The organism is Stenotrophomonas sp. VV52 (assembly GCF_002893095.1).
Lineage (GTDB): Bacteria > Pseudomonadota > Gammaproteobacteria > Xanthomonadales > Xanthomonadaceae > Stenotrophomonas > Stenotrophomonas aracearum.
In genome coordinates this window covers 114606-169678 of the sequence record NZ_PKQQ01000006.1, presented here as the reverse complement: position 1 = coordinate 169678, position 55073 = coordinate 114606, and the positions used below count along the sequence as shown (strand labels likewise).

The 55073-nt window shown below is 67.7% G+C and carries 56 protein-coding genes (2 of these 56 cut by a window edge); 32 read left to right on the top strand and 24 right to left on the bottom strand.

Going from position 1 to position 55073, the window contains the following annotated elements:
- Window positions 1-1090, top strand: the 3' end of a protein-coding gene (locus C2U58_RS11875) for a hypothetical protein (RefSeq protein WP_216362398.1). Its footprint begins 2528 nt before the window's first position; only the last 1090 of its 3618 coding nucleotides appear in the window; the start codon falls outside the window, past its left edge; the stop codon is at window positions 1088-1090.
- 265 nt (window positions 1091-1355) lie between these two features.
- Window positions 1356-2231, top strand: coding sequence for an RNA polymerase sigma factor RpoH (gene rpoH / locus C2U58_RS11870; protein ID WP_102946043.1), 876 nt, complete (start codon window positions 1356-1358; stop codon window positions 2229-2231).
- 69 nt (window positions 2232-2300) lie between these two features.
- On the opposite strand, the gene purD is transcribed toward rpoH, so the two are convergent.
- From purD to prmA, 5 genes are all read right to left on the bottom strand, one after another.
- Window positions 2301-3587: a phosphoribosylamine--glycine ligase gene (gene purD / locus C2U58_RS11865; RefSeq protein WP_102946042.1), complete on the bottom strand. Its 1287-nt coding sequence runs from the start codon at window positions 3585-3587 to the stop codon at window positions 2301-2303.
- A 28-nt stretch (window positions 3588-3615) separates the two neighbouring features.
- Window positions 3616-5199 (bottom strand): bifunctional phosphoribosylaminoimidazolecarboxamide formyltransferase/IMP cyclohydrolase, encoded by a 1584-nt coding sequence (gene purH / locus C2U58_RS11860; RefSeq protein ID WP_102946041.1) that lies wholly within the window; start codon window positions 5197-5199, stop codon window positions 3616-3618.
- 62 nt (window positions 5200-5261) lie between these two features.
- A complete protein-coding gene (gene fis / locus C2U58_RS11855; RefSeq protein WP_068854228.1) occupies window positions 5262-5537 on the bottom strand; it encodes a DNA-binding transcriptional regulator Fis in 276 nt (91 codons plus the stop codon).
- A gap of 112 nt (window positions 5538-5649) precedes the next feature.
- On the bottom strand, window positions 5650-6486 hold the full coding sequence (locus tag C2U58_RS11850; RefSeq protein WP_102946040.1) for a DUF3426 domain-containing protein: 837 nt from the start codon (window positions 6484-6486) through the stop codon (window positions 5650-5652).
- Between the two features lie 29 nt (window positions 6487-6515).
- Window positions 6516-7436 carry a 50S ribosomal protein L11 methyltransferase gene (gene prmA / locus C2U58_RS11845; RefSeq protein WP_102946039.1) on the bottom strand — a complete coding sequence of 307 codons (921 nt, stop codon included), beginning with the start codon at window positions 7434-7436 and terminating at the stop codon, window positions 6516-6518.
- 171 nt (window positions 7437-7607) lie between these two features.
- Here prmA and C2U58_RS11840 point away from each other — a divergent pair, with 171 nt between their 5' ends.
- The 3 genes from C2U58_RS11840 (at window position 7608) to C2U58_RS11830 (ending at window position 11251) form a co-directional block, all read left to right on the top strand.
- On the top strand, window positions 7608-8567 hold the full coding sequence (locus C2U58_RS11840; RefSeq protein ID WP_102946038.1) for a hypothetical protein: 960 nt from the start codon (window positions 7608-7610) through the stop codon (window positions 8565-8567).
- Complete coding sequence (locus C2U58_RS11835; protein ID WP_102946037.1) at window positions 8564-8950, top strand: hypothetical protein; 387 nt, start codon at window positions 8564-8566, stop codon at window positions 8948-8950. The genes C2U58_RS11840 and C2U58_RS11835 overlap by 4 nt, the downstream gene beginning before the upstream one ends.
- Window positions 8951-9118: 168 nt before the next feature.
- Complete coding sequence (locus C2U58_RS11830) at window positions 9119-11251, top strand: hypothetical protein (protein ID WP_146033452.1); 2133 nt, start codon at window positions 9119-9121, stop codon at window positions 11249-11251.
- A 60-nt stretch (window positions 11252-11311) separates the two neighbouring features.
- Here the strand turns inward: C2U58_RS11830 and accC are convergent, their stop codons facing one another.
- The 6 genes from accC to C2U58_RS11800 form a co-directional block, all read right to left on the bottom strand.
- A complete protein-coding gene (gene accC, locus C2U58_RS11825; RefSeq protein ID WP_070207357.1) occupies window positions 11312-12679 on the bottom strand; it encodes an acetyl-CoA carboxylase biotin carboxylase subunit in 1368 nt (455 codons plus the stop codon).
- Between the two features lie 10 nt (window positions 12680-12689).
- Window positions 12690-13178 (bottom strand): acetyl-CoA carboxylase biotin carboxyl carrier protein, encoded by a 489-nt coding sequence (accB, locus tag C2U58_RS11820; RefSeq protein WP_102946035.1) that lies wholly within the window; start codon window positions 13176-13178, stop codon window positions 12690-12692.
- 68 nt (window positions 13179-13246) lie between these two features.
- Window positions 13247-13690: a type II 3-dehydroquinate dehydratase gene (gene aroQ / locus C2U58_RS11815; protein WP_102946034.1), complete on the bottom strand. Its 444-nt coding sequence runs from the start codon at window positions 13688-13690 to the stop codon at window positions 13247-13249.
- Window positions 13691-14028: 338 nt separating this feature from the next.
- Window positions 14029-14658 (bottom strand): response regulator, encoded by a 630-nt coding sequence (locus tag C2U58_RS11810; protein ID WP_102946033.1) that lies wholly within the window; start codon window positions 14656-14658, stop codon window positions 14029-14031.
- Between the two features lie 32 nt (window positions 14659-14690).
- Window positions 14691-15062 (bottom strand): response regulator, encoded by a 372-nt coding sequence (locus C2U58_RS11805; RefSeq protein WP_102946032.1) that lies wholly within the window; start codon window positions 15060-15062, stop codon window positions 14691-14693.
- Window positions 15059-16591 (bottom strand): PAS domain-containing sensor histidine kinase, encoded by a 1533-nt coding sequence (locus C2U58_RS11800; RefSeq protein ID WP_102946031.1) that lies wholly within the window; start codon window positions 16589-16591, stop codon window positions 15059-15061. Before C2U58_RS11800 ends, C2U58_RS11805 begins: the two co-directional genes overlap by 4 nt.
- Window positions 16592-16776: 185 nt before the next feature.
- Between C2U58_RS11800 and C2U58_RS11795 the strand changes: the two genes are divergently transcribed.
- From C2U58_RS11795 to arsC, 7 genes are all read left to right on the top strand, one after another.
- Window positions 16777-18102 carry an epoxide hydrolase family protein gene (locus C2U58_RS11795; RefSeq protein ID WP_102946030.1) on the top strand — a complete coding sequence of 442 codons (1326 nt, stop codon included), beginning with the start codon at window positions 16777-16779 and terminating at the stop codon, window positions 18100-18102.
- A 46-nt stretch (window positions 18103-18148) separates the two neighbouring features.
- Window positions 18149-19189: an alpha/beta hydrolase gene (locus C2U58_RS11790; RefSeq protein ID WP_102946142.1), complete on the top strand. Its 1041-nt coding sequence runs from the start codon at window positions 18149-18151 to the stop codon at window positions 19187-19189.
- A 15-nt stretch (window positions 19190-19204) separates the two neighbouring features.
- Entirely contained in the window at window positions 19205-19714 is a 510-nt protein-coding gene (locus C2U58_RS11785; RefSeq protein WP_102946029.1) for a cytochrome P460 family protein, read from the top strand.
- A gap of 37 nt (window positions 19715-19751) precedes the next feature.
- Window positions 19752-20567, top strand: a complete 816-nt coding sequence (locus C2U58_RS11780; protein WP_102946028.1) for an alpha/beta hydrolase — start codon at window positions 19752-19754, stop codon at window positions 20565-20567.
- Entirely contained in the window at window positions 20564-21400 is an 837-nt protein-coding gene (locus C2U58_RS11775) for an oxidoreductase (protein WP_102946027.1), read from the top strand. The genes C2U58_RS11780 and C2U58_RS11775 overlap by 4 nt, the downstream gene beginning before the upstream one ends.
- 18 nt (window positions 21401-21418) lie before the next feature.
- Complete coding sequence (locus C2U58_RS20065; RefSeq protein ID WP_172448132.1) at window positions 21419-21565, top strand: hypothetical protein; 147 nt, start codon at window positions 21419-21421, stop codon at window positions 21563-21565.
- A 64-nt stretch (window positions 21566-21629) separates the two neighbouring features.
- The gene (gene arsC / locus C2U58_RS11770) at window positions 21630-22052 is read left to right on the top strand and encodes an arsenate reductase (glutaredoxin) (RefSeq protein WP_102946026.1); all 423 of its coding nucleotides are present in this window, start codon (window positions 21630-21632) and stop codon (window positions 22050-22052) included.
- Here arsC and C2U58_RS11765 read toward each other — a convergent pair.
- Window positions 22018-22413 carry a response regulator gene (locus tag C2U58_RS11765; RefSeq protein WP_102946025.1) on the bottom strand — a complete coding sequence of 132 codons (396 nt, stop codon included), beginning with the start codon at window positions 22411-22413 and terminating at the stop codon, window positions 22018-22020. The two genes, arsC and C2U58_RS11765, sit on opposite strands and share 35 nt — an antisense overlap.
- Before the next feature lie 101 nt (window positions 22414-22514).
- Entirely contained in the window at window positions 22515-23204 is a 690-nt protein-coding gene (locus C2U58_RS11760) for a type 1 glutamine amidotransferase domain-containing protein (protein WP_102946024.1), read from the bottom strand.
- Window positions 23205-23337: 133 nt separating this feature from the next.
- On the opposite strand from C2U58_RS11760, the gene C2U58_RS11755 reads away from it, so the two are divergent.
- Both C2U58_RS11755 and C2U58_RS11750 read left to right on the top strand, forming a co-directional pair.
- Window positions 23338-24477 (top strand): DUF1254 domain-containing protein, encoded by a 1140-nt coding sequence (locus tag C2U58_RS11755; protein WP_253256722.1) that lies wholly within the window; start codon window positions 23338-23340, stop codon window positions 24475-24477.
- 36 nt (window positions 24478-24513) lie between these two features.
- On the top strand, window positions 24514-25149 hold the full coding sequence (locus C2U58_RS11750) for a M23 family metallopeptidase (RefSeq protein WP_102946023.1): 636 nt from the start codon (window positions 24514-24516) through the stop codon (window positions 25147-25149).
- On the opposite strand, the gene C2U58_RS11745 is transcribed toward C2U58_RS11750, so the two are convergent.
- From C2U58_RS11745 to C2U58_RS11730, 4 genes are all read right to left on the bottom strand, one after another.
- The gene (locus tag C2U58_RS11745) at window positions 25135-25761 is read right to left on the bottom strand and encodes a DNA-3-methyladenine glycosylase (protein ID WP_102946140.1); all 627 of its coding nucleotides are present in this window, start codon (window positions 25759-25761) and stop codon (window positions 25135-25137) included. The genes C2U58_RS11750 and C2U58_RS11745 overlap by 15 nt on opposite strands.
- 61 nt (window positions 25762-25822) lie before the next feature.
- Window positions 25823-26710 carry an RNA polymerase sigma-70 factor gene (locus C2U58_RS11740; RefSeq protein ID WP_102946022.1) on the bottom strand — a complete coding sequence of 296 codons (888 nt, stop codon included), beginning with the start codon at window positions 26708-26710 and terminating at the stop codon, window positions 25823-25825.
- A 79-nt stretch (window positions 26711-26789) separates the two neighbouring features.
- Window positions 26790-27197, bottom strand: coding sequence for a cupin domain-containing protein (locus C2U58_RS11735; protein WP_102946021.1), 408 nt, complete (start codon window positions 27195-27197; stop codon window positions 26790-26792).
- A gap of 11 nt (window positions 27198-27208) precedes the next feature.
- Window positions 27209-27688, bottom strand: a complete 480-nt coding sequence (locus tag C2U58_RS11730; protein WP_102946020.1) for a carboxymuconolactone decarboxylase family protein — start codon at window positions 27686-27688, stop codon at window positions 27209-27211.
- A 164-nt stretch (window positions 27689-27852) separates the two neighbouring features.
- On the opposite strand from C2U58_RS11730, the gene C2U58_RS11725 reads away from it, so the two are divergent.
- From C2U58_RS11725 to C2U58_RS11690, 8 genes are all read left to right on the top strand, one after another.
- Window positions 27853-28116, top strand: coding sequence for a transcriptional regulator (locus tag C2U58_RS11725; RefSeq protein ID WP_102946139.1), 264 nt, complete (start codon window positions 27853-27855; stop codon window positions 28114-28116).
- Window positions 28107-29141, top strand: coding sequence for a LysR family transcriptional regulator (locus C2U58_RS11720; RefSeq protein WP_102946019.1), 1035 nt, complete (start codon window positions 28107-28109; stop codon window positions 29139-29141). The genes C2U58_RS11725 and C2U58_RS11720 overlap by 10 nt, the downstream gene beginning before the upstream one ends.
- 130 nt (window positions 29142-29271) lie before the next feature.
- Entirely contained in the window at window positions 29272-30021 is a 750-nt protein-coding gene (locus C2U58_RS11715; protein ID WP_102946018.1) for an SDR family oxidoreductase, read from the top strand.
- Between the two features lie 6 nt (window positions 30022-30027).
- Window positions 30028-30534, top strand: coding sequence for an Ohr family peroxiredoxin (locus tag C2U58_RS11710; protein ID WP_102946017.1), 507 nt, complete (start codon window positions 30028-30030; stop codon window positions 30532-30534).
- A gap of 30 nt (window positions 30535-30564) precedes the next feature.
- Complete coding sequence (locus tag C2U58_RS11705) at window positions 30565-31572, top strand: bestrophin family ion channel (RefSeq protein WP_102946016.1); 1008 nt, start codon at window positions 30565-30567, stop codon at window positions 31570-31572.
- A 20-nt stretch (window positions 31573-31592) separates the two neighbouring features.
- Complete coding sequence (locus C2U58_RS11700) at window positions 31593-32375, top strand: NAD(P)H-binding protein (RefSeq protein ID WP_102946015.1); 783 nt, start codon at window positions 31593-31595, stop codon at window positions 32373-32375.
- A gap of 177 nt (window positions 32376-32552) precedes the next feature.
- Window positions 32553-35135 (top strand): methyl-accepting chemotaxis protein, encoded by a 2583-nt coding sequence (locus C2U58_RS20390; RefSeq protein ID WP_102946014.1) that lies wholly within the window; start codon window positions 32553-32555, stop codon window positions 35133-35135.
- Complete coding sequence (locus tag C2U58_RS11690) at window positions 35132-37768, top strand: excinuclease ABC subunit UvrA (protein ID WP_102946013.1); 2637 nt, start codon at window positions 35132-35134, stop codon at window positions 37766-37768. The genes C2U58_RS20390 and C2U58_RS11690 overlap by 4 nt, the downstream gene beginning before the upstream one ends.
- Here the strand turns inward: C2U58_RS11690 and C2U58_RS11685 are convergent.
- The 4 genes from C2U58_RS11685 to C2U58_RS11670 form a co-directional block, all read right to left on the bottom strand.
- Window positions 37761-38324, bottom strand: coding sequence for a TlpA disulfide reductase family protein (locus tag C2U58_RS11685; RefSeq protein ID WP_102946012.1), 564 nt, complete (start codon window positions 38322-38324; stop codon window positions 37761-37763). The two genes, C2U58_RS11690 and C2U58_RS11685, sit on opposite strands and share 8 nt — an antisense overlap.
- A complete protein-coding gene (locus C2U58_RS11680) occupies window positions 38321-40684 on the bottom strand; it encodes a protein-disulfide reductase DsbD domain-containing protein (protein WP_172448131.1) in 2364 nt (787 codons plus the stop codon). Before C2U58_RS11680 ends, C2U58_RS11685 begins: the two co-directional genes overlap by 4 nt.
- Entirely contained in the window at window positions 40684-41022 is a 339-nt protein-coding gene (cutA, locus tag C2U58_RS11675) for a divalent-cation tolerance protein CutA (RefSeq protein WP_102946010.1), read from the bottom strand. The genes C2U58_RS11680 and cutA overlap by 1 nt, the downstream gene beginning before the upstream one ends.
- A gap of 126 nt (window positions 41023-41148) precedes the next feature.
- Window positions 41149-42933, bottom strand: a complete 1785-nt coding sequence (locus tag C2U58_RS11670) for an endonuclease (RefSeq protein WP_102946009.1) — start codon at window positions 42931-42933, stop codon at window positions 41149-41151.
- Window positions 42934-43250: 317 nt separating this feature from the next.
- On the opposite strand from C2U58_RS11670, the gene C2U58_RS11665 reads away from it, so the two are divergent.
- From C2U58_RS11665 to C2U58_RS11645, 5 genes are all read left to right on the top strand, one after another.
- On the top strand, window positions 43251-43538 hold the full coding sequence (locus tag C2U58_RS11665; RefSeq protein WP_102946008.1) for a co-chaperone GroES: 288 nt from the start codon (window positions 43251-43253) through the stop codon (window positions 43536-43538).
- 61 nt (window positions 43539-43599) lie between these two features.
- Window positions 43600-45246, top strand: a complete 1647-nt coding sequence (groL, locus tag C2U58_RS11660) for a chaperonin GroEL (RefSeq protein ID WP_102946007.1) — start codon at window positions 43600-43602, stop codon at window positions 45244-45246.
- Window positions 45247-45564: 318 nt separating this feature from the next.
- Window positions 45565-46638 (top strand): 3-deoxy-7-phosphoheptulonate synthase, encoded by a 1074-nt coding sequence (locus C2U58_RS11655; RefSeq protein ID WP_102946006.1) that lies wholly within the window; start codon window positions 45565-45567, stop codon window positions 46636-46638.
- Between the two features lie 185 nt (window positions 46639-46823).
- Entirely contained in the window at window positions 46824-47093 is a 270-nt protein-coding gene (locus C2U58_RS11650; RefSeq protein ID WP_102946005.1) for a DUF1778 domain-containing protein, read from the top strand.
- 4 nt (window positions 47094-47097) lie between these two features.
- Complete coding sequence (locus C2U58_RS11645) at window positions 47098-47589, top strand: GNAT family N-acetyltransferase (RefSeq protein WP_102946004.1); 492 nt, start codon at window positions 47098-47100, stop codon at window positions 47587-47589.
- Here the strand turns inward: C2U58_RS11645 and C2U58_RS11640 are convergent.
- Window positions 47568-48185 (bottom strand): trimeric intracellular cation channel family protein, encoded by a 618-nt coding sequence (locus C2U58_RS11640; RefSeq protein WP_102946003.1) that lies wholly within the window; start codon window positions 48183-48185, stop codon window positions 47568-47570. The genes C2U58_RS11645 and C2U58_RS11640 overlap by 22 nt on opposite strands.
- Before the next feature lie 83 nt (window positions 48186-48268).
- Between C2U58_RS11640 and C2U58_RS11635 the strand changes: the two genes are divergently transcribed.
- Window positions 48269-48544, top strand: a complete 276-nt coding sequence (locus tag C2U58_RS11635) for a GIY-YIG nuclease family protein (RefSeq protein WP_102946002.1) — start codon at window positions 48269-48271, stop codon at window positions 48542-48544.
- Between the two features lie 9 nt (window positions 48545-48553).
- On the opposite strand, the gene C2U58_RS11630 is transcribed toward C2U58_RS11635, so the two are convergent.
- Window positions 48554-49834, bottom strand: a complete 1281-nt coding sequence (locus C2U58_RS11630; protein WP_102946001.1) for an NAD(P)/FAD-dependent oxidoreductase — start codon at window positions 49832-49834, stop codon at window positions 48554-48556.
- Window positions 49835-49987: 153 nt separating this feature from the next.
- Here C2U58_RS11630 and C2U58_RS11625 point away from each other — a divergent pair, with 153 nt between their 5' ends.
- Window positions 49988-50608 (top strand): glutathione S-transferase, encoded by a 621-nt coding sequence (locus C2U58_RS11625; protein ID WP_102946138.1) that lies wholly within the window; start codon window positions 49988-49990, stop codon window positions 50606-50608.
- Here C2U58_RS11625 and C2U58_RS11620 read toward each other — a convergent pair.
- The gene (locus C2U58_RS11620) at window positions 50605-52791 is read right to left on the bottom strand and encodes a primosomal protein N' (RefSeq protein WP_102946000.1); all 2187 of its coding nucleotides are present in this window, start codon (window positions 52789-52791) and stop codon (window positions 50605-50607) included. The genes C2U58_RS11625 and C2U58_RS11620 overlap by 4 nt on opposite strands.
- A 436-nt stretch (window positions 52792-53227) precedes the next feature.
- On the opposite strand from C2U58_RS11620, the gene C2U58_RS11615 reads away from it, so the two are divergent.
- The 3 genes from C2U58_RS11615 to C2U58_RS11605 form a co-directional block, all read left to right on the top strand.
- Complete coding sequence (locus C2U58_RS11615) at window positions 53228-54241, top strand: hypothetical protein (RefSeq protein ID WP_102945999.1); 1014 nt, start codon at window positions 53228-53230, stop codon at window positions 54239-54241.
- Complete coding sequence (locus tag C2U58_RS11610; protein ID WP_102945998.1) at window positions 54234-54800, top strand: DUF3106 domain-containing protein; 567 nt, start codon at window positions 54234-54236, stop codon at window positions 54798-54800. Before C2U58_RS11615 ends, C2U58_RS11610 begins: the two co-directional genes overlap by 8 nt.
- 72 nt (window positions 54801-54872) lie before the next feature.
- A protein-coding gene (locus C2U58_RS11605) for an MATE family efflux transporter (RefSeq protein ID WP_102945997.1) crosses the window boundary here: on the top strand, window positions 54873-55073 show its 5' portion. Its footprint extends 1161 nt past the window's final position; the window shows 201 of its 1362 coding nt (coding positions 1-201); its start codon is at window positions 54873-54875; its stop codon lies beyond the right edge, outside the window.

The window sequence follows — 55073 nt, the reverse complement described above, 5'->3', positions numbered from 1 at the left end:
GTTCGGAAACCGCTCCAGCCTGGGTGCGGAAGTCAGCAGCGGCAGCCGCGGCGAAGGCGCCAAGCTCGAAGGCGAATACTGGATGACGCCCGAGCACAGCTTCTACGGCAACTACACCTACAGCACCGACCGGACCACTACCGACCCGCTGTACAACGACACCGGGCTGCAGTCGGGGTGGACGCTGGGCCAGCGCTGGCGGCTGAGCAACCAGGTCAACGTGTTCAACGAAAGCCAGTACCTCAAGGACCGCCGTGACGAGAGTGCGGGGCTGGTCAACACCTTCGGCATGGATTTCTATCCGTCGCAGGGCTGGACGCTGGGCTTCAGCGTGATGGATGGCAACCTGGACGCCACCACCGGCCGGGTCGACCGCCGCGCGTACAGCGTCAACGGCGGGCGTACCGACGCCAACACGCAGTGGACCAGCAAGCTGGAGTATCGCCGCGATGAAGGCGCCGAAGAGCGCCGCCAGTGGGTGACCACCAACCGGCTGCTGTACAAGGTCAACGAAGACTGGCGCATCGCCCTGCGCGCCAACTATGCCGACACCGACGATGCGCGCAACCCGCTGGCCGACGCGAAACTGGTCGAGTCCAACCTGGGCTTTGCGTGGCGCCCGCACGACAACACGCGCTGGGCGGCGTTCGGCAAGTACACCTATCTGTATGACGTGGCGTCGCTGGGCCAGGAAGGCGGCAACGTGTACGACCAGAAGTCGCGGATCGTGTCGTTTGAAGGGGTGATGCAGCTGACCGACCGCTGGGAGCTGGCGGCCAAGCTGGCCGGTCGCTGGGGCGACTATCGTACCGGGCGTGGCGAGGGCGCGTGGCTGGACAGTCGGGTCAACTTCTCGGCCCTGCAGCTGCGCTACCGGTTGTTCGCGCAGTGGGAGGCGATGGGCGAGTACCGCTGGCTGGACGTGCGCGAGGGGGGCGACAGGAAGGGCTGGCTGGTGGGGGTGGACCGGCAGGTGGGGCAGAACTTCAAGGTTGGAGCCGGGTACAACTTCACGGAGTTCAGTGATGACCTGACCGAGCTGCGGTATGAGAGCAAGGGCTTCTTCCTGAACCTTTCGGGGTATTACTGAGGGTCCAGGGCTGAACCGGTGGCAACGTTTTCAAGCTGAACGGGCAGCGGGACGTGGGATTGTGCGGCCCAAACCACGCCGTGATGACGTATTTGGCCCTATATCATTGAATACAAAGGAAATGTTGGCGACACCTGACCACTCGCCAGTGTCACCATTTCCCTGTAGGTTAGAGGGGTGATCCGATCCATCGTTTCATCAGTGAGACGCTGGAACTTTTCCACCCCTTAGCAGTCCAATTCCGTGACTGCTAAAATGCCAACCTATGAGCCAGAACATGTCTACTGCCCTTGTGGCAAACAATCTTCCGATTCCCAGTGCGCTCGGTTCGCTGGACGCCTACATCGGCGCCGTGCACCAGATCCCGGTGTTGACGGTCGATGACGAGCAGGACCTGGCCCGCCGCTTCCGCGACGAACAGGACCTGGACGCCGCGCGCGAGCTGGTCCATTCCCACCTGCGCTTCGTGGTGCACGTGGCCCGTGGCTACAACGGCTACGGCCTTGCACTGGGCGACCTGATCCAGGAAGGCAACATCGGCCTGATGAAGGCGGTGAAGCGCTTCGACCCGGACATGGGCGTTCGCCTGGTGTCGTTCGCCGTGCACTGGATCCGTGCCGAAATGCACGAGTTCATCCTGAAGAACTGGCGCATCGTCAAGGTCGCCACGACCAAGGCGCAGCGCAAGCTGTTCTTCAACCTGCGCAAGTCCAAGACCCGCCTGGGCTGGATGAACGCGGCTGAAGTCACCGCCGTGGCCAAGGACCTCAACGTGTCCGAGCGCGAAGTGCTCGAAATGGAATCGCGCCTGTCCGGCCGCGATATCGGTTTCGACGCGCCGACCGACGAAGACAACGACCACGCGCCGCCGTCGCCGGCCGCGTTCCTGGTCGCCAACGACGAAGACCCGTCGATGGCCTATGAGCGTGCCGACAGCGAAGACAACCAGCTGCAGCTGCTGCGCGAAGGCATGGCCGAGCTCGACGCCCGCTCGCGCGACATCATCCGTCGCCGCTGGCTGGACGCCGACAGCAAGGTCACCCTGCAGGAACTGGCCGACGAGTACGGCGTTTCCGCCGAACGCATCCGCCAGGTGGAAGCGAACGCGCTGAAAAAGATGAAGGCGCTGTTTACTGCCTGATGCAGGTTCAACGCACGAAACAGAAAACCCGGCAATGCCGGGTTTTTTGTTGTCTGTTCGATCGCAGGGTCAGGCCTGCTCGCGCGCAATTGCACGCCAGCCGATGTCATCGCGATGGAACTCGTGGTCCCACGTGATCTTCGCCACGCCTGCATACGCATTGGCCTGTGCATCGCCCACGCTGTCGCCCAGCGCCGCCACGCACAGCACGCGGCCGCCGGCGCTGAGCACCTGGCCCTGCGCATCCAGCGTGGTGCCGGCATGGAACACCTTGGCGGTGGACGGGACCTGGTCCAACCCGTGGATGACATCGCCGGTGATCGGCGCTTCGGGGTAGGGCGAGGCCGCCATCACCACGCCCAGCGACGGGCGCGCGTCCCACTGCGCTTCCACCTCATGCAGGCGCACGTCGATGGCCGCTTCGACCAGTTCCACCAGGTCCGACTGCAGGCGCAGCATCACCGGCTGGGTTTCCGGGTCGCCGAAGCGCACGTTGAACTCGATGACCTTCGGCGCGCCGCTGGCGTCGATCATCAGGCCCGCATAGAGGAACCCGGTAAACGGAATGCCATCGGCGATCATGCCCTGCACGGTGGGATTGACCACCTCGCGCATCACGCGCGCATGCACCTCGTCGGTCACCACCGGTGCCGGCGAGTACGCGCCCATGCCGCCGGTGTTGGGGCCGGTGTCGCCATTGCCGACGCGCTTGTGATCCTGCGAGGTCGCCATCGGCAGCGCGGTGGTGCCATCGACCATCGAGATGAAGCTGGCTTCCTCGCCCTCGAGGAATTCCTCGATCACCACGCGTGCGCCGGCGTCGCCGAAAGCGTTGCCCGACAGCATGTCGCGCACCGCGTCTTCGGCTTCCTGCTGGGTCATCGCCACGATCACGCCCTTGCCGGCGGCTAGGCCATCGGCCTTGACCACGATCGGCGCGCCCTTTTCGCGGAGGTAGGCCAGCGCCGCGTCCACCTCGGTGTGCACCGCATAGAACGCGGTGGGGATGTTGTGCCGGGCCAGGAAGTCCTTGGCGTAGGCCTTGCTGCCCTCCAGCTGCGCGGCGGCGGCGGTCGGCCCGAAGATGCGGTGCCCGGCAGCGCGGAAGCGATCCACCACGCCCGCCACCAGCGGTACTTCCGGACCTACCACGGTCAGTTCAATGCCTTCTGCTTTCACCAGCTCGAGCAGGCCATCCAGATCGGTGACCTTGATCGCGATGTTGCGGCACTTGGGTTCGTTCGCGGTGCCCGCATTGCCAGGCGCCACCAGCACTTCACTGACACGGGGAGACTGGGCCAGCTTCCAGGCCAATGCATGTTCACGGCCGCCGGAGCCGATGACGAGGATTTTCAAGGCAGTTCTCGCAGCAGAAGGGGGAGAATCAATGACGGAAGTGGCGCACGCCGGTGAACACCATCGCCAGCCCGTGTTCGTCGGCTGCCGCGATGACTTCGGCGTCGCGCATCGAACCGCCCGGCTGGATCACCGCCTTGATGCCGGCTGCGGCAGCAGCGTCGATGCCGTCGCGGAACGGGAAGAAGGCATCCGACGCCATCACCGAACCTTCCACCACCAGGTTCGCATCGGCCGCCTTGATGCCGGCGATGCGCGCCGAGTACACGCGGCTCATCTGGCCGGCACCAACGCCGATGGTGCGGTTGTCCTTTGCGTACACGATGGCATTGGACTTCACGAACTTGGCCACGTTCCAGGCGAACAGCAGGTCAGCGAACTGCTTGTCGGTCGGCGCCACCTTGCTGACCACGGTGAGCTCGTCGCGGCTCATGCCGCGGTTGTCGGCGCTCTGCACCAGCAGGCCCGAACCGATGCGCTTGGTGTCGTAGTTGTTGCGGCCGTCGCCGTGCGGAATGCGCAGCACGCGCACGTTGGCCTTCTTCTGCGCGTATTCCAGTGCGGCCGGCTCGTAGTCCGGCGCGATCAGCACTTCAACGAACTGGCGGTCCAGGATCACCTTGGCCGTGGCTGCATCCAGCGGCTTGTTGAAGGCGATGATGCCGCCGAACGCGCTGGTCGGGTCGGTCGCATAGGCCAGTTCATAGGCATCGCCGTTGCCGGCGCCCACGGCCACGCCGCACGGGTTGGCGTGCTTGACGATGACGCAGGCCGGCGCGTCGAACTGCCGCACGCATTCCCACGCCGCGTCGGCGTCGGCCAGGTTGTTGTAGCTCAGTTCCTTGCCCTGCAGCTGCTGGAACGTGGCCAGCGTGCCCGGCACCGGGTACAGGTCCCGGTAGAACGCGCCGGTCTGATGCGGGTTTTCGCCGTAGCGCAGGTCCATGACCTTCACGAAGCTGGAGTTCATCTGCGCCGGGAACTCGGTGCGCAGCGGCACGGCCGCGTCGGTCGCGGTGACGGCCGACAGGTAATTGCTGATCGCCGCGTCGTACTGGGCCACGCGGTTGAACGCGGCTACCGAGAACGCGAAGCGCTTGGCGGCCGAGAGCTTGCCATCATTCGCATCGAGCTCGGCCAGCAGTTCCGCATACTGCGACGGGTCGGTGGCTACCGCGACGCGCGCGAAGTTCTTGGCGGCCGAACGCAGCATGGCCGGGCCGCCGATGTCGATGTTCTCCACCGCATCGGCCAGCGAGCAGTCCGCGTTGGCGGTGACGCTCTCGAACGGATACAGGTTCAGCACCAGCAGGTCGATCGGCGCGATGCCGTGTTCGGCCATCACCGCTTCGTCCTGGCCGGCGCGGCCGAGCAGGCCACCGTGTACCAGCGGGTGCAGGGTCTTGACCCGGCCGTCCATCATTTCCGGGAAGCCGGTGACGTCGGCCACGTCCTTGACCGGCAAGCCCGCGTCGCGGATCGCCTTGGCGGTGCCGCCGGTGGAAAGCAGTTCGACGTTGCGCGCAACCAGCGCACGGGCCAGGTCAAGCAGGCCGGTCTTGTCGGAAACGGAAAGCAGGGCCCGGCGCACGGGCAGCAGATCGGAACTCATGGGGGCAGGAGATCGAAGCGGAGCGGGCCCATATTGTAGGCCGTCCCGACCACCCCCGGGCATTACGTGGCGATGCCGTATTCCTTCAGCTTCTTGCGCAGGGTGGCGCGGTGGATGCCCAGCATCGACGCCGCACGGCTCTGGTTGCCTTCGCAGTGGTTGAGCACCTCCACGAACAACGGGATTTCCATCTCGCGCAGCACGATTTCGTACACGTCATCCGCGTCGCAGCCATCCAGGTCGCGCAGGTAGCGACGCACCGACTGGGCCACGTGCTCGCGCAGCGGCGGCTTCGGCGCGCCACGACTATTGTCAGGACGAGAAAGGACTGCGTTCAAGAAGGATCCCGGTGCGAAGCCAGGGCGGACCACAACCCTGGCGGAAAATTTGGAGGGGGTCAGTCTAGCGCGTGCGCCGCCGCCCCGCCACGCTCGCCGACAGGATGCCGGGTTACAGGAATTCGAAGGTGAATGCGACGGTGGAGGCGGCCGGCTCGCGCACCCGAAACGCGATCTGCGCGCTCTGGCCCGGTTCCAGCACCGCTGCGGCGTCCGTTGCGGGGTCCAGGTAGTCGTGCGGGGCGAACACGCGGGTGCCGATCACGCGGCCGTCGGCGTCGGACAGCGACAGCCGCAGCGACGGCCAGCCCTGTGCCCAGCGCGCATCGTTGCGGAAGCTGGCCTGCACCTGCAGGGCCCCGGGCTGGCCTGGCACCGGGCGCACGTCGCGGCCGATCATGCTGAAGGCGGTGGGTTCTTGCCACGCCGGCAGGCTGCAGCGCAGCACGCTGCACAGCCCGGCGATCCACGGGCGGCTGCCGGCGTCGGCGGCCAGCCGCGCGCGGTCGGCCACGGCAATCTGCAGCGCCAGCACCACCACCAGGCCCGCCACCAGCCCCCACTGCCAGCGCGGGGTGGGCAGCGGCGCTTCGGGTGCGCGCATGAAGCTGGGCGCGGCGGGTGCCGCCTCCGCTTCGGGCTGCTCCGCCAGGCGCCTGAACGCCTCATCACCTGCAGGGTCGTGCGCGACCCTGTCGTCCGCGCTGTCGACGGAGACCGGTTCGGCGACCTCCGGTTCGCTAGCTGCATCCTGCGCAGCGATGTCCTCGTGGTCGCTTGCGCTGACCGGGTTGTCCGACGCGCTGTCCATTTCCGTGTCCCGTTCCTTGTCCACTGTCGTCCCATCGACATCCGTCGGCGGCACCGGGGCGTCATCCGCAGGTGCACCGGATGATGCACGCAGGAACGTGGCCAGCGGGCGGCGCGGGGGCGGGGTGGACTCGGTCATCGGGTCAGCGCCGGGCGAAGGTGCCTCATTCAAGCACGACGGACGCCGGTGATGCGCATCCAGTCGCCGTCCTGGGCCACTTCAAGCTGCTCGAACCACGGCGCATAACGCACCAGCAGTTCGTCTTCCTGTCCGTGCAGGATGCCCGACAGCGCGATCCGGCCAGCCGGTGCCACGCGCGCGGCCAGCACGTCGGCCAGCGCGTCCAGTGCCGAGGCCAGGATGTTCGCCACCACCACCGGGTAGGTCGCCTGGGGTTCGTCGGAGGGCAGGAAGACCTGCACCTGGTCCTGCAGGCCGTTGCGTTCGGCATTGTCGCCGGTCGCGATCACCGCCTGCGGGTCATTGTCCACGCCCACCGCGCGGGCGGCGCCGAGCTTGAGTGCGGCCAGCGCCAGGATTCCCGAGCCGCAGCCGAAGTCCAGCACGGTCTGCCCGGCCAGCGCGCCCTCGGCGGCCAGACCGTCCAGCCAGCGCAGGCACAGCGCGGTGGTGGGGTGCGTGCCCGAACCGAACGCCAGGCCCGGGTCCAGGCGCACCACGGCCGCGTCGGCAGCCTGCGCGGCGTCCGGCAGTTCATGGTTCCACGGCACGATCCAGGTGCGCTCGCCGAACGCCATCGGCTGGAACTGGTCGAGCCAGGCACGTTCCCAGTCCTCGTCCTGCACCGCGCGGAAACTGGCGGTATTCCATTCCAGGCCCGGGTCGAACGCTTCCAGTGCGGCCAGCAGCGCCAGCGCATTGGTGTCGGACGGAAACAGGGCGCTCAGCACCAGGTCGTTCCACAGCGGCGTTTCGCCCACGCCGGGCTCCAGGATGGCGCGCTCGTTGCTGGTATCGGCATCGGCGTCGAGCAGGGTCACCGCCAGCGCGCCGACGTCGTCCAGCGCGTTCTCGTAGCGGGGCTGGGTGGCTTCGGTGCAATGGAGGGTGAGTTCCAGGAACGGCATGTCGGTAACAACCTGCGGAAAACGGTGAATGCTAGACCATTGCGCCGGGCGACGGCAGCTTCGGTCTCCCGCCGGCTTGAGAATCAATGGGATGCCGTGTTCAGACAGCGGGAAGCGTCATTGCTAAACTCCGCAGCCTGCGGCGTGTGTTCCGCGAACCGGTTCCCCTGAATGGCCCTCGTGCCCACCCTCAAAACCTGGCTGCTGGTGGTACCGGCCCTGGCCTTGCTGGGCGTGGTGGGGTATCGCGCGGGCGGCCGTGCGCTGCATCTGGACGCGCCGGCCACGGCGGCGGATGAAGTGCCGGCCGCCAGTGGCGCGACGATGCCGCTGCAGGCCCGGCAGCTGGCGCGCCAGTTGCTGGCCAGCGAACGCAGCGCTGCGGTGCCGTCGGGATTGCCGCTGGACATCCGCGCCGATATCGAAGGCGACACCGACCTGTTCGCCTATGCGCAGCGCCTGCGCCTGCAGGCGGGCAACGGCAATGCCGAGGCCGGCTGGATGGTCAGCCGCGTGTACGACTACTGCGCCATCTATGCGATGGATCCGGGCGGCTACCAGCTCGACAATACCCTGCTGACCGGCATGGGCATGAGCGCGTCGGCACCGATGGTGCAGGCACGCGAACGCGTCGCACGGCGCTGTGCCGGGTTCGTGTCCAGCGACGGGCTGGGGCGCAGCCTGATCCTGACCCAGCGCACGCTGGCCGCACGCGCCGGCAACCTGGCCGCCGAAGCGGCGCTGTTCGCCGACGGCCAGCCGTTGAAGGACGGTCCCGAATACCGCCGCAACCTGGTCGAGCGGGTGATGGAATCGCGCGATCCGGAAGCGTACATGGCCATTTCCACGGCCATGGGCCAGCGCGCCAGTGGCGACGCCGCGCTGCAGGGCCTGGTGGCGGGCGATCAGTTCAGCGAACTGGCGTGGCGTCTTGCCGCGTGCGAATTGGGCATGGCCTGCGGGCCGGACAGTGTGCTGATGAACAATTTCTGTGCGAATGGAGGGATCTGTTCGCAGGACGGTGGGCAGGACTTTTCCACATTCGTGTATGACGCCGCGGTATCGCGGCAAGGTGCGGGAAAAATGAAGACGTTGGTTGAACAGTTGATCAAGCGGAGTGGCCGCGCATGAATTACCGTCGATTCCTGCATGGTGCAAAATTCTGGTTCTGGGTGGCGCTGTTCGTGGCCTACTCGGCCGGTGCGGTCGGGCTGGTGATGATCGATACCTACGATGACCGCTACCGGAAGTTGTCCAAGGTAACGCTCACCTCGGTGAAGGCGCAGGAAGACGTGCGCCGGGCCGGTGCCAGCCAGGTCGCGGCGGTGTACCGCGCGCAGAGCGGCATGCCGTTCGCCTCGCTGCCGGCCGGCAGCACCTTCCAGGTGGTCTGGCCGGACGGCTCCACCGAAACCATGGTGATCGTCGACCCGACCTCGTCGCTCGGCGTGGCACCGGTCAAGGACACCCAGGTCACCGCGGCCGAGGTCACTGCGGCCGACGCCGCCCGCTGACGATACGGATCCGGCACAGCCAGCCGGGTCCGATCATGCGCTGATCGTGCCGATTGCGTCACGATGATTCACGGCATCTATCGATTCTGCGATTGAGGTAGGCAGCGTCGCTTGGACAGAAGCGCGCGGCTTCGATTTCATCGGGCACGCCCTTCCATCGAGCTGCCCATGCCCACTTCCGCTGCCGAGCACCGGCACGCGACCGGTCGCCACCATGCCGGTCGCCCTGTTTTCGCCCCGACGCCCCATCCGCTGGACACCCGCGCCATTCGTCGGGTTGAAACCCCGGTGCAGGCATTGGCAGCGGTGCTGTCGATCACCAATGCCACCGGCATGCCGACCACAACCGGTCGCCCACCTGCGGTGTCGGCCCATCCGTTGCAGTCGGCGAACTGCATTCCCGTACCGCCCGCCTCCGGCATGCCGGGCGCACTGCACACCGTGGCGGGCCTCCTGCGCAGCCCGGTCAGCGAACTGTTCACCGACGCCCGCAACGCCTGGGAGCGCCACGAAGGCGTGCGCTGCGCGCCGCCCGTGGGTCCTGGCATGCGTGCGCTGCTGCAGGCAGGCGATGCGGCCGCCACCATCATCGAAGCGGCCGGCATAGGCGCGCGCGGGGTGTTCGCCCTGCAGACGGCGGGAGAAGCGCTCGACCTGACCGCCGACGCGCTCGAGCACAAGCCATTGGACCGCGCCGAACTGACCGACGCCGCACTTGCCCTCGGTGGGGCAAGAGGCCTGGTAGAGCCGGGCCCTGCCCGGCTGGATCCGGACCCGGTCGAGGACCCTCGCCCCGCGCGCGCGCCCCAGGTGGGCATCCGCCAGACCAGCGCCGAACTGCACGACGGTCGCATCCTGGTGCCGTTCGAAGGCCGCGAGCGTGCGCTGGGCATCAGCGAGGGACGCCTGCAGGTACTGGACGACACCGGCTACGTCGATGTGGCGTTCGACAGCAGCGACTGGACCTGGAGGCGGGTCACGACGCCGCAGGGCACAACCTCCCGCGTTGCCCGCATCGACAGCTCCATTCCCCTGTTCGACACGGTGGCAGCGCAGCTGAAAGCGCAGCGACCACTGGACCACGCCACGCTGCGGCTGGACCTGCTTGGCCCGGAGGGCATCCTGTACTACAACGACGCCGTCAGCGGGCGCGCCGGCAACGCGGTCTGCGTGGACGGCCGCTACTACGCCGCCACGCTCGGCGAGGCACTGTCGCTGCGCATCGGCACCCTTGAGCTGGTCAAGCGCGACGGCGTTTACCACCTGCGTGAAAAGGCGCCCACGCCGGTGCGCACGCTGCGCTGCCGCCGCGCGCCGGGAGAGGCCTGCGCCGCGCTGCTGCCGGAGTTCTCCACGGAGCTGTCCGGCACGCTGGAGGCGCATTACGGGCGCGCACTCGACGCGCAGCAGGCGCGCGCACGCGGCCTCCAGCCGGACATCGGCCGCCCCGGCTGGTACATCAGCCTCAAGGGCGGTCGCCTGCGCCACTTCGTGCGCTACCGGGAGCGCTACTTCCGGGTGCGGATCCGCGAGGTGGACGAGCACACCCGGCGTATTTCGGTCTACCTGCCGCGCGGCATCGGCGCTGCGCGCCTGCATCGTCGTGGCCAGCCCGCGCACCACATCGTCGACATGCGCCAGGCCATCCCAAAGGAAGAAAACCGGTTCATGACCCAGGCCGAGTTCAACGTGGAGTACCGCGGCATGCCCAGCCTGGAGGCCGCGCAGGTGTACGAAAGCGCGGTGGCCCAGAACGATCGGCTGCGCCTGAGCCAGCTGCAGCGCGCCGCGATCCGCAGTTACCTCACCTGGCGCCGGCGGTCCATGGATGACTTCCTGCAGTACGGCAGCGTGCAGCCGGTCTTCCGCGACTCCGAACAGGTAGTGGCGCGGATCAACCGCGGCCTGGCGCGCATTCCGCCGCACGCGGGGCGCGTGTACGTGGCGCTGGCGGTGGACGCGGCGCAACTGGCTGGCCTGCAGGAAGGGCAGGTCGTCTACAGCCGGACGTTCCTGGTGGCCAGTGGCGACCGGGGACGCGCGGTGAGCGCGGCGGCAGGCGCCGGCGATGGCCCGCAGGGCGCCTCAACGGTGGTGACCCTGCAGGTACAGAAGCATGCGCACCCCACCGGGCTGCTCTCGCTGCAGGACGAAGCGCAGGTGATGATCGGCAACAACGTGCTGTTCAAGGTCACCGGCAAGGCGCCGGGCGAACTGCAGCTGGAGGAGCTGGGCGCCGCACGCCAGGCGCTGGGCACGCTCGGCGCGCAACCCCTGCTGGCAACCCCACTACGGGACTAGCCCCAAAACGCGTGGAGCCGGGCTCTGCCCGGCTCCACGCAATCCAACTACCCAGCGCGATCAGGTCAACGCAATCGACTTGTTCTTGCGCTCGGCCAGACGCTTTTCCAGGTAGTGGATGTTCTGTCCACCCGCCTGGAAGCCCTTGTCGCGCATGATGCGCTGCTGCAGGGCCACGTTGGTCTTGATCCCGTCCACCACCATCTCGCTCAGCGCAACGCGCATGCGCGCAATCGCGGTCTCACGGTCCGGACCGTGCACGATCAGCTTGCCGATCATCGAGTCGTAGTTCGACGGCACGCGGTACCCGGCGTAGATGTGCGTATCCACGCGCACACCCGGGCCACCCGGCGGATGGAAGGCGGTGATCTGCCCCGGGCTCGGCACGAAGGTTTCGGCGTCTTCAGCGTTGATGCGGCACTCGATCGCGTGACCGGTGAGCACGATGTCGCTCTGCTTGATGCTGAGCTTGTGGCCGGCGGCAATGCGCAGCTGCTCCACCACCAGGTCGATACCGGTCACCATTTCGGTCACCGGATGCTCCACCTGGATGCGGGTGTTCATTTCGATGAAGTAGAAGCGGCCGTCTTCGTACAGGAACTCGAAGGTGCCCGCACCGCGATAACCGATGCGCACGCACGCCTCGGTGCACACCTTGCCGATCTCTTCGCGCTGCTCGGCGCTGATGCCCGGCGCTGGCGCTTCTTCCACCACCTTCTGGTGGCGGCGCTGCATCGAGCAGTCGCGCTCACCCAGGTGGATGGCGTTGCCCTGGCCGTCGGCCAGCACCTGGATTTCCACGTGGCGCGGATTTTCCAGGAACTTCTCCATGTACACCTCGCCATTGCCGAACGCGGCCTTGGCCTCGCTCTTGGTGGTTTCGATGGAGGTCTTCAGCGACGCCTCGGCGTGCACCACGCGCATGCCGCGGCCACCGCCGCCGCCGGCGGCCTTGATGATGACCGGGTAGCCGATCTCACGGGCAATCTTGGTGTTGGCCACGATGTCGTCGCCAAGCGGGCCGCCCGAGCCGGGCACGCACGGCACGCCGGCGGCCTTCATCGCGCGGATCGCTTCGACCTTGTCGCCCATCATGCGGATGGTGTCGGCCTTGGGGCCGATGAAGATGAAGCCGGACTCCTCCACGCGCTCGGCGAAGTCGGCGTTCTCGGACAGGAAGCCGTAGCCCGGGTGGATGGCCTGGGCGTCGGTGACTTCCGCCGCGGCGATCAGCGCCGGAATGTTGAGGTAGCTTTCCGGCGACGGGCCCGGACCGATGCAGACCGACTCGTCGGCCATGGCCACGTGCTTGAGGTTGCGGTCGACCGTGGAATGCACGGCCACCGTGCGGATGCCCAGGGTATGGCACGCGCGCAGGATGCGCAGCGCGATCTCACCCCGGTTGGCAATAACGACTTTGTCGAGCATGGACGGATCCTTAGCCGATCACGAACAGCGGCTGGTCGAATTCGACCGGCTGGCCGTTTTCACCCAGGATGGCCACGATGGTGCCGGAAGCATCGGCTTCGATCGGGTTGAACATCTTCATCGCTTCGATGATCGCCAGCGTTTCGCCGGCCTTGACCTGCTGGCCGACCGACACGAAGGCCGGCTTGTCCGGCGCGGACGAGGTGTAGAAGGTGCCGACCATCGGCGAGCGCAGCACGTGGCCTTCCGGCAGGGCCGGACCCGGCTTGGCGGTGCCGCCGGTGGACGCTTCGGTCGGCGACTGCATCGGCATCGCCGGTGCGGCGGCCTGGGCAGCCGGCGGCGCCATCACCATCTGCGGCGCGGCCTGCACCACGCCGTAGCCCGAGACCGGGGCGCGCGACAGGCGGACGGATTCTTCGCCTTCCTTGATTTCGATTTCGGCAAGGTTCGACTCTTCCAGCAGGTCGATCAGCTTCTTGATTTTGCGGAGATCCATAGGGGCCTCTTGTTTTTGATGTCTAGTGTGGTGGGAAGCGCGTTGCGCTCGGGTCAATTCAATGGGGTTCAGGCTGCTGCCAGCCGGGCCAGCGCCGCGTCCATGGCATAACGGTAGCTGTCGGCACCGAAGCCGCAGATGACGCCGACCGCCTTGTCGCTGAAATAGCTGTGCTGGCGGAACGGTTCGCGGGCATGCGGGTTGGACAGGTGGATTTCGATGAACGGCACGTCCACCGCGGCCAGCGCGTCGCGCAGGGCCACCGAGGTGTGGGTGAACGCGGCCGGATTGATCAGGATGAAGGTGGTACCGTCGGTACGGGCAGCCTGCACCCGGTCCACCAGCACGTGCTCGGCGTTGGACTGCAGGCTCTCTACCGCGTGCCCGGCGGCCTGCGCCTGCGCCAGCAGGGCCTGGTCGATCTGCGCCAGCGTGGTGTGCCCATAGACCCCCGGCTCGCGCGTACCGAGCAGGTTGAGGTTGGGGCCGTGCAGGACCAGCAGTTTCGCCATGGGTGCCACGTAACAGGAAAGGGCGGAGTCTGGCGGAACCGGTGGATCGTGTCCAGTTCGGCGAAGTTACGCGCGTTTCAATCGTTTGTTTGAAATGTGGGTGTCGGCTTTGCCACACCCCCGGGTGCGGTCGCCGCAACCCCTGTGGGGCGGACATCTCCGCAACGATCCGCTTGCGCCGGGCGCGCGCAGGTCTGGGCGGCGGCTGGCCCAACGCCTCCCGGCGCCCATGACGCGCTGGGGAGGTAGGGTCGCATCCCAATCGACCGCCTTCAGCACTTCAACGATCGACGGAGGCATGAACCATGGCGGAGACAATGCCGAGACCGCCAGTGCGGTCAATTCGCCCGATTCCCGCCACGATCAAGTACCGCCGCCTGCTTCACCAGCTCCGGCAGTGAACGAGCGCCCATCTTGCGCATCGCCTTGCCGCGATGTGCCTTGACGGTGATCTCGCTGATGCCCAGCTCCGCCGCGATCTGCTTGTTCAGTCGACCGCGCACCACCAGGCCGAGCACGTCCTGCTCGCGCGGGGTCAGCGAGGTGTAGGCGTCCTGCAGCGACCGTATGGACGCCATTCCCTGGAGCGCGGCTTCGCTCGAGGCCAGCGCTTCCGAGATGGCGCACAGCAACGCCTCGCCATCGAACGGCTTGGTCAGGAACTCGACGGCGCCGGCGCGCATGGCGCGCACAGTCAACGGGATGTCGCCGTACCCGGTGATGAAGATGATCGGCAGGTCCGGCCGTTGCGATGCCATCGACGTCTGCAGGTCCAGTCCATTGAGATCTGGTAGGTGGACGTCCAGTACGAGGCACGCCGGTACCTGCGGCCGCGGCTCTTCGAGGAACGCCGTGGCCGAGCTGAACACCATCGGTTGCCAGCCGGCATGCTCGATCATCAGCTCAAGTGACTCGCGCACCGAGATATCGTCGTCGACCACGTACACCAGGGCGGAAGCATGCTGCATGGGGCGTTCTCCGGGGATCGGCGGGCAGTCGCTCAGGGCTGCGGCAGCGCGGCGTTGAGCGCACGCAGCAGCTCGGCCTCGCTGAAGGGTTTGGCCAGGCACTCCACTGCACCTTGCCGGACCAGGCGCGGACGTTCGCTGGCCGAGCCATGCGCGGTGATGAAGATGAGCGGTATCGCGTACTGCCGGCGGCGCAGTTCCAGCATCAGCTCAGGGCCACTCATGCCGGGCATGGCGACGTCCAGGATGAGGCAGCGGGTGCTCTCGATCTCGGCCGAGGCGAGGAACTCGGCGGCCGAAGAAAACGCGGCCACCGTATAGCCGAATTCGCGCAGCAGGTCGGGCAGCGACTCGCGCACCGATTCGTCGTCGTCCACCACCGACACCAGCAGGGCAGGGCTCATGCGCGTGCCTCCGCGCGGGGCAGGGTAAAGGCGAACTGGGCGCCGCCCATGTCCGCCGATTCCACCCAGAGCGCGCCACCGTGGCTGTCGATGATCGAGCGGCTCACCGACAGGCCGATGCCCATGCCGCTGCGCTTGGTGGTGTGGAAGGCCTGGAAGATGCGCTCCGCGTCGTGTGGGTCGACACCGTCGCCGGAGTCACTCACCGACAGACGTACGCGGTCGGTGCCTTCGGTAGCGGTGGTCACGCACAGCCGTCGGGTGCGGTGTTCGAGGGCAGACATGGCTTCGCTGGCATTGAGCAGCAGGTTGAGGATGACCTGCTGTACCTGCACGCGGTCGGCCCAGGCCGGTGGCAACGGGTCCGCGAACCTCAGTTGCAGCGAGATGCCGGCACGGTCCAGTTCGGCCGAGACCAGGGCCAGTACTTCACGGGTCGCTTCGTTCAGATCCAGCGGCTCTGCCGTGGCATCGGCCTTGGCGAACAGCGCCCGCAGGCGCTTGACCACGTCCGACGCGCGGTTACCGTCGCGCAGGGTGCGCCGCACCGTCTCGCGTGCGCCCACGAGATTGGGAGGATCTGCGTTCAACATGCGCATGCAGGTATTGGCGTTGGTGATGATGCCGGCCAGCGGCTGGTTGACCTCATGGGCGATGGAGGCAGTCAACGCGCCCAGGCTCGCGACGCGCGCCACGTGGGCCAGCTCCGAGCGGACCCGGGCCAGCGACAGTTCGGCCTGCTTGCGGTCCTCGATATCGGTGTTCTGCCCGTACCAGCGCAGCACCTTTCCGCTGTCGTCCAGCAACGGCACGGCGCGGATCAGGAACCACCGGTAGCGCTCATCGGCTCCGCGCAGCCTGGCCTCGAAGCTGCCCTGCTCGCCCGACGCCAGCAGGGCATGCCAGTATGCGCCCAGGGGCGCTGCGTCGGCGGGATGGATGCGCGAGGTCCAGCCGCTGCCCAGCGCGTCCTCCGGCTGCATGCCGGTGTAGTCGAACCAGCGCTGGTTGAGGAATTCCACGCTGCCGTCCGGTGCGGCCTGCCAGACGAACCCCGGTACGGTGTCGATCAGGGCGCGCAGCCGCTGTTTCGAGGCGGCCAGTTCGGCCAGTGTCTGCGCCAGCAGCGCTTCACCTCGTTTACGGTCATCGACGTCCACGTCGAGGAAGCACCAGCGCTGGATGCTGCCGGCTGCGTCCCTCACCGGCTGGCCGCGCACGTGGAACCAGCGGTACGCGCCGTCGGCGCGACGTACGCGGTACTCCATCTCGAACCGGTCCCCCGTGGCCACGCAGTGCGCCCACTGTTCGATGGCCTGCGGAAGCTCGTCTGGATGGATCAGCTGCGCAGTCTTCCATGCGCGCTGTTCCTCGAGGCTGGCACCGCGGAATGCGACCGCCTGCTCATTGGCGTACTCCACCTGGCCGTCGGGCGTCATCAGCAGTACCGATGCCGGCATGGCGTCGGCCAGCGCGCGGAACGTGGCGATCGTGGGGTCTTCCGACCCACTGGGTTCTGTCTTCGCCATGGGCTCTGCTCGACGATCGTCAACGGGAAAGGGTGCGCGTCGCTGCGCTGCGTTCCAACCATACCTTGGTGTCGATCCGGCGGGCTCATACAAAGGTATCGACCGATACCTTGGTTCAAGTGTGCGCCGGCGCGGGGCCTGCTGATATGCACCCACTGCGACGCTTCCGTCGTGCGGAGCCCCCCATGTCCTCCACCGTCCTTTGTCCTCGCCGAACTACAGCCTGTCTTCGCCTGGTCGCCGTGCTGGGTTTCGCCGTCGCCTGCCCGCTGGCCCCGGCGCTTGCCGCGCCGGTCGCCCCCGCGCCGAGCTCGCCCGATACCAGCATTCGCCCCTATCACGTGCATGTTCCCGAGTCGGAGCTCGTCGAGCTGCGCAGGCGCATTGCGCAGACCCGCTGGCCCGACCGGGAAACCGTCGCCGACACCTCCCAGGGCGTGCAGTTGGCCGCCCTGCAGGAACTGCTGGGGTACTGGGGCAGCGGCTATGACTGGCGCCGGGTGGAGAAGCGGCTCAACAGCCTGCCGCAGTACATCACCACCATCGACGGGGTGGACATCCAGTTCATCCACGTCCGCTCGCGCGAGCCGCATGCGATGCCACTGGTGCTCACCCATGGCTGGCCGGGTTCGCCGCTGGAGTTCATCAACGCGATCGGGCCGCTGACCGATCCGGTAGCCCATGGCGGTCGCGCCGAAGACGCCTTCGACGTGGTGATTCCGGCCATTCCCGGCTACGGTTTTTCGGGCCGGCCAACGGCGCCGGGATGGAACCCGGATCGGGTGGCGCGGGCCTGGGACGTGCTGATGAAACGTCTGGGCTATACCCATTACGTGTCGCAGGGGGGCGACCACGGGTCGGTCATCTCCGATGCGCTGGCACGCCAGGCGCCGCAGGGTCTGCTGGGCATTCATCTGAACATGCCGGCCACGATTCCGGCCGAACTGGTGGAGGGCATCAATGCCGGGCATGCAGCGCCGCCCGGGCTGGGTGCAAGCGAGCGCGAGGCATACGACCAGCTGAGTACGTTCTTTGGCCGCAATGCCGCCTACGGCGCGATGATGGTGACCCGCCCGCAGACGGTGGGGTATGCGCTGACCGACTCACCGGCCGGCATGGCGGCGTGGCTTTACGAGAAGATTGCGGCCTGGACCGACAGCAACGGCCACCCCGAAGCCGTGCTCGGCCGCGACGCCATCCTCGACGACCTGACCCTGTACTGGGTCACCCGGACCGGCGCGTCTTCATCGCGCTTCTACTGGGAAAACAACAACAACAACTTCAGTGCCGCCGCACAGAAGACGGCCAGCATCCGCGTGCCGGTCGCGGTGACGGTCTTCCCCGGCGAGATTTACCGGGCCCCGGAAAGCTGGACGCGCCAGGCCTACCCCTCGCTTTACTACTTCCACCAAGCCGGTAAGGGCGGCCATTTCGCCGCATGGGAACAACCCCAGCTGTTTGCCGAAGAACTGCGCACCGCGTTCGCGCCGTTGCGCCATTCCGCGCCTTGATTCCGCACCACGGGCTTTCCTTCTGGAGACGATGATGAATACCTTGATGACTCGCGCAACCTTCGTGCCCCCCGCCTTCAACGTGCTGGGCGCTTCCCTGCTGGCGTGCCTGTTCCAGCTTGGCCTGGTCGGTAGCGCCGCTGCAGCGCCTTCGACCACTGCACCTGCCGCAGCGGCCACCCCGCAGGGTGCATTGGGTGCGCTCAAGCACGTGCGTGCTGGCGTGCTGGACGTGGCCTATGCCGAACTCGGGCCGGCAAAAGGGCCGGTGGTGATCCTGCTGCATGGCTGGCCCTACGACATCCACAGCTATGACGACGTGGCGCCGCTGCTGGCGGCAAAGGGCTACCGGGTGCTGGTTCCGTTCGCACGCGGCTACGGCGACACCCGCTTCCTCTCCAGCGGCACCCCGCGCAATGCCGAGCCCGCCGCGCTGGCCCAGGACGTGATCGACTTCATGGACGCGTTGGGCATCAAACGCGCCGGGCTTGCCGGGTTCGACTGGGGCGCGCGTTCTGCCAACATCGTCGCCGCGCTGTGGCCCGAGCGCGTGCGCTCGCTGGTGGCGGTGAGCGGCTACCTGATCAGCAGCCAGGCGGCAGGCAGTGCACCTTTGCCGCCGAAGGCCGAGCTGCAGTGGTGGTACCAGTTCTACTTCGCCACTGACCGCGGTCGCGACGGCTATGAGAAGAACCGCCACGACTTCGCTCGCCTGATCTGGCAGCTGGCCTCGCCGCAGTGGAAGTTCGACGACGCCACCTTCGCGCGCAGTGCCGCCGCACTGGACAATCCCGACCAGGTGGCCATTGCCATCCACAACTACCGGTGGCGCCTGGGTCTTGCCGAAGGCGAAGCGAAGTACGCGCCGCTCGAACAGCGCCTGGCCGGTCTTCCCAACATCGAGGTGCCGACCATCACCATGGAGGGCGACGCCAACGGCGCGCCGCACCCGACTGCCGAGAGCTATGCCAAACGCTTCACCGGCAAGTACGAGTACCGGCTGATCAGCGGCGGCATCGGCCACAACCTGCCGCAGGAGAGTCCGCAGGCGTTCGCGCAGGCGGTGATCGACGTCGACCGCCTGTAAGCAGCGGAGAAGCCGATGAGAATCCTCCGAATCCTTTTGTTCGTCCTGGTCTGCACACTGATCGTGTTCGGCACCATCTTCATCGCACGCGGCGCGCCCGCCACCAAACCGGCATCGCCCATCTACGGCGTGACCCTGCCGGACGACTACCGGCGCTGGCAGCTGGTGGGCGTGGCGCAGGAAGCCGCTCCGTTGAACGAGCTGCGCGCGGTGCTCGGCAACGACGTGGCCGTGCGCGCCTATCGGGCGGGCCGGTTGCCATTTCCCGACGGCACGGTGCTGGTGAAGCTCGCCTGGAAGGACGTGCCGTCGGGCGAGTTCGCCCCGGCCTCGGTTCCCGGCGCGGCCACCACCGTGCAGGTCATGGTGAAGGACTCGAAGAAGTACGCCGCGTCCGGCGGCTGGGGCTTTGGCCGCTTCATCGACGGGCAACCCGCCGACCGCGCCCAGCATGAAACCTGCCTGGCCTGCCATCAATCGCGGGTCAAGGACCACGACCTTGTGTTCACCCGGTGGGCGCAGTGACTGGCCCCGTTTTCCACTCTCGCTGAGGAATGCCCCCATGATCCTGCGCAATCGCCGCTCAATCTCCCTTGCCGGTACGCTGACGCTGCTGGCGTTGTCACTGGCCACGCCGCTGGCAGGCTTTGCTGCCCCTGCTTCGGCGGCCAAGCCCACGGTGGTGCTGGTCCACGGCGCCTTCGCCGACAGTTCCAGCTGGAATGGCGTCATCGACCGGCTGCACGCCGATGGCTACCGCGTGATAGCGGCGCCCAACGAACTTCGAAGCGTCCGTGCCGACGCGGCTGAGGTGAACAGCCTGCTGCGCAGCATCCCCGGCCCGGTGGTGCTGGTGGGGCATTCCTATGGCGGCCTGGTGATCAGCGCCGCGGCCGATGACGCGTCCAACGTCAAGGCGCTGGTGTTCGTCGCGGCCTTTGCACCGGCGGTGGGCGAAACCGCGGCGCAGCTTTCCGGCAGGTTCCCGGGCAGCAGCCTTGGCGCGACGCTGGCACCGCCGGTCGTGCTGGCCGATGGCGGCAAGGATCTCTACATCGAACAGGACAAGTTCCATGCGCAGTTCGCCGCAGATGTTCCCGCCGCGCAGGCACGCCTGATGGCGGCAGGCCAGCGCCCGATCACCGAGGCCGCATTGAACGAGGCCAGCCCGGCGTCGGCGTGGAAGACGCTGCCCAGCTGGTTCGTGTACGGCGATGCCGACCTGAACATTCCTGCCGCCGCGCAGGCGTTCATGGCCGAGCGCGCGCAGGCGCGCGAGACCGTGGTGGTCAAGGGTGGCTCGCACGTGGTCATGGTGTCCCATCCCGACACCGTGGCGGCGCTGATCGAGAAAGCAGCGCAGGGAGCACGCCCGTGACACAACGATGGCTCATCACTGGCGCATCGCGCGGCATCGGGCGCGCGCTGGCCGAGGCGGTACTCGAAGCGGGACATCAATTGGTCGCCACCGCCCGCGATCCGGCCCGTCTTGACGGCCTGGTGCAGCGCCACGGCAGTGCGGTACGAACGACTGCGTTGGACGTGACCGACCCTGGGCAGGCAGTTCACGCGGTGGCGTTGGCGCAGCAGGCCTTCGGCGGGCTGGACGTGCTGGTGAACAACGCCGGCTACGGCGATGTGAATTCCGTGGAAGACGCCAGCCTGGCGGAGATCCGGCAGCAGATCGAAACCAACCTGTTCGGCACCATCATCATGACCAAGGCGGTCATTCCGCTGATGCGCGGGCAGGGCAGTGGCCACATCATCCAGTTCTCCTCGGTCGGCGGCCGGATCGGCGCGCCCGGGCGTGCGGCGTACTCTGCCGCCAAGTGGGGCGTTGAAGGCTTCTCCGAGTCGTTGGCCAGGGAGATGGCGTTGATCGGCGTTCAGGTCACCGTCGTAGAGCCGGGTGGCTTCCGTACCGACTTCGCCGGCGCGTCCACCACCTTGCATGAGGGCCGGCGCGAGTACGACGCCGTTGTGGGCGCCACCGCACGGGCCCAGCGTGCCTATGACGGTCGCCAGCCCGGCGACCCGGCGCGGGCCGCCGCCGCGCTGCTCAAGCTTGCAGCACAGGAACGGCCGCCGCTGCGCCTGGCGCTGGGCAGCGACGCGCTGGAAATCATCGCCAACGCGGACCGCGACAGGCTGCTGGAGATGGAGCGGTGGCGGGAACTCAGCGTGTCGACGGACTACCCGCTGGCGAAATGACGCGTTCGACAAGTTCGCTTGAATTCCGCATCGGAGCATGCGGCGCTGCCTTTGTCCGGTATGTCCGCGTGGAAGTCGAATCGGGGCGAGTATGCGCTGGACGATCTCGGCATGGTGGACTGGTACGAGCACGCCAAGGCGAACGCGGCTTGGCCGCCGATGTGATGACAAACACGCCTGCAGGGTAAACTGATCCGATCCATGCCCCAGCACGTGTTGTAAAGGAAAAATGAACGCTGTCATTTACCACAACCCCAGGTGCGGTACTTCGCGCAACACGCTGGCGCTGATCCGGCATGCCGGCATTGAGCCGCAGGTGGTGGATTACCTGCGCACTCCGCCCACCCGGCAGAAGCTCGCGGAGCTGATAGCGGCGGCAGGTCTGCAGGTGCGCGATGCGATCCGCAGCAAGGAGGCGCCGTATGCGGCCCTTGGGCTGGCCGACGCGGCCTTGAGCGACGAAGCGCTGCTCGACGCAATGGTCGCCAACCCGATCCTGATCCAGCGGCCGCTGGTACAGACCGGGTTGGGTACCCGCCTGGCGCGGCCGTCGGAGGTGGTGCTGGAGATTCTTCCCGTGATCGCAACGCCATTCACCAAGGAAGATGGCGAAGTGGTCAAGCCGCAGGCGAAGCCAGATCCACGCCGCTGATGATCTGCTCGACGCGGAACAGCAGATCGTCGATGTTGAACGGCTTGCCGATGAACGGCACGTCCTGGTGCGCCTTTGGAATCGCCTGGAAGTAGATGGCTGACGCGAACAGATAGGGCGTTCCCTGCGCAGCGAGGCGGTCCGCTACGGGAAAAATCGCGCCGTCGCGTAGTTCAACATCGAGTACCGCAGCGTCGAAATGCTGGTAGGCCATGGCGGCAAATGCATCCGTCACCGAGTACGCGGGAACGGCGGTGTAACCGGCTGCGGTTAACACTTCGACGAAGAGTCGTGACAGTTCGATTTCATCCTCGACCACCAGCACGGTAGCGCCGGTGGGTGAAACGGCCAAGCTGTTCATGATCTCTGCGCGGAATGGAGGCAGTTTGAGTCTAGCCCGGCGCATGTCAACGTCGGGGCAAACGCTCTTGCCCCGACGTTCATTGAATGCGAAGGAACCCCTCAGTCGCGTGTTTCTGCGGTCTTTTTCAACAGCACGTTCGCTGCTTCCTCGGATGAGGCGGGGTTCTGACCGGTGATCAACAATCCATCGCTCACCACATGCGAGCCCCAGTCCGGGCCCTTGGAGTAGTCGCCACCGAGCGACTTCAGCGTGTCTTCCACCAGGAACGGCACCACGTCGGTCAGGCCGACGCCTGCTTCTTCTGAGTTGGTGAAGCCAGTGACCTTCCTGCCCTTCACCAGCGGGTTGCCATCGGTCGCTTTCACGTGGCGCAGTACGCCCGGCGCGTGACACACCAGGCCAACCGGCTTCCCGGCACCGATGAAGGATTCGATCAACGCAATGGAGTTCCTGTCTTCGGCCAGGTCCCACAACGGACCATGGCCGCCGGGGTAGAAGACCGTGTCGAAATCATCCTGCGAGACACTATCCAGGCGAACGGTGTTCGCCAGTTTGGCGGTCGCCTCTGCGTCGGCTTCAAAGCGGCGCGTCGACGCCGTCTGTGCGTCGGGTTCGTTGCTCTTGGGATCGAGCGGTGGCTGGCCGCCCTTGGGCGAAGCGAGGGTGATGTTGGCGCCCGCATCCAGGAAGGCGTAGTAGGGCGCGGCGAGTTCTTCAAGCCAGAAGCCGGTCTTCTTGCCGGTAGTGCCAAGCTCATCGTGGGACGTGAGGACGATCAGGACGTTCATGCAGTGTATTCCTGTGAAGTGGGGGGGGCAGCCTGGGTCGGGCGCGCAGTGTGGCCCAAGGGCAGTAAAAGTACGGTGTTGAAGGTGCAACGCCGTTGTTAGGCTGCGACCATCCCTCCATGGAGACGCCACCGTGCGCGTTACAGCCTCGCGGAACTCCCACGTTGTCCTGCTCTCAACTGCGTTGGCCCTCGCGGTATCGGTGGCTGCCTGCAAGCGCGAACCCGATCCCGTGGCGCCGGTGGCTGCCGAAGCTCCGGCGGACGCGTCGGCGCCTTCGACCGCTCCCGCCGCTGCGCCGGTCGAACGAGCCGCCCAGCCTGGCGGCGTGACGGTCACCGCCGATAATTTCGTGCGCGCCGAATCGGACCGCTACCTCGCGTCGGTGGTGAAGGACGGCGGGCTGGGAAAGCTGGTGCATCGACGCGAACCGGCGTCCATCGATAACCAGACCGTCGTTCGATTGAATCGTGACACGTTGTATTCCAGTGGTGTGTTCGATCTCGATGCGGGGCCGGTCACCATCACCCTGCCTGATGCCGGTGATCGGTTCATGTCCATGCAGGTCATCGACGAGGATCAATACACTACCCAGGTCAACTACAAGCCCGGCGCCTATACCTTGAGTCGCGGCAAGGACGGAACCCGCTACGTGATCGTGGCGCTGCGCACGCTGGTGGATCCCAACAATCCGGACGATGTGACCCAGGTGCACGCGCTGCAGGATGCGATCAAGGTACAGCAGGCTTCGCCGGGCAGCTTCGAGGTACCCCAGTGGGACGCGGCAAGCCGGGACACGGTGCGTAACGCGCTGCTGACGCTTGCCGAAACCCTGCCCGATACCCGGCACATGTTCGGTACCCGTGACACCGTCGATCCGGTCCGCCGGCTGATCGGTGCTGCGTCTGCATGGGGCGGCAATCCCGATGCCGATGCGATGTACCTCAACGTCACCCCGCCGAACAACGACGGCAAGACCGTGTACCGCCTGCACGTGGCCGATGTGCCGGTGGACGGCTTCTGGTCGGTGAGCCTGTACAACGCCAAGGGCTACTTCGAGAAGAATGCGCAGGACGCCTACACGCTCAACAACCTGACCGCGAAGAAGAATGCGGACGGCTCGGTCGACATCCAGTTCGGCGGCTGCGACGGACAGGTGCCCAACTGCCTGCCGACCATGGCCGGCTGGAATTACCTGGTGCGGCTGTATCGCCCACGAGCGGAGATCCTGGACGGACGCTGGACCTTCCCGGAGGCGGTGGCAGTGCAGTAAGCATGGTGTTTACGCGGGTTCTGCCATGCTGGAGGCATGAACCCGCCCACGCCACCCGATACCGACGATGCAGCAGTTCAAAAGCCGCGCCCGCGCTCGCGGGCTTACACCCTGCGTCGATGGCTGGCGTGGTTCGTGGTTCCCTGCCTGCTGGGCATCACCGTGCTGGCCTTCTGGAACAGCGAATGGTTGAGGGCCCCGCGCGCGATGTGGGACCTGTCCCGCATGCCGCCGCCGACATCGCTGCCGGTGCCGGTGGAAGGCGTGGCGGCGCGGCGCATCGCCGACACCTTCGGCGCGCCGCGTGGGCGCGATCGCACCCACGCCGGGGTGGACATATTCGCGAGACGCGGTACGCCGGTGCGCAGCGCGGGGCCCGGCGTGGTGGTGGCGGTGCGCGACAGTGGGCTGGGTGGGCGCCAGGTCTGGGTGGTGGGGCCCGCGCGTGAGCGTTACTACTACGCCCATCTGGAAGACTGGCGCGAAGGCCTCTCGGAAGGCGACGTACTCGCCGAGGGCGATGTACTGGGCTATGTGGGCGATAGCGGCAATGCGGCCGGTACCCCGCCGCACCTGCACTGGGGCATCTATGGCAGCAGTGGGGCGTACGATCCACTGCCGCTGCTGCGTGCGCACGTCACCGGCCAGCCGCGCGCCTCAACCCCGCGCTGACACCGGCCCGGACACATGCGCATGCCCGCGCACGTGCCAGCGCCACGGGAACTCCACCGCATGGCGGATGCCGATGCGTGGCCCCGCCACCGGATCCTCCGGTGGTGGCATGCCGTCGGAGACGATGCGGATGCCGCGATCGTTCTTCACCAGGTCGGCACCATCCAGCGCCTTGTCGATGCCCATCGCCTGCGACAGCCGCCCCGGACCGCTGGCCAGCTCGCGGTCGCGGCGGATCGCCGGGCGCGCTTCGCGGATGAGGTCCAGGCCCTGCACCGGTTCCAGCGCCCGCAACAGCACGCCCCAGCCTTGACCGACTTCACCACACACCGCGTTGCTGCCCCAGTGCATGCCATACGTGAAATACACATACAGGTGCCCGCACTCACCGAACATGCTGGCGGTGCGTGCGGTCATGCCACGGAACGAGTGCGCGGCCGGGTCCTGGTCGCCGGCATAAGCCTCCACTTCCACGATGCGCCCGGCACGACCGTCGTCGCGCACCAGCAGCTTGTTGAGCAGCTCCGGCGCCACCTCGGTCGGATGGCGCCGGTAGAAACGCCGCGGCAGCGTACGCCAGCGCGAAGGGGGCAGCAGAACGGAAGCGGGCATGTCAGGGTCCAGCGTGGTTGCCCCCAGCATGCACCGGCCGCCGTCGTCGCCGCATCAAGCCTCAGCGCAGCGACAGCGGCTGCTGCGCCAGGATTCGTGCCAGCTTGTTCGGGTTGCGCTGCACCAGGATCTGGGTGATGCGCTCGCCGTCGGTGTCGAACGACATCGCCGATTCCAGGTGGTCGCCGAAGTAACGCAGTAGCCCCATGCGGCCGTTGAAGAACGCCGGCACCATGCGCAGCTCGGCGCGCCGCCGCAGCGTGGGGGCGAACAGTAGCTGCGCGATGCGGGCGCCGCCCAGCATCGGTTTGGGGAAGCTGCTGACAATGCCGCCGCCGTCGCCGATCAACTGCGCCGAACTGTCCATCAGCGCCATCATCGACTTCAGGTCGGCCTTGTCCAGTGCGTCGGCGAAGGCCTGGAGCAACTGCTGGTGCGTACGGTGCGGCACCACATGCAGCGGCCGTTCCTCGCGCAGGCGAGCACGCGCACGATGCACGATCTGCCGGCAGGCCGCTTCGCTCTTGTCCAGGATGCCGGCGATTTCCGGGTAGTCGCGGTCGAACACATCGTGCAGCAGGAAGGCGGCGCGCGCTTCCGGTGCCAGCCGCTCCAGCACGGCCAGGAACGCAACCGAAAGATCGCTGGCCGCTTCGTGCAGGCGCTCGGGCGTGTCCGCGTCTTCGGTCGGGACCGGCTCGGGCAGCCAGATGCCCACGTACTGTTCGCGGCTGCGCCGGGCCAGGCGCAGCTCGTCGATGGCGATGCGGGTGGCGGTGGCGACCAGCCAGGCTTCGGCGTTCTCGATGGCTGCGCGGTCGGTGCCATTCCAGCGCAGCCATACCTCTTGGGCCACGTCTTCGGCCTCGGCCATCGAGCCCAGCATGCGGTAGGCCACGCCCAGTACGCGCGGGCGCAACGAGGTAAACAGGTCGGGGGAGGTATCCATCGCGGCATTCAACACGAGCAGAGGCCGCAGGAACAGTGCCGGGAGAGGAGCACCGTTCCTGCGGCGGGCAATGCCCCGCTCAATGCGGTGGCAATACGGCGGGTTTGTCCGCGTCCTTGAGCAGGAACACCACGAATCGCGCCGGTTTGGTGCTGCTCGCGTTGCGGCCCACGGTGTGCAGGTCTTCCGGACCTTCGTGGAAGGCCTCGCCGGGACCCAGCGTGACCTCGCGACCACCGGCCACGCCCATCACGATGTTGCCCTCCAGTACGTAGACGAACCCATGCGCATCGTGTCGATGTACCGGGTCGGCACCGCCCGGCGGGTACTCCACGGTGAGGATCAAGGCTTCCTTGCCCGGGTACTCGGGCAGGGCCTTGCTCATCACCGATGTCACCACCGGCTCGGGGGCGGCAGGGGCGGGTGCGGCCGCCATCGTGGCGGGGCTGGCGGCGGCCAGCAGCAGGGAGCACAGGATCAGGCGCATGGGTGTCTCCTTCAGTTGAGGTCGGCCTTGTCCAGGCCCCAGGCCTTGTCGCGCGAACCCGGTTCGCTGCGGAAGGCGATGTTGATGCGGTTCCAGGCATTGATGCCCATCACCGCATGGGTGAGATCCAGCACTTCCTGTTCGGAAAGCTGGCCACGCACGCGCTCGTAGAGTTCATCCGGCACGCCGTGCACGGGCAGCTGGGTGAGCACTTCGGTCCACGCGAGCGCGGCGCGTTCGCGCGGGCTGAACAGGGTGGATTCGCGCCACACTGCCAGGTGGTGCAGGCGCAGCGGACGCTCGCCGTGGATCGTGGCCTGCTTGACGTGCATGTCCACGCAGAACCCGCAGCCGTTGAGCTGGGACGCGCGGATCGCGATCAGGTCCTGGATCGGTTCTTCGATGGTGGTGGCATGCGCGGCCATGCTGTAGTCGAGCAGTTTCTTGAACAGGGCGGGCGCTTGCTTCTGGTAGTCGAGACGTTCGCTCATGGTCGTGGTCCTGGCAGTAGAGGGAGGCAGATCGGAGGCTGCAGGCTAGGCGCCGCGCCGCCGCCCCGGTAGCCGGCGCGGCGGACGCACCGTGTTGAGCGCAACGCACCAATCCCGGCGGGGTGGGGCTGTCACAGCGCAGTGCGCTGGTCCGTCTGACCGGTATGAGCACCCCGAACGCCATCGATGCCGCAGGCCCGCCGTGCCCCGCCGACCAGGTGTGGACGACGTTCCTGGTCGCGCTGGACGCCCTGCCGGCCGACGCGCGCCTGCTGCTGTTGCTGCACGACGTGGCCGGGGCATCCATCGAAGAGCTCATGCCCCTGCTTGGACTCTCTGCCGACGACTGCCGGCAGCGCCTGCAAGCCGCCCATGCCTGCCTGCGTGCCCACGCGCGCCTCCCCGGAGTGCCACCCGCATGTCCCTGACCGAACCGGGCACCGTCGAAGACGGTGTCGATCCGCTCACCACCGGCTTCTCGGCAAGCTATGCCGGGGTCATGGCCTTCATTGCGGTGGCCCACGAGGGCAGCTTCTCGCGCGCGGCAGATCGACTCGGCATCGGTCGCTCGGCGGTCAGCCGCAGCGTGCAGAAGCTGGAAGGGCAGCTGGGCGTGCGCCTGTTCCTGCGCACCACGCGGTCCACCTCGCTGACGCGCGAGGGCGAGCTGTTCCATGAAGGCTGTCGCCCCGGCGTGGACCGCATCCTGCAGGCGCTGGAGGAAATGCGCGACCTTCGCGACGGACCACCCCGCGGCCACCTGCGGGTCAGCGCCAACTACGGCTTTGGCCGCAAGGTGATCGCGCCGCTGCTCTCGGCGTTCCGTGCCCGTTTCCCGGACGTCACCCTGGAGCTGCAGCTGGAAGAGCGCGCGCTGGACCTGGCCGCCGACCGCATCGATGTGGCCTTCCGCGATGGCGTGCTGGAAGACAGCGAGGTGATCGCCAAGCATCTGATCCCAATGCAGCTTCTAGTCTGTGCCGCACCGGCGTACGTACAGCAGCATGGCCTGCCGAGCACCGTGGCCGAACTGTCCGCGCATGCCTGCATCAGCCAGCGCCAGCCGAACGGGCGCCTGCAGCCGTGGGAATTCCGCGTGGACGGCAAGCCGCTCAGCGTGGAACCGTCCTCGGCGCTTGTGTTCAACGACGCCGACCTGGCGCTGCAGGCGGTGCTGCAGGGCCAGGGGTTGGCGCAGCTGCCGAACTACCAGGTGCGTGCGGCGCTGGACGCCGGCCTGGCGGTGAGCTGCCTGGACCAATATGCGGCCGACGACCGTGGCCATTACCTGTGCTACCTGAGTCGGCGCCAGCTGCCCAAGCGGATCCGCGCCTTCATCGACTTCATCACCAGCGAAGTCCGCGCGCTCGACCTGGACGTAGTGACCCACTGGGAGAGCGTGCAGCAGGCCGGCGCCCCGGCGCGCGACATCGACGCCGGGGCCTGGCGGTGACCCCGATTGGTTCCCGGCAGGCAACAGTGCGCGTCCGTGCGCGGATCTACTGCCGCCCTGGCGGTCTGCCTAGCATCCCCACAAGCCCCGGTTCCAGCGGGGCGTCCCCTTCCAGCAGTGGAGCATCCCCATGAAGTTCCTGGTCATCGGCGGCACCGGCCGCATCGGCAGCAAAGTAGTCGACCGCCTGCGCGCGGCCGGGCACGAGATCGTCATCGCCGCGCCCTCCACCGGCATCGACATCATCAGCGGCGAGGGCCTGGACGCGGCCATGGTCGGCACCGACGTGGTCATCGACCTGGCCAACTCGCCGTCGTTCGAGGACGCGGCCGTGCTGGCGTTCTTCCAGACCGCCGGACGCAACATCCTCGCGGCCGAAAAGGCGGCGGGTGTGCGTCACCACGTGGCGCTGTCGGTGGTGGGTACCGACAAGCTGGCGGCCAGCGGCTACTTCCGCGGCAAGATCGCGCAGGAAGCGCTGATCCGCGACGCGGGCATCGCCTACACCATCATCCATTCCACCCAGTTCTTCGAGTTCCTGCCGGGCATCATCCAGTCCGCCGGTGAGTCATTGCGGCTGCCCACCGCACTGGTGCAGCCGATCTCCGCCGACGACGTGGCCGATGCGGTGGTGAAGGTGGCGCTGCAGCCCGCAATCAATGGCGTGGTGGAAATCGCCGGCCCCGAGCGCGCGCCGATGGACGAACTGGCGCAGCGCTTCATGGACCGCACCGGCGACCCGCGCCGCGTGGTCGGCGACGCGCAGGCGCCGTACTTCGGTGCGCAGCTGCAGGACGACACCCTGGTACCTGCCGGACAGGCATGGCTGGGCCGCCAGGGCTTCGACGGCTGGCTGCAGCAGTCCGGACTGGTGCGCTGACCTGCCATGTCCGACCTGAAGCCGCCGTCGCCTGCCGTACTCGACAAATACCGTGGCGATGAAGTGCGTCCGCTCTATACCGGGCGGGTGCGGGTCCAGGGCGGTGTCACCGGCCATGGTCGTGCCTCCGGCGTGGTGGTGTCCGACGACGGCGCGCTGGAGCTCGATCTGCGCCTGCCGCCCTCGCTGGGTGGTCCCGGCGGCGGCAGCAACCCGGAGCAGCTGCTGGCCGCCGGTTACGCCGCCTGTTTCCACGGTGCGATGAACCTGCTGGCCAGCCGCGCCGGACTGGTGCTGGTGGATGCCTGCATCGAGGTGGCGGTGACCTTCTCGCGCGATCCGATCGACGGGCTGTACCTGCTGTCGGCCGAGGTGGAGGCCTACCTTCCCGGGCTGGAGAGCAGCGTGGCTGCCGAGCTGGTCCGCAACACCGAACGCGTCTGCCCCTACGCAAAGATGTTCCGCAACGGCATCACCCACGTGGTGAGCGTGGTGCCCACCGCAGCGCCCTGAGCGGCGCTTACCCTGCCGGAGACAACGATCATGCACGCTGGTCGCTCTTACACTTTCACCGAATTCCTGGTCTGGACGCGTCGTCCGCTGTACCTGCTGATCCTGTGGAACGTCGCCCTGGTGGCGCTGTACCAGCTGGGCGGCCTGCATTGGCTGACGGTGCCGTGGAACGTGATCTTCATGCTCGGCACCAGCGTGGCGCTGATCGCCGGCTTCAAGAACACCCAGACCTACAACCGGTTGTGGGAAGCGCAGCAGGTGTGGGCGTCGATCACCGCGGCCAGCCGTTTGTGGGGCACCATGAGCCGCGACTACGTGAGCCACCCCGAACATACCCGGCGGCTGGTGTACCGGCACCTGGCCTGGCTGACCGCGTTGCGCTACCAGATGCGCGAGAGCAAGCCGTGGGAAACCCAGAAGCTGACGCCGAATGTGGAGTACCGCAAGCACTATGACGTGCCGGAGAAGGTGCGTACGTTGGATGCCGAACTTACCAAGTACGTGACCCCGGACGAGCGCTCGCGCATCCTGGGTGCGACCAGCAGGGCCACCGAAGTGCTGTCGCTGCAGGGCGCCGCGCTGCGCCAGCTGCTCGACGACGGACAGATTCCGCAGGCCAGCTTCGCCGAGCTGCAGCGCGTGCTGCGCGACCTGCATGACCAGCAATCGCGCAGCGAGCGCATCAAGAACTACCCGTACCCACGCCAGTACGCGGTGATCAACGTGATCTTCGTGCGCATCCTGTGCCTGCTGCTGCCGCTGGGCATGATCGACCTGCTGGCGCCGATGAACGACACCGTGGGCGGTGCGATGGCCGGGCACATGGTGTGGCTGGCGATCCCGCTGGGCGTGCTGGTGTCGTGGATGTACGCCGCGCTGGACCAGGTCGGTGAGAGCAGCGCCAACCCGTTCGAAGGCGGTGCCAACGACATTCCGATCTCGCAGCTGTGCGGCACGGTCGAGAGCGACCTTCGCCAGATGCTGGATGAGCGCGATGTGCCGATCCAGCAGGCGCCTGCCAGCCCCATCGTGATGTAACACCTACAAGGACCTCACACATGAAGATCGTCGTCATCGGAGGCCACGGGCTGATCGGCAGTCGGGTGGTGGAGCATCTGGCTGCGCACGGGCACGAAGCGGTACCGGCGTCGCGCCGCACCGGCGCGGACGTGCTGACCGGCCAGGGCCTGACCGCCGCACTGCAGGGCGCACAGGTGGTGGTGGATGCCGCCAACGCGCCGATCTTCGACGACCCGCAGGTCGGCGACTTCTTCCAGCGGGCCACCACACAGTTGCTGGCCGCCTGCGAACGCGCCGGCGTGGAGCATCTGGTCGGCCTTTCCATCGTGGGGACGCCGTACCTGCAGGACAGCCCCTACTTCCGCGCCAAGGCGGTGCAGGAAGGCCTGATCCGCCAATCCGGCCTGCGCTCCACGCTGGTGCGCGCGACCCAGTGCCACGAGTTCATGGCACAGCTGGTGGCACCGCTGGCCCAACGCCAGCCGCTGCACCTGTCGCCCGCCAAGGTCCAGCCGGTGGCCGCCGATGATCTGGCCGCACTGGTCGCGCAGGTCGCGATGACCGCGCCGACCCGGCGCATGGTGCAGATCGCCGGCCCCGAGTGCCACCGCCTGTTCGAGCTGGTGGAGCGGGTGATGTACTTCAACCAGGACGACCGCCCGGTCGTGGAAGACCCGGATGCGCGCTACTACGGCGCCCGGCTGAAGGACACCACCCTCACCCCCGAACCCGGCGCGCTGCTGGGCAGTACCCGCTTCGCCGACTGGCTGGACAGCCACACGCGCGGTCCGTTACCCCTCGTCCACCTCCCAAAGCCGTAGTGCCCGCCGCCGGCCGGCTCCAAGAGATGCAGAACGCAGGCAACGCGTCATCTTCCCGTCGTCTACGCACGGTACAACGGCTGCGTAGTTTGACGGCGCTCAAGGTTCTGAGGACACACCTCTAAAGTTGCTCCAGTCGCGGCCGATACCGATGCGTCATTCCGCTTGGAGTACGCAATGTCGGCCTTCCCCCGCCGCCTGTGGTTGTCCCTCACCCGACGCGGTGAGTCCGTTCCCGTCCGGCATGCCCTGCGCGACGGGCTGGTTGCACTGCGCCGGCTGAGCGTGGCGCGCAAGCTGAAGATCAGCCTGGTCGCCTGTGTATCGGGCCTGCTGCTGGTGGCTATCGTGTACGCGTGGACACGGTACAACAGCGAGCGTGCTGCTGACACGTTCGACAGGCACCAGCAGGTCACCGGGCTGGTGGCGGCACTCGGCACCCAGGTCGCAGACGCCCGCCGCCTGCAGACCCGCTATGCAACCAGCTTCGACGATGCCGACCGCCAGGCGCTGCAGCAGGCACGGCAGCACCTGCAGGAGTCGCTGGCCGGTCTGCAGCGCGCTGCCGCAGGCAATGGCAAGGCGGAGGCGTTGCAGGCACTGGCCGCACGCATCGCCGAGTTCGCCGACGGCATTACCGCGTTGAACGCACGCGTGGATGAAATGGGGCGTGGCGAGGAAAACCTGCGCGCGCAGGTGGAGGCCGCGGCGACCACGATGGAGGACGCCCTGGCCACGGTGCAGCGCCCGGCGCTGGACGCGCAATGGCAGACGATTCGCCGGCAGGAGGCGATGCTGCTGCTCACCGGCGATTCCGCCCACACCGATCGTGCCAGTGAGGCCAAGCTGCCGTTCGAGCTGGCGGTGGCCGCGCCGGGCCTGCGTTCGGACGCACAGGACGCGCTGCGCGCGGCGATGGACGCCTATCAGGGCGCATTGCTGGGCTACACCGCCGCGCGGGTCGGGCTGGACATCGAGGCGCAGTCGCTGGCCGACACGGCCGCGCAGATCGCGCCCAGCCTCGAACAGGTCCAGCAGGTGCAGGCCGCGTCGCTGGAAGCGGCGCGCGGCCGCCTGCAGAGCCAGGCGCGGGCCATGACCGCCGTGTTCGCGGTGACCCTCCTGCTGGTGGCGATGCTGCTGGTCGCCACCCTGCTGCTCACCCTGCAGGCGGTGCAGCGCCCGATGGCCGACACCCTGCGCTTTGCCGAGGACATCGCAGAAGACCGCTTGGACACGGTGCTGGTCGTGCGCAATCCGCACGACGAGTTCGGGCGGTTGGCGCAGCGGCTGCTGCACATGCAGGGCCGGCTGCGCAGCCGGATCGAGGCCGAGCGTGCGGCCGCGCGCGACAACACCCGCGCCCGCCAGGCGCTGGACAGCGCCCAGACCGGGTTGATGGTGCTCGAGCCGGACGGCAGCATCGGCTTCCTCAACCGCGCGCTGTGCAGCGCACTGGGTTGCACGCCGGAACAGTGGCGCGGCGAGCCCGCGCATCGGCTGCACCCGGTGTTCGCCAACGTGGCCGCGCAACTGCAGCGTGGCAAGGGCAGCGCCCATGATGTCGAGCAGGGCGGCGTCCGCTACCAGCTGGTGCTCAACCCCATCCTGGACGAGGGCCAACTGCTCGGCGCGGCAGTGGAGTGGCGCAGCCGCGCGCTGGAGACCACGGTGGAAACCGAGGTGGCCGCGCTGGTGGACGCGGCCGCGCACGGCGAGCTGGATGCGCGCATCGCCGTGCATGACAAGCAGGGATTCGTGCTGACCCTGGCAGTCAGCATCAACCGGCTGCTGGACACCTTCCAGGGCAACCTGGCCGGGCTGCAGGTGCTGCTGTCGGGGCTCGCACGCGGCGACCTGGGGCTGCGCATGCAGGGCGACTTCCAGGGCGTGTTCGCACAGATGCGCGACGACGCCAACGCCAGCGTGCAGCAGCTTTCCGACATCGTGGTGCGCATCCAGCAGGCTACCGGCGCGATCCATGGCGCGGCCGACGAGATCGTCGCCGGCAACCGCGACCTGGCCGAGCGCACCGAGCGCCAGGCCGCGCACCTGGAAGAAACCGCCTCGTCGATGGAGGAACTCACCGCCACCGTGCGCCAGAACGCCGATTCCGCACTGCAGGCCAATCGGCTCGCGGTAGGCGCCGCGGACATCGCGGTGGAGGGCGGCAGCGCGGTCGCGCAGGTGGTGGCGACCATGCACGACATCGCCGCCTCGTCGCGCCGGATCGGCGACATCACCGGGGTGATCGACGGCATCGCCTTCCAGACCAACATCCTGGCGCTCAACGCGGCCGTGGAAGCTGCACGTGCCGGTGAACAGGGGCGCAGCTTCGCCGTGGTGGCCGGCGAAGTGCGCCTGCTCGCGCAGCGCAGTGCCGATGCCGCGCGCCAGATCAAGACCCTGATCGAGGCGTCGGTGGAGAACGTGAATGCGGGCACCCGCCAGGTCGACCAGGCAGGTGCGACCATGACCCGCATCGTCAGCAGCGTGGAGCAGGTCACTGCGATCACCGCCAGTATTTCGGCCGCCTCCCAGCAGCAGAGCGAGGGGATCGAACAGGTCGGCAAGACCCTGCTGCAGATGGACGGCAGCACCCAGCAGAATGCCGCGATGGTGGAGGAGGCCAGTGCATCGGCGCAGGCCATGCAGCGACAGGCCGGGCAGTTGTCCGAAGCGGTGGCCGCGTTCGTGCTGGAGCGGCCGGCGGCGCCCGTCACCAGGCGCATGCGCGCGGTGGGTATGCTGGATGCATGAGCACCCGAAAGAAGCCCTTTGCACCCCGCGCTGCCGCTGACGCGCTCGTGCGCGTTCGCGGTGCCCGCGAACACAACCTGAAGAACGTCGACGTGGACATTCCACGCGACGCACTGGTGGTGTTCTCGGGCATCTCCGGTTCCGGCAAGTCGTCGCTGGCCTTCGGTACGCTGTATGCCGAGGCGCAGCGGCGCTACCTGGAGTCGCTGTCGCCGTACGCGCGGCGGTTGATCGACCAGGTCGGCGTGCCCGACGTGGATGCGATCGAAGGCCTGCCCCCGGCGGTGGCGCTGCAGCAGCAGCGCGGCACCGCCAGCGTGCGGTCCAGCGTGGGCAGCGTGACCACGCTGTCCAGCCTGCTGCGCATGCTGTACTCGCGTGCCGGTACGTATCCGGCGAAACAGCCGATGCTGTACGCCGAGGATTTCTCGCCGAACACGCCGCAGGGTGCCTGCCCGAACTGCCACGGGCTGGGCCACGTGTACGAGGTGACCGAGCAGTCGATGGTGCCCGATCCTTCGCTGAGCATCCGCGAACGCGCCATCGCTGCGTGGCCACCGGCCTGGCACGGCCAGAACCAGCGCGACATCCTGGTCACGCTCGGCTACGACGTCGACATTCCCTGGCGCGACCTGCCGAAGAAGCAGCGCGACTGGATCCTGTTCACCGAAGAGCAGCCGGTGGTGCCGGTCTACGCAGGCTTCACCCCCGCCGAAACCCGCGCTGCGCTGCGTCGCAAGGAAGAGCCCAGCTACATGGGCACGTTCAGCGGCGCGCGGCGCTATGTGCTGCACACCTTCGCCACCACCCAGAGCGCCATGATGAAAAAGCGCGTGGCGCGCTACATGGTCGGTACGGTGTGCCCGGTCTGCGAGGGCAAGCGCCTGAAGCGCGCATCGTTGTCGGTGACGTTCGCCGGGCTGGACATCGGCGCGCTGTCGCAGCTGTCACTGGCGGCCATGGCCGACGCGCTGCGACCGGCCGCCGAAGGCCGATTCGAAGCGCCTGCGGCACGCGCACCGCGTAGTCGTGCCGCCGGGCGCAAGGCAGAGCAGGCGCGGGTGGCCGCCGGCGGCCTGCAGCACGCAGGCAGTAGCGACGTGCGCCGTACCCCGGACCTGTCTGAAGAAAAGCGCATTGCCGCGCAGCGCATCGCGCAGGACCTGGTGGAGCGGATCGGCACGCTGGAAGCGCTGGGGCTGGGGTATCTGTCGATGGACCGCGCCACGCCCACGTTGTCGCCGGGCGAGCTGCAACGGCTGCGCCTGGCCACCCAGATCCGCTCCAGCCTGTTCGGCGTGGTGTACGTCCTCGACGAACCGACCGCCGGCCTGCATCCGGCCGATGGGGAGGCGCTGTACGACGCACTGGACCAGCTCAAGGCCGGTGGCAACACGTTGTTCGTGGTCGAGCACGACCTGGAGATGCTGCGCCGCGCCGACTGGCTGGTGGACGTCGGCCCCGGTGCCGGCCAGCATGGCGGGCAGGTGCTGTACAGCGGTGTGCCGGACGGTCTTCGCACGGTGAAGGCATCGGCCACCGCGCCTTACCTGTTCGATACCCACGCGGCCATGCGCCGCACGCCGCGCGAACCGGCCGGCTGGCTGGAGCTGCGCGGTATCCATCGCAACAACCTGCATGGGTTGGACGCACGCTTCCCGCTGGGCGCGTTCTGCGCGGTCACCGGCGTGTCCGGCTCCGGCAAATCCAGCTTGGTCAGCCAGGCGCTGGTGGAGCTGGTTGGCGACCACCTGGGCCATGAGCCGCCGGCAGCGGAGACCGACGACGACCTGCCGCAGCCGAGCCGGATCGAGCGCACGCGCGGCCGCCTGCATGCCGGGCAGGCCGCGATCAAACGACTGGTCAACGTCGACCAGAAGCCGATCGGGCGCACCCCGCGTTCCAACCTGGCCACCTACACCGGGCTGTTCGACCACGTGCGCAAGCTGTTCGCGGCAACCCGCACGGCCAAGGCGCGGCGGTACAGCGCCAGCCGCTTCTCCTTCAACATGGCCCAGGGGCGCTGCGAAACCTGCGAAGGCGAGGGTTTCGTGCACGTGGAACTGCTGTTCATGCCCAGCGTGTACGCGCCATGCCCGACCTGCCACGGCCAGCGCTACAACGCCAAAACCCTGGAGGTGGAGTGGAACGGCCGCAACATCGCGCAGGTACTGGCGATGACCGTGGAGGAGGCGCTGGCGTTCTTCGTCGACGAAGCGGTGGTGCAGCGCCCGCTGCAGCTGCTGCGCGACATCGGCCTCGGCTACCTGCGGCTGGGCCAGCCGGCCACGGAACTGTCCGGTGGCGAAGCGCAGCGCATCAAGCTCGCCACCGAACTGCAGCGCAGCCAGCACGGCAACACCCTGTATGTGCTGGACGAACCCACCACCGGCCTGCACCCGGCCGACGTGGACAAGCTGATGGCGCAGCTGCACGGCCTGGTCGACGCGGGCAACACCGTGGTGGTGGTCGAGCACGACCTGCGCGTGGTCGCCGATACCGACTGGGTGATCGACGTGGGCCCGGGCGCGGGCGAGCAGGGCGGCCAGGTGGTTGCCGCCGGCACGCCCGAGCAGGTGAGCCGTTCGAAACAGGGAAAGACCGCCCGCTATCTGCGGCGCTTCTTTACCTGAGGCTCGCCCACGTCTCCACTTCGCCTGCGGCGAACGGCCCGAGCTTCTGTTTGACGATCCTGCCCTCGGCGTTCACCAGCACCGAATACGGCAGCAGCCCCTGCGCATTGCCCAGGCGCACGCTCGCGTCATCCGGCGCGGGCTGCTCGACCACGATGGGGTAGCTCACCGGCACCTGCTGCAGGTAGTCGCGCACGCCGTCGGGCGTATCGATGGCCAGGCCGACCACCTGCACGCCGTCGCCGGGCTGCGCGGCAGCGAACGCGGCCAGCATCGGCATCTCCTCGATGCAGGGACCGCACCAGCTGGCCCAGACATTGATCAGCAGCGGACGGCCATGGAAGCGGGCGAAATCCACCGGCGCGCCGTCCACGTCGGGCAGGGTGATCGCCGGCATCGGATCGCCGGGCCTGGCCGGGACGGCGGCAGGACGTTCCGCCGCAGCAGACCGGGGTTCCTGCGGTTCACGCGCGAACTGGTAGAGGCCGGTGCCCAGGCCCATTGCCGCCGCGATCAGCCCTGTCACCAGCAGCGACCTGCGCGGCGGCGCGCTCATCGTGCGGTGCGCAGCAGCGCTTCTTCGACCAGCGCCTGGGTCAGCACGGTGGGCAGTACCGTCGGCGGTGCGCCCGGGCCGTACACCACGTACAGGGGCACGCCGACCGCCTTGTGTTCATCCAGGAACGCGGTGATCTGCTCATCGACATTGGTGTAGTCGCCGCGCATGTACACCGCGTTGGTCCGACGCAGCGTTTCCTCGAACGCGTGGGTGCCCAGCACCGCACGTTCGTTGGCCTTGCAGGTCACGCACCAGTCGGCGGTCATGTTGACGAACACCACGCGATTGTCCTGGCGCAGGCGGTCGAGCATCTGCGGCGAATAGGCCACCACGTTGTCGGCGGTGGGCGCTGCGACCTTGCCCGGGGCGTCGATGCGGGTCACCGCCCACACCGGCACCAGCGCACCCAGCAGCAGTACCAGGGCCAGCACCGCGCCCACCCGCTGGCTGCGCCAGCGGCTGCGCTCGAACCACCACAGCGCCAGGCCCAGTACCACCAGTCCGGCCAGCACCAGCGCCATGGCGTCCACGCCGCGCTGCTTGCCCAGCACCCACAGCAGCCACAACGCGGTGCCATACATCGGGAAGGCCAGCACCTGTTTCAGCGTTTCCATCCATGCGCCGGGGCGCGGCAGGCGCCTGGCCAGCGACGGTACGAAGCCGATCAGCAGGAACGGCAGCGCCAAGCCCAGGCCCAGCACCAGGAACACCAGCATCGCCGGCAGGGCCGGCGCGGTGAACGCGTAGGCCAGCGGTGCGCCCATGAACGGCGCCACGCACGGACTGGCGACCACGCAGGCGAGCACGCCGGTGAAGAAATCGCCGACCGGCCCGCTGCGCGAGGCCAGCGACTGGCCCACGCCGCCGAGGCTGCCACCGAGCGTGAACACGCCCGACAGGCTCAGGCCCACGGTGAACATCAGGTACACCAGCGCGGCGATGAACCACGGGTGCTGCAGCTGGAAGCCCCAGCCGGCGGCCTGGCCCGCCGCACGCAGGGCAAGCACCAGCGCGCCGATCGCAGCGAACGCGACCAGCACGCCGGCGGTGTACCAGAGGGCATGGCTGCGCGCGCGCTGGCGGCTCTCGCCGCTCTGCGCCACGCCCAGCACCTTCAGCGACAGGATCGGCAGCACGCACGGCATCAGGTTGAGGATCAGGCCACCGGCCAGCGCCAGCAGCAGCGCCGCGATCAGCGTGGTCGGGGTGGCGTCGCTGCTGGTCGGCGGGGGCGTGCGCTGCGCGTTGTCGGCGCTGGCATCGGGTGCCTCGGCCTGCGCCGCGTCCGCCACCGGCTCGTTCGGGCGGATCAGCATCGGCTGGGTGGCAATGCCATTGGCCTCGCGCGGCTGCGGGCGCTTGTCGCGGCTCACCAGCGGCGCGATCACGTCGCTGCGGCGCACCGCTTCATCGGCGCTGGCATTGACCTTGCCGGCCGGCAGCGCCAGCTTCACGCGGCGCGTCATCGGCGGGTAGCAGATCCCGTCGGTCTGGCAGCCCTGGAAGGTGATCACCAGGGTCGCCTCGGCAGCGTCGGCGACGGTGCGACGCAGCGGCAGCGCGACCTCGGTCTGGTCGAAGTACACCGCCACGTCGCCGAAGTGTTCGTCGCGGTGCGACTTCGCCGCGGGCCAGCGCGGGGTGTCGGCGCGGATGCCGGGGGCGCCTTCCAGCTTCAGCGAGGTGCGGTCGCGGTACAGGTAGTAACCCGGCGCCGGGCTGAAACGCAGCAGCACGGTGTTGCCGTCGCCGACGATGGCCTCGAAGCCGAATGCGCGTTCGGAAGGCAGCGGCAGCGCCTGGGTGCTGGCCGTTCCAGGCAGGCGCAGCCCACCGCCGGCGTCGCCGCCCAGCGGGTTGTTGAACGGCGATGTCGCCGCGCCGTTGAAGGCCGGAGTTACCGCAGTGTCGCCCCGAGCGGTTCCGCCGGGCAGCTTCACCTGCAGGCTGCGCTTCTGCGGCGGGTAGCACACGCCTGCATCGGCGCAGCCCTGGTAACGCACTTCCAGCGTCACCATGCCGGCATCGTCGGTGGCCTTGCCCGGCAGCACGGCGACCAGACGGTCGCGGTAGGTTTCCACTTCGCCGAAGAAGTCGTCGTGGTGCTTCTTGCCGGCCGGCATCTGCAGCGCCTCGGCGACGAAGGCCGCGTCGCTCTTCACCGTGGTGCGGTGGCGATACAGGTAGTAGCCCGGCGCGATCTTCCAGCTGACCTCGATATGCCCGCGGTCGCGCGCCTGCGCGCTCAGCCCGAAGGCCTCATCCACCGGCAACAGGTCTTTCTCGCTGACGGCCAGGGCCGGCAGGGACACCACGAACAGCGCGCACAGCGCGGCAAAGCGACCAAACAGCGTCATCAATCGGTTTCCTCTCGGGTCTGGGCCCGAATCCAGTCCAGGTAGGCCGGCAGGCCAGCGCGGGTTTCGACCGCGATGCACTCGGGGAGTTCATACGGGTGCAGCACCTGCACCCGGGCGATGGCCGCATCCAGGCGGCTGCCGGTGGTCTTGATCAGCAGCTGGACCTCGGCGTCCTCGGTGACCTCGCCGTGCCAGCGGTAGGTCGAATGCGCCCCGTCCAGCCGTGTCACGCACGCGGCCAGGCGTTCTTCCACCAACGCGTGCGCCAGCCGCGCCGCGGTGGCGGCGTCAGGGCAGGTGGTCAGAAGAATGAATACGGAATCGGCGGTCGACATGACCGCCGATTATAGGGATGGAATTCCCCCGCTGCCGGCCGGCCCAAGGCGGGGCCGGCCAACATTACGGCACTGCCGGCCAACACAACGGGTAGTGCCGGCCGCCGGCCGGCTCCACGTAACCCGTCAGTCAGCGAGCTGGCAGCTCGCCGGCTTGGCCGAAGTGAACAGCGCCGGCGTAGCCCACTCGGGGTGGTCGATGAACGGATTGCGGTTGCCCTGGAAGCTGAAGACGACCTCATTGCGGGCCTTTTCAGCCGCGTTGGGCGGATCTGCAAGGTGCCACTCGATCAGCGTCGAGAGCAGCCCCATGTACGCCGGCGAGGACGAGGTCTTGACGATTCTGCTGCGGTCGTCGGTCAGCTCCAGGTCCGGTTCGGACTGCCCGGTCGCCGCGTCCTTGCCGCCCTCATAACGGATCGCCATGTACATCACCGCACGCGCCATGTCGCCCTTGCGCTGGCCCCACACTTCGAAGGTGCCGGTATTGCCGTCCGGGCTGCGCACCCAGTTGGAATTGCCCGGGTATCCGCCGCTGCCACCGCCCTGGCCGTTGTTGTTCTCGGTGGCGCGCTCGCCGCAATTGACGTCGCACTTGGCGAACGGCTTGTTGCCGCGGTCCGCGTTCCATTGCGCGTCGGTCAGGTACAGCATGTGGGTATCGGTGTAGGGCGCATACGGCAGGCCCTTGTCGCCGGTGGTGCTGGCAAAGCCCAGCGAGTTGGGCCAGGTGTGTTCGCGGTTGTAGGTCAGGCCGCTACCGGTGCCCGCGCGGTCGCTGACCTTGGCGTAGCTGCGGTTGCGGTACGCGTCCAGGATCCGGCCGCTGTTGTTGGGATCCTCGTCGGCGATCTCCAGGATGGTCCAGGTGCTGGTCCCCGAGCCGCTGTACGGATACGAGGTGTGGCCCTTGATCGTCTCATGCAGCGAACAGCGCAGCTGGCTCGGGCTGGAGGTGTTCACCTTCGAGTAGTAGCTGCCCGGGTCCGGGTCGGGACCGGGGTCGGTGCCGCCTGCGGCGACGTTGAAGGCAATGCGGGTGTCCGCAGCCGGACGGGCGCCCTGCGCATCCTTGATCCGGGCGGCCCGGATATCGAACCGGCAGGCTTCACCGGCGACCAGCGCGGTATTGGTGGACAGGGTGAAGGTGGTGCCGCTGGTGGCGTGGGTGAGCGGCACGCTGCCGGACTGGCCGCAGCTGAGCACGAACGCGCCGCTGCTGAGCGTGACGGTCTCGCTGAAGGTCACGGCCAGGTCGGCGGCGGCCGGGAAGGTGGTGGCGCCCTGCTCGGGGGTGGTGGTGCGGACCGAGGGCGGGGTATTCGGGCCGGTGCCGCCGCTGCCGCTGAAGGTCTGGCCGTTGTTGCAGGCACCGAAGGTCTGCGCCGCCGAGGGCGCCCAGGTGAAGTGGGCGTACTGGCTGCCGCTGCCGGTGAGTTGGAGGGAGGTGCCCGGCGCGGTGCTGTTGGTCTCGCTGACCGGGATGTTCTGGCTGGTCAGCCCGGCCGCCGGCCCGCTGGCGGCGGTGACGGTGCCTTCGTAGCTGATGAACTGCACCACCTTGCCGCTGCCATCGACCAGCGCGATGCCGTCGTTGGCGCCGTTCTGCAGGCCGTTGGTGGGGTAGGTGACGGTGGCGAGGCTGGCCTTGCCGCAGCCGGCGGCCGTGCCGGCAGGTACCGGGTTGCTGGCATACACCGTGGCGGCGGACGGGGCGCTGCCGTTGTACAGGTACAGCGTGTAGCTGCCGAGGTCCTCGCCGCCGGTGGCGACGACCTCGATCGCCTCACCGACGTCACCGGCGGGGGTGCTGTCGTCGTAGTGCAGCTCATTGATGAATACGTCGGCGCGGGCGGGGCCGGCGGCCAGCGCCAGCAGGCACGCCAGGGAAAGCGGTGTGGGCAACCTCATCTACGGCTCCTTGTGATTGGGTTTTGCCCGCCGAATCTAGCCAATCCATATGACACATCTATCGATATGTCGTATTCGGCACGCCGCAATGGGACGTGCGTCAAGAAATTGGCGGAACTTTGTCGGGTTGAGCCTCTCTGACGATTCCCCATCTGCGAAAAATTCGGGTCCGGCCCCTTGAAAGGCACAGGTGGGCCACCATCTCTGCCCTGTCCCGCACTGGCGGGTTTTTTCACGAGCGGTGCTGGCAGTCACCTTGGGTGAGTGCTAACATCGCCGGACTTTGTCTGACCAATCAATAACTTAAGAGGTCCCACATGAGCATCAAGCCGCTTCACGACCGCGTTGTGGTCAAGCCGATCGAAGCCGACGAAATCTCCGCCGGCGGCATCGTGATCCCGGACTCGGCCAAGGAAAAGTCGACCAAGGGTGAAGTCGTGGCCGTGGGCCCGGGCAAGCCGCTGGACAACGGCAGCGTCCGCGCGCCGTCGCTGAAGGTCGGTGACAAGGTCATCTATGGCCAGTACGCCGGCAGCAGCTACAAGAGCGAAGGCGTGGAATACAAGGTCCTGCGCGAAGACGACATCCTCGCCGTCATCGGCTGATTGATGCCGCCGGGCCGAGCGCCCGGCCACCTGTCCCCCAATTATTCAGAAGGTAATCGCAATGGCTGCCAAGGAAATTCGTTTCGGTGAAGACGCCCGTTCGCGCATGGTGCGCGGCGTCAACGTTCTCGCCAATGCCGTCAAGGCCACCCTGGGCCCGAAGGGCCGCAACGTCGTGCTCGAGAAGAGCTTCGGCGCCCCGACCATCACCAAGGACGGCGTGTCCGTCGCCAAGGAAATCGAACTGGCTGACAAGTTCGAGAACATGGGCGCGCAGATGGTGAAGGAAGTCGCGTCGCGTACCAATGACGACGCCGGCGACGGCACCACCACCGCCACCGTGCTGGCCCAGGCCCTGATCCGCGAAGGCGCCAAGGCCGTTGCCGCCGGCATGAACCCGATGGACCTCAAGCGCGGTATCGACAAGGCCGTGGTTGCCGCCGTCGCCGAGCTGAAGAACATCTCCAAGCCCACCGCCGACGACAAGGCCATTGCCCAGGTCGGTACGATCTCGGCCAACTCGGACGAGTCGATCGGCAACATCATCGCCGAAGCGATGAAGGAAGTTGGCAAGGAAGGCGTGATCACCGTTGAAGAAGGCTCGGGCCTGGAAAACGAGCTGGACGTGGTCAAGGGCATGCAGTTCGACCGCGGCTACCTGTCCCCGTACTTCATCAACAACCAGCAGGCGCAGACCGCCGACCTGGACGACCCGTACATCCTGCTGCACGACAAGAAGATCTCCAACGTCCGTGACCTGCTGCCGGTGCTGGAAGGCGTCGCCAAGGCCGGCAAGCCGCTGCTGATCGTGGCCGAGGAAGTCGAAGGCGAAGCGCTGGCCACCCTGGTGGTCAACACCATCCGTGGCATCGTCAAGGTCGTGGCCGTCAAGGCACCGGGCTTCGGCGACCGTCGCAAGGCGATGCTGGAAGACATGGCCGTGCTGACCGGCGGTACCGTGATCTCCGAAGAGATCGGTCTGTCGCTGGAGAAGGCCACCATCAACGACCTGGGCCGCGCCAAGAAGGTGCAGGTTTCCAAGGAGAACACCACGATCATCGACGGCCTGGGCGACAAGGCCGCCGTGGAATCGCGCGTGGCCCGCATCAAGACCCAGATCGAAGACACCTCGTCCGACTACGACCGTGAAAAGCTGCAGGAACGCGTGGCCAAGCTGGCCGGCGGTGTTGCCGTGATCAAGGTCGGCGCGTCGACCGAAATCGAAATGAAGGAAAAGAAGGACCGCGTCGACGACGCCCTGCACGCTACCCGTGCGGCGGTCGAAGAAGGCGTGGTGCCGGGCGGCGGTGTTGCCCTGGTCCGTGCGGTCACCGCGCTGGCCGGCCTGAAGGGCGCCAACGAAGACCAGAACCACGGCATCCAGATCGCCCTGCGCGCGATGGAAGCCCCGCTGCGTGAAATCGTCGCCAACGCCGGCGAAGAGCCGTCCGTGATCGTCAACAAGGTCAAGGAAGGCACCGGCAGCTTCGGCTACAACGCCGCCAGCGGCGAGTTCGGCGACATGCTGGCCTTCGGCATCCTGGACCCGACCAAGGTGACCCGTTCGGCCCTGCAGAACGCAGCCTCCATCGCCGGCCTGATGATCACCACCGAAGCAATGGTGGCTGAGGCGCCGAAGAAGGATGAGCCGGCCATGGGCGGCGGTGGCATGGGCGGCATGGGTGGCATGGGCGGCATGGACTTCTAAGGTCCGCGCACCCGCGACATCCTGTCGTGATGCATGCGAAGAACCCCGCCGCGAGGCGGGGTTTTTTGTTGGCCGGCTGCGACCGCAGTTGCGAATGAAACATTTTGCGTCGCACAAAAGCTGTGTTATCTATAGTCCCCAATGAACGCACGCCCCGCCAATTCCTACTTTTGGTATTACTTTCCGAAGCCACCGGCGGAGGAAGGCATGCGCTCAACCTGAAGAAAGCTTCAGACGCATACCCGAAAGCCGCCAGCGCACCTGGCGGCTTTTTTGTTGCCGCCGCGCTGGGGACCCCCACCTTCCAGGAGACCCCCCATGCCCCCGCACACCGACGACCTGCGCATCCGAAAACTCGAACCGTTGACCCCGCCGGCGCAGCTGATCGCCATGCTGCCCTGCGACGACGAAGCCTCCGATACGGTGAGTGCCTCGCGCACGGCGCTGCACGAGATCCTGCATGGCCGAGATGACCGCCTGGCGGTGGTGATCGGCCCGTGCTCGATCCACGATCCGGTGGCTGCCATCGAATACGCCCATCGCCTCAAGCCGCTGCGCGACGCCTACGCCGGCGATCTGGAGATCGTCATGCGCGTCTACTTCGAGAAGCCGCGCACCACCGTCGGCTGGAAAGGCCTGATCAACGATCCGGACCTGGACGGCAGCTTCCAGATCAACAAGGGCCTGCGCATCGCCCGCGGCCTGCTGCGCGACATCAACAAGCTGGGCCTGCCGGCCGGCGTGGAATTCCTTGACGTGATCTCGCCGCAGTACATCGCCGACCTGGTGGCCTGGGGCGCGATCGGCGCGCGCACCACTGAAAGCCAGGTGCATCGTGAACTGGCGTCGGGGCTGTCGTGCCCGGTGGGCTTCAAGAACGGCACCGACGGCAACATCAAGATCGCCGCCGATGCAGTGGGCGCCGCCTCCAACCCGCATCACTTCCTGTCGGTCACCAAGCAGGGCGACACCGCCATTGTCGCCACCGCCGGCAACCCGGACTGCCATGTGATCCTGCGCGGCGGCAAACAGCCGAACTTCGACGCGGCCAGCGTGGATGCGGCCAGCCAGACCCTGGGCAAGGCGCACCTGCCGGCGCGGCTGATGATCGATGCCAGCCACGCCAACAGCAGCAAGAATCCGGAAAACCAGCCCAAGGTGGTTGCCGACATCAACGCGCAGCTGGCCGGCGGTGAAGAGCGCATCGTCGGGGTGATGGTGGAAAGCCACCTGGTCGCCGGTCGCCAGGACCTGGTGGAAGGCCAGCCGCTGACCTACGGCCAGAGCATCACCGACGGCTGCATCGGCTGGGACACCTCGCTGGAGGTGCTGGAATCGCTGGCCCAGGCGGTGCGCGCGCGGCGTGCACGCCGTCTGGCAGCGGCCGCCTGAGGCGGGTGCGGGGCCGGCGGCCGGCCGGCCCCGCGAAAGACCACGCCTACTGAAATCCCTGGTTTATTAATTAGAATCAATTGGATACACCCAACCCAAGTGGCGCAGACTTCAGGCCTCGCTTGAGAGCTCCACAAGGTGTATGTACAATGTATGCACAATCCAGCAACGTGCGAGTGCTCCCCATGGGAACCGCAAGCAAGGTCATCAATTTCCGCGCACCGGCCGACAAGCAGGATCTGATCGATCGCGCCGTGCAGATCAGCGGTGTGAACCGCACCGAGTTCATCCTCGACGCGGCGTGCGACAAGGCGCGCGAAGTCCTGGCCGACCAGACGCAGTTCAACGTGAGTGCGGAGCAGCTGCAGCGGTTCAATGCACTGCTGGACGCGCCGCTCGAAGACAACCCGGCGCTGCGCCGGCTGTTGAGCACGCCCGCACCCTGGGAGCGGTAAGCCCTTGCGGCTCTCCGCTCCCGTACCGCTGCAGGCGGAACATCTGCTTGATGGGTTCCGCTGCAGCGCCCCTGCGCTGACCCGGTGGCTGCTTGAGCGCGCGCACCAGAATCAGGCGTCGGGCGCTTCGCGGTGTTTTGTCAGCTGCGACGATCAGCAACGCGTGGTCGGCTACTACGCGCTTTCCGCTGGCGGGATATCGCACGACACTGCGCCGGGCAGGATCCGTCGCAACATGCCGGATCCGATCCCGGTCATCGTGCTCGGGCGGCTGGCCGTGCATGCAGAGTGGGCCGGGCAGGGAATCGGCCAAGGCCTTCTGAAAGATGCCGTGCTGCGCGCCTTGCAGGCCTGCGGCCAGCTGGGTGCCCGTGCATTGCTCTGCCACGCCATCGATGAACCGGCCAAGGCGTTCTATCTCAAGCACGGGTTCATCGTGTCACCGATCCATCCGCTCACGGTGATGTTGCCGCTTCAGTGGACTTCGTCACGGTAGACGAACTTCGGCATTTCCCACTTGTAGTGGATCGCGAGCAGGCGCAATGCAAAGCCGCCGCCCAGCGACCAGAGCGTGGCCGCATTGAGCGACACGCCCAGCTCCAGCAGGCCCAGCCACGCGGCACCGGTAAACAGCGTGATCACCGCGTACAGCTCCTTCTGGAAGATCAGCGGCACTTCGTTGCACAGCACATCGCGCAGCACGCCGCCGAAAGCGCCGGTGAGCATGCCCGCGATCAATACGATCGGCACCGAGTGGCCGGCGTCGCGCGCCACGGCGCACCCGATCAGCGTGAACGCGATCAGTCCCAGGCCATCCAGCACCAGGAAGGTGCGGCGGAAATGATGCATCCAGCGCGCCAGCCAGGTGGCGATCAAGGCCGCGCAGATGGTGAAGCCCAGGTACTCCGGGTGCTGGACCCAGCCCAGCGGGTAATGGCCGAGCACGATGTCGCGCAGCGAGCCGCCGCCCAGCGCGGTGACGCAGGCGATGATGACCACGCCGAACAGGTCCATGCGCCGACGGCCCGCGGACAGGGCGCCGGTCATGGCTTCAGCGGAAATGGCGATGAGGTAGATGACAGCGAGCAGCATGGGGGAACTCCAGGACGCAGGCGGGGCCGCGTCCGGCGCGGATTCTAGCAGCCAGTATCGCCGCGTCGGTGGATAATCCCGGTATGCCCGCTGAACCCGCCCCCTGGTACGTGTACCTGCTCGAATGCCGAAATGGCAGCTACTACGCCGGCATCAGCAACGACGTGGACGCCCGTTTCCAGGCGCACCTGTGCGGCAAGGGCGCGCGCTACACCCGCGCCAACCCGCCGCTGAAGGTGCTGGCCGTGCGCGCCTATCCGGACCGTGCGGCGGCGTCGAAGGCCGAGTGGGCACTCAAGAAGCAGCCCCGCGAGCGCAAGCTGGCGTGGCTGCAGGCCGCCGACGCGGAACCTATCTGAGCGTGCTGCTCAAGGCCGGGGGCGGCGGTCGTCCTGGTCGTCGCCGAAGATGATCCGCGCGCTGCGCTGGTAGCTCCAGTACGCCACGGCCCAGTTGAGCAGCACCACGATCCGGTTGCGGAAGCCGATCAGGAAGAACACGTGCGCGGCCAGCCAGAACCACCAGGCCAGCACGCCCGACAGCTGCAGCCGGCCCAGGTGCACGATGGCGGCCATGCGGCCGATCGTGGCCAGGTTGCCGAAGTCCTGGTACTTGAACGGCCCGGGCGCCTGCCGACCTTCCAGCCTTGCGCGCACGGTGGCGGCCACGTGCTTGCCCATCTGCTTGGCTGCCGGCGCCACGCCCGGCACCGGGCGTCCATCGGCCTGCTGCAGCGCGGCCAGGTCGCCAGCGACGAAGATCTCGGGGTGTCCGGCCACGGTGAGGTCCGGTTGCACCGGAACGCGCCCGGCGCGATCCAGCGGCACCTCCAGCGTGCGCGCCAGCGGCGAGGCCGCCACACCGGCCGCCCAGACCACCGTGCGCGCGGGAATGAACTGTTCGCCGAGCTGGAAGCCTTCGCTGTTGATGTTGCTCACCGGGGTGCCGGTCAGTACTTCCACGCCGAGCCTCTCCAGTTGTCGGCGCGCCTTGAGCGAGAGCACCTCGGGGAAGCTGGACAGCACGCGCGGGCCCGCCTCCACCAGCCGCACCTTGGCGCTGGCCGGGTCGATGTGGCGGAACTCGTTGCGCAGGGTATGCCGCGCAATCTCGGCCAGGGTGCCGGCCAGCTCCACGCCGGTCGGGCCACCGCCCACCACGGCGAAGCTGAGCCAGGCTGCCTTGCGCGCCGGGTCGGGTTCGGCCTCCGCGCGCTCGAACGCCAGCAGCAGTTTGCGGCGCAGCGCGATGGCATCGTCGAGTGTCTTCAGGCCGGGCGCGTCGGCGGCCCATTCGTCGTGCCCGAAGTAGGCGTGGGTGGCGCCGGTGCACAGCATCAACGTGTCGTAGCCGAGCGTGCTGCCATCAGCCAGGGTGATCTGGCGCGCGTGCTTGTCGAGGGTGGTGACTTCGCCCAGTCGTACTTCCACGTTGCGCTGCTCGCCCAGGATATGGCGCAGCGGTGCGGCGATATCGGGTGCGGACAGGCCCGCCGTGGCGACCTGGTACAGAAGCGGCTGGAACAGATGGTGGTTGCGACGGTCCACCAGGGTGATGCGGACGCGCGCGCTGGCCAGCGCGCGGGTGGCCCAGAGGCCGGCAAAACCACCCCCGATGATGACCAGGTGGGGCAGGGGATCGCGGGTCATGCAGACGCTCCAGGACGGTCGATTCCAATATGCGCATCGTCGCATGTCGGGCTGCATGTGCACGTGCATGCCTGCAACCCGATTCAGCGGCCATCGCAGCGGTACGGCCATCGGCGTATCGTAGCGGCGCACTTCAATGATCAGGAAACCAACATGCTGAAGATCTGGGGCCGGCAAAATTCCAGCAACGTGCGCAAGGTATTGTGGTGCACCGAGGAAATCGGCCTGCCATACGAATCCATCGAAGTGGGTGGTCCGTTCGGTGGCACGCAGTCGCCCGGGTACACGGCGATGAATCCCAACGGGCTGGTGCCGGTGATCGAAGACCAGGGCCTGCCGCTGTGGGAATCCAACACCATCGTGCGCTACCTGAGCGCGCGTTACGCGTTGGGCACGTTGTACCCGGAAGACGCGATGACGCGCGCCCAGGCCGAGAAGTGGATGGACTGGAGCACCTCGCGGATGGCGCCGCTGTACAGCGAACTGATCTGGGGCATCATGCGCACCGCACCGGCCAACCGCGACGAAGCGCGCATCAACGCGGCCGTGGTGCGTGCCGGTGAGCTGCTGGCGATGGCCGATGCCACGCTGGCGCGGCAACCGTGGCTGTCCGGCGAGCAGTTTGCGATGGGCGACATCCCGCTGGGCGCACTTGTCTATGCGTGGTTCGAACTGCCGATCCAGCGCCCGTCGCTGCCGCACCTGGAAGCGTGGTACCAGCGCCTCCAACAGCGCCCCGCATACGTCAAGGCGGTCATGACGCCGCTGACCTAATACAGGTCCATCGGGTCTACATCCAGCGACCAGCGCACCTTCCGCGCCTGCGGCAGCGCGTAGACCTGCGGCATGATCTGGTCCAACAGTGCATGCAGCGGCCGTCGCGACGGCGCCGACAACAGCAGCTGGGTGCGCTGGTAACCGGCGCGGCGCGGCATCGGTGCCGGCATCGGGCCGAACCGCTCCACCGGGCTGTCGTGCGCGATCAGCTCGCGCACGCCGCTCAGCATGGCATTGGCATGTTCCACCTGCTGCGCCTCGGCGCGCAGCAGCGCCAGGTGTGCGAACGGCGGGAAGCCCGCCGCTTCGCGCTGCTGCAGTTCGGCATCGGCGAAGGCGTGGTAACCGCCATTGACCAGCGTTTCCAGCAACGGATGCCCGGGATGGTGGGTCTGCAGCCAGACTTCGCCGGGATCGGTCGCGCGCCCCGCGCGCCCCGCCACCTGGATCAGCTGCTGGGCCAGTTTTTCGCTGGCGCGGAAATCGGCCGAGAACAGGCCTTCGTCGATCCCCACCACGACCACCAGGGTCAGCTTGGGCAGGTCGTGGCCCTTGGCCAGGATCTGCGTCCCGACCAGGATGCCCGCACGGTCGCCCAGCGACGCCAACTGGCTTTCCAGTGCGTCGCGCCGATTCGTGGTACCCCGGTCGATGCGGATCACCGGGTAGTCGGCAAACGCCTCCACCAGATGCTCTTCAAGCCTTTCGGTGCCGATGCCCTGCGGCTGCAGCGCCAGGCTGCCGCAGTCCGGGCAGGCCAGCGGCGCCGGTTGGCGCGCGCCGCAGTGGTGGCACTGCAGGCGGCGCCCGCCAGCGTGCACGGTCATCGGCGCATCGCAGCGCTTGCAGGGCGCGGTCCAGCCGCAGTCGTGGCAGAGCAGCACCGGCGCGTAGCCGCGACGGTTCTTGAACACCAGCACCTGGTGGCCGGCCTGCAGGTGCTGTTCGATACCCTGCAGGACCTCTGGCGACAGGCCGTCCTTCAGCGGGCGCTTGCGCACGTCGAGCACCCGCACCGTGGGCGGTCGGGCCTCGCCGGCGCGCTGCTTCAGGCGCAGATGGGTGTACCGGCCCGCGTGCGCGTTGTGCAGCGACTCCAGCGACGGGGTGGCGCTGCCCAGGACCACGGGAATGTCGAGCGCCTTGGCCCGCACCAGCGCGAAATCGCGGGCGTGGTAACGGATCCCGTCCTGCTGCTTGTAACTGCCGTCGTGTTCTTCGTCCACCACGATGAGGCCGGCGTTGGGCAGCGGTGTGAACACCGCCGAGCGCGTTCCCACCACCACCTGCGCTTCGCCGCGTGCGGCGGCTGCCCAGACCCGCGCGCGTTCGTTGTCGTTCAAGCCCGAGTGCAGCACATGCACGGTGATGCCCAGGCGGCTGCGGAAGCGGGCGAGGGTCTGCGGGGTGAGCCCGATCTCGGGCACCAGGACCAGCGCCTGGCGGCCGCGCGCCAGGCAGTCGGCGATCGCCTGCAGGTACACCTCGGTCTTGCCGCTGCCGGTCACACCATCGAGCAGGAATGCACCGAAACCCTTCCCGGCGGTGATCGCCGCGATCGCGTCGGCCTGCTCCGCGTTCGGGCACGGGCCGGGCCGGAGGCTGGGCAACGCAGCGCTGTGCGCGAGCGCAACGCGTTCGACCAGCCCACGTTTGGCCAAGGCGCGGGCGGCACTGCGCCAGTCATGCAGTGCCTCTTCCAGCAGGTCCTCATCGACACTGCCGTTGCCGAGCAGCTCGGCCAGGCGGTGGGGTCGTGTCCCCGCGCGCAGTTTCACGCCCGGCTCCTGGCCGGCAGGGGTGAGCTGCCAGCCCCAACGATGGGTGTCGGGGACGGGTTCGCCCTTGCGCAACGGGGCGGGCAGGGCAGTGCTGACCACTTCCCCCAGCGGCGCGTGGGTATAGCGGGACAACCACTGCAGCGATGACCAGAGTTCCCCGCCCAGCAGTGGGGCCGGGTCCAGCCACGCCACCGCAGCGCGAAGGGTGGCGCCGTCGGCCACTGTGCCGATTCCGGCCACCACGCCGACCAGCTCGCGGGACCCGAAGGGCACCCGCAGCCGACGGCCGACCATGCCTGCGTGCGGCAGCTCGCCCGGCGGGGGGGCGTAGTCGAACCACTGCGGCAAGGGCACGGGCAGGACGACCTGCAGGGTGGGCGTGGGGGCAGGGGAAAGCATCGGGCCAGTGTAGCGGTCGTGGACCGGCCTGTTCAGTCGGAGAATCCCCTGTCGGGGCCTGCCGTGGAACCTAAATACCGGCTAAATATCCGTGGCTATTGGAGATTCGGTCTTATCCACATCTTCTGTGGATAAGTCTGTGTGCGAGTGTCGAACTCCGAGCTGATTGTCAGGGAGTTCCGCCCTCACACCTGTGTTGGTCAAAAAATAGCCACACAGTAAAATCCAATAAAATCAACACCATGGCTGTGAAACAAAGCTGACACACGGGTGACGCGGGCTTCACCCCCCGGTTTTGTGCCGTTTTTGTTGGTGCTGTGCACAACCTGCGCGGCTGTCAAGCGTTCCCGGCCGTATGTCGCGCCGCCTGCGGCCTGCATCGGCATGCCCGACCGGGGGCGCACTCGCTATCATTCCGGCACTTGATGGAGTTGCTATGACGGCTGTGAACGCCCCTGTTTCATCCAACGCAGCGGGCGCATTGTCCGCGTTCCTGCGAGGCGTTGAACGCCGTGCCCTGGTCGTTGCCGAGCTGCAGTGCGGCGACCCGACCGTTGCCGAACAGGCCTTGGTCGCGGTCATGCGTGCGTTCGCCGGGATCGCCAGCGACGTGCCCATGGCCCAGTGGCCCGACCGGTTCTGGATCCTGCTGGCGCACCGCACCCCGATCCGCGTTCCCGCCGCAGGTGGGCAGTGGGCACCGGAACTGTCGCACCTGCCGCAGCTGGCACCGCCCGCGCGCCTGGCCCTGCTGCTGCGGGTCGGTGGCGGGTTGGACGAGGCCGCCGCCGCACAGATCCTGGACATGCCCGTGGCCGACTACCAGCACGCGCTGGCCGAGGCCTGCCCGCGCGACGCACACGGCCACCCGGATGCCGCCGGCTGGCGCGCGCTGGCCGAGCAGGTACAGCAGCGCCTGCGCGAGATGCCCGCCAGCCGCCTGCAGCAGCTGCATCAGCCGGCCGCCGTGCCCGCACCGGGCAAGGACAAGGGACCGGCCTCCTGGCGCGCGCCCGCGCCTGCAGAGGCCGCCCCCCGCCGCGGCCCTGCCCGTCGCCGTGCCGGCAATCGCCGGCCCGTGTGGCGAGGCCTGCTGATCCTGCTGGTCACCACCGGCGTGCTGCTGGGCGGCGCGGCCTGGTGGAAGCATCGGCCGGCCGCCGTGCCCCCCGAGGCGAGCGTGCCCGACGGTGCGGTGTCCACCGCCGACCCGGTGGCCGTGGAACAGCTGCCGGCCGACGACCTGCCGGTGGCCGCGCCGGCCGACCCCGCGCATGCCGCCAGCGACGCGGCGATGCTGGCCGATCCCGAACTGATGCTGGCCCGCGATGCTGATCTGTATGCCTGGTTCGCGGCCGGCGGTCCGGTGCCCGTCGATGAGTCGCAGCCGCAACCGAACCGCCCCGAACCTGCCGCTGCCGGCCTGGAGACGTCTGCCGCCGATGAATAAGTCGATCCTGCTGCTCCTGATGGCCCTGTCCGCTGGCGCCACTGCCGCGCCCCAGGCACTGCCGCTGCCCACCCCGGTTGCCGCCCCCGTCCCCACCCCGACCACCGCACCGGCGATTCCCGCAACGCCGGCCGCGCTCGATCCGGCCCAGCTGCGCGAGCTGCGCACCCGCTACGCGCAGTGGCAGGCGCTGCCCGAATCCGAACGCACCCGCATCCGCGAGGCCGCGCGCCGCGTGGCCGCGCTGCCGGCGGCGCAGCAGCAGTCGCTGCGCGCGCGCTTCGACGAACAGGACCAGCGCTTCCGAGACGGCTGGCGGTTGGGCCCGCAGCTGGGCCAGCAGTTCCCCAAGCTGCAGGGCCTGTTCGGCTACCTGCCGGTGGAACAGCGCGAACCCGCCCTGCTCGCGCTGCGCCAGCTCAACGACGGCCAGCTGGCCCAGCTCACCCTGATTGCCCAGCGCACGCCGCCGCAGGAGCGCGACCGCGTACGTGACCAGTTCCTGGGCCTGGCGCCGGCCGCCCGTGATGCCTGGCTGCGGGAAAATGTAGTGCGGTAAGCGTAAGATGGCCGCCCGCAACCCGGTGCCTGTGCCCTTCGCGCGCTGCCGTAGTCTGCGGTCTGTGATCCCATGTCTACCGTTACCTCCACGCCGCGCCTCTCCCGGGAAGTGCGTGCCACCGGCCTGCTCGCGCTGCCGCTGGTGCTCGGCCATGTCTCCACCGGCCTGATTTCCTTCGTCGACAACGTCATCGCCGGGCACCACGGCACCCAGACCCTGGCCGCCGTCACCATCGGCACCGCCCTGCTGTGGCTGCCGATGCTGATTCCG

What these genes read in the sequence shown, in the direction of transcription:
- rpoH (WP_102946043.1), top strand. Translation starts at nt 1,356, where the DNA reads ATGAGCCAGAACATGTCTACTGCCCTTGTGGCAAACAATCTTCCGATT.
- purH (WP_102946041.1), bottom strand. Translation starts at nt 5,199, where the DNA reads ATGAGTTCCGATCTGCTGCCCGTGCGCCGGGCCCTGCTTTCCGTTTCC.
- C2U58_RS11850 (WP_102946040.1), bottom strand. Translation starts at nt 6,486, where the DNA reads ATGACCGAGTCCACCCCGCCCCCGCGCCGCCCGCTGGCCACGTTCCTG.
- prmA (WP_102946039.1), bottom strand. Translation starts at nt 7,436, where the DNA reads ATGCCGTTCCTGGAACTCACCCTCCATTGCACCGAAGCCACCCAGCCC.
- C2U58_RS11840 (WP_102946038.1), top strand. Translation starts at nt 7,608, where the DNA reads ATGGCCCTCGTGCCCACCCTCAAAACCTGGCTGCTGGTGGTACCGGCC.
- C2U58_RS11835 (WP_102946037.1), top strand. Translation starts at nt 8,564, where the DNA reads ATGAATTACCGTCGATTCCTGCATGGTGCAAAATTCTGGTTCTGGGTG.
- C2U58_RS11830 (WP_146033452.1), top strand. Translation starts at nt 9,119, where the DNA reads ATGCCCACTTCCGCTGCCGAGCACCGGCACGCGACCGGTCGCCACCAT.
- accC (WP_070207357.1), bottom strand. Translation starts at nt 12,679, where the DNA reads ATGCTCGACAAAGTCGTTATTGCCAACCGGGGTGAGATCGCGCTGCGC.
- accB (WP_102946035.1), bottom strand. Translation starts at nt 13,178, where the DNA reads ATGGATCTCCGCAAAATCAAGAAGCTGATCGACCTGCTGGAAGAGTCG.
- aroQ (WP_102946034.1), bottom strand. Translation starts at nt 13,690, where the DNA reads ATGGCGAAACTGCTGGTCCTGCACGGCCCCAACCTCAACCTGCTCGGT.
- C2U58_RS11810 (WP_102946033.1), bottom strand. Translation starts at nt 14,658, where the DNA reads ATGCAGCATGCTTCCGCCCTGGTGTACGTGGTCGACGACGATATCTCG.
- C2U58_RS11805 (WP_102946032.1), bottom strand. Translation starts at nt 15,062, where the DNA reads ATGAGCCCTGCCCTGCTGGTGTCGGTGGTGGACGACGACGAATCGGTG.
- C2U58_RS11800 (WP_102946031.1), bottom strand. Translation starts at nt 16,591, where the DNA reads ATGGCGAAGACAGAACCCAGTGGGTCGGAAGACCCCACGATCGCCACG.
- C2U58_RS11795 (WP_102946030.1), top strand. Translation starts at nt 16,777, where the DNA reads ATGTCCTCCACCGTCCTTTGTCCTCGCCGAACTACAGCCTGTCTTCGC.
- C2U58_RS11790 (WP_102946142.1), top strand. Translation starts at nt 18,149, where the DNA reads ATGACTCGCGCAACCTTCGTGCCCCCCGCCTTCAACGTGCTGGGCGCT.
- C2U58_RS11785 (WP_102946029.1), top strand. Translation starts at nt 19,205, where the DNA reads ATGAGAATCCTCCGAATCCTTTTGTTCGTCCTGGTCTGCACACTGATC.
- C2U58_RS11780 (WP_102946028.1), top strand. Translation starts at nt 19,752, where the DNA reads ATGATCCTGCGCAATCGCCGCTCAATCTCCCTTGCCGGTACGCTGACG.
- arsC (WP_102946026.1), top strand. Translation starts at nt 21,630, where the DNA reads ATGAACGCTGTCATTTACCACAACCCCAGGTGCGGTACTTCGCGCAAC.
- C2U58_RS11765 (WP_102946025.1), bottom strand. Translation starts at nt 22,413, where the DNA reads ATGAACAGCTTGGCCGTTTCACCCACCGGCGCTACCGTGCTGGTGGTC.
- C2U58_RS11760 (WP_102946024.1), bottom strand. Translation starts at nt 23,204, where the DNA reads ATGAACGTCCTGATCGTCCTCACGTCCCACGATGAGCTTGGCACTACC.
- C2U58_RS11750 (WP_102946023.1), top strand. Translation starts at nt 24,514, where the DNA reads ATGAACCCGCCCACGCCACCCGATACCGACGATGCAGCAGTTCAAAAG.
- C2U58_RS11745 (WP_102946140.1), bottom strand. Translation starts at nt 25,761, where the DNA reads ATGCCCGCTTCCGTTCTGCTGCCCCCTTCGCGCTGGCGTACGCTGCCG.
- C2U58_RS11740 (WP_102946022.1), bottom strand. Translation starts at nt 26,710, where the DNA reads ATGGATACCTCCCCCGACCTGTTTACCTCGTTGCGCCCGCGCGTACTG.
- C2U58_RS11735 (WP_102946021.1), bottom strand. Translation starts at nt 27,197, where the DNA reads ATGCGCCTGATCCTGTGCTCCCTGCTGCTGGCCGCCGCCAGCCCCGCC.
- C2U58_RS11730 (WP_102946020.1), bottom strand. Translation starts at nt 27,688, where the DNA reads ATGAGCGAACGTCTCGACTACCAGAAGCAAGCGCCCGCCCTGTTCAAG.
- C2U58_RS11725 (WP_102946139.1), top strand. Translation starts at nt 27,853, where the DNA reads ATGAGCACCCCGAACGCCATCGATGCCGCAGGCCCGCCGTGCCCCGCC.
- C2U58_RS11720 (WP_102946019.1), top strand. Translation starts at nt 28,107, where the DNA reads ATGTCCCTGACCGAACCGGGCACCGTCGAAGACGGTGTCGATCCGCTC.
- C2U58_RS11715 (WP_102946018.1), top strand. Translation starts at nt 29,272, where the DNA reads ATGAAGTTCCTGGTCATCGGCGGCACCGGCCGCATCGGCAGCAAAGTA.
- C2U58_RS11710 (WP_102946017.1), top strand. Translation starts at nt 30,028, where the DNA reads ATGTCCGACCTGAAGCCGCCGTCGCCTGCCGTACTCGACAAATACCGT.
- C2U58_RS11705 (WP_102946016.1), top strand. Translation starts at nt 30,565, where the DNA reads ATGCACGCTGGTCGCTCTTACACTTTCACCGAATTCCTGGTCTGGACG.
- C2U58_RS11700 (WP_102946015.1), top strand. Translation starts at nt 31,593, where the DNA reads ATGAAGATCGTCGTCATCGGAGGCCACGGGCTGATCGGCAGTCGGGTG.
- C2U58_RS20390 (WP_102946014.1), top strand. Translation starts at nt 32,553, where the DNA reads ATGTCGGCCTTCCCCCGCCGCCTGTGGTTGTCCCTCACCCGACGCGGT.
- C2U58_RS11690 (WP_102946013.1), top strand. Translation starts at nt 35,132, where the DNA reads ATGAGCACCCGAAAGAAGCCCTTTGCACCCCGCGCTGCCGCTGACGCG.
- C2U58_RS11685 (WP_102946012.1), bottom strand. Translation starts at nt 38,324, where the DNA reads ATGAGCGCGCCGCCGCGCAGGTCGCTGCTGGTGACAGGGCTGATCGCG.
- C2U58_RS11680 (WP_172448131.1), bottom strand. Translation starts at nt 40,684, where the DNA reads ATGACGCTGTTTGGTCGCTTTGCCGCGCTGTGCGCGCTGTTCGTGGTG.
- cutA (WP_102946010.1), bottom strand. Translation starts at nt 41,022, where the DNA reads ATGTCGACCGCCGATTCCGTATTCATTCTTCTGACCACCTGCCCTGAC.
- C2U58_RS11670 (WP_102946009.1), bottom strand. Translation starts at nt 42,933, where the DNA reads ATGAGGTTGCCCACACCGCTTTCCCTGGCGTGCCTGCTGGCGCTGGCC.
- C2U58_RS11665 (WP_102946008.1), top strand. Translation starts at nt 43,251, where the DNA reads ATGAGCATCAAGCCGCTTCACGACCGCGTTGTGGTCAAGCCGATCGAA.
- groL (WP_102946007.1), top strand. Translation starts at nt 43,600, where the DNA reads ATGGCTGCCAAGGAAATTCGTTTCGGTGAAGACGCCCGTTCGCGCATG.
- C2U58_RS11655 (WP_102946006.1), top strand. Translation starts at nt 45,565, where the DNA reads ATGCCCCCGCACACCGACGACCTGCGCATCCGAAAACTCGAACCGTTG.
- C2U58_RS11650 (WP_102946005.1), top strand. Translation starts at nt 46,824, where the DNA reads ATGGGAACCGCAAGCAAGGTCATCAATTTCCGCGCACCGGCCGACAAG.
- C2U58_RS11640 (WP_102946003.1), bottom strand. Translation starts at nt 48,185, where the DNA reads ATGCTGCTCGCTGTCATCTACCTCATCGCCATTTCCGCTGAAGCCATG.
- C2U58_RS11635 (WP_102946002.1), top strand. Translation starts at nt 48,269, where the DNA reads ATGCCCGCTGAACCCGCCCCCTGGTACGTGTACCTGCTCGAATGCCGA.
- C2U58_RS11630 (WP_102946001.1), bottom strand. Translation starts at nt 49,834, where the DNA reads ATGACCCGCGATCCCCTGCCCCACCTGGTCATCATCGGGGGTGGTTTT.
- C2U58_RS11625 (WP_102946138.1), top strand. Translation starts at nt 49,988, where the DNA reads ATGCTGAAGATCTGGGGCCGGCAAAATTCCAGCAACGTGCGCAAGGTA.
- C2U58_RS11620 (WP_102946000.1), bottom strand. Translation starts at nt 52,791, where the DNA reads ATGCTTTCCCCTGCCCCCACGCCCACCCTGCAGGTCGTCCTGCCCGTG.
- C2U58_RS11615 (WP_102945999.1), top strand. Translation starts at nt 53,228, where the DNA reads ATGACGGCTGTGAACGCCCCTGTTTCATCCAACGCAGCGGGCGCATTG.
- C2U58_RS11610 (WP_102945998.1), top strand. Translation starts at nt 54,234, where the DNA reads ATGAATAAGTCGATCCTGCTGCTCCTGATGGCCCTGTCCGCTGGCGCC.